The 49,448-nt window shown below is 64.2% G+C and carries 47 protein-coding genes, 1 tRNA gene and 1 riboswitch; of the genes, 16 read left to right on the top strand and 32 right to left on the bottom strand.

The window, feature by feature from the left end; genetic code table 11:
• The first annotated feature begins 144 nt into the window (after positions 1-144).
• The gene (locus AC3WJM_RS17655) at positions 145-525 is read left to right on the top strand and encodes a protein NO VEIN domain-containing protein (protein WP_492272514.1); all 381 of its coding nucleotides are present in this window, start codon (positions 145-147) and stop codon (positions 523-525) included.
• 649 nt (positions 526-1,174) lie between these two features.
• On the opposite strand, the gene AC3WJM_RS17660 is transcribed toward AC3WJM_RS17655, so the two are convergent.
• Complete coding sequence (locus AC3WJM_RS17660) at positions 1,175-2,119, bottom strand: DUF5655 domain-containing protein (protein WP_492272515.1); 945 nt, start codon at positions 2,117-2,119, stop codon at positions 1,175-1,177.
• Between the two features lie 1,027 nt (positions 2,120-3,146).
• Between AC3WJM_RS17660 and AC3WJM_RS17665 the strand changes: the two genes are divergently transcribed.
• Positions 3,147-6,698: a tetratricopeptide repeat protein gene (locus AC3WJM_RS17665; protein WP_492272516.1), complete on the top strand. Its 3,552-nt coding sequence runs from the start codon at positions 3,147-3,149 to the stop codon at positions 6,696-6,698.
• Positions 6,699-6,861: 163 nt separating this feature from the next.
• Here AC3WJM_RS17665 and AC3WJM_RS17670 read toward each other — a convergent pair whose 3' ends face one another.
• Both AC3WJM_RS17670 and AC3WJM_RS17675 read right to left on the bottom strand, forming a co-directional pair.
• Positions 6,862-7,077, bottom strand: a complete 216-nt coding sequence (locus tag AC3WJM_RS17670; protein ID WP_492272537.1) for a hypothetical protein — start codon at positions 7,075-7,077, stop codon at positions 6,862-6,864.
• A gap of 12 nt (positions 7,078-7,089) precedes the next feature.
• The gene (locus AC3WJM_RS17675; RefSeq protein WP_492272538.1) at positions 7,090-7,392 is read right to left on the bottom strand and encodes a hypothetical protein; all 303 of its coding nucleotides are present in this window, start codon (positions 7,390-7,392) and stop codon (positions 7,090-7,092) included.
• On the opposite strand from AC3WJM_RS17675, the gene AC3WJM_RS17680 reads away from it, so the two are divergent.
• Positions 7,339-7,794 carry an abortive infection family protein gene (locus AC3WJM_RS17680; RefSeq protein WP_492272536.1) on the top strand — a complete coding sequence of 152 codons (456 nt, stop codon included), beginning with the start codon at positions 7,339-7,341 and terminating at the stop codon, positions 7,792-7,794. The genes AC3WJM_RS17675 and AC3WJM_RS17680 overlap by 54 nt on opposite strands.
• A 114-nt stretch (positions 7,795-7,908) precedes the next feature.
• On the opposite strand, the gene AC3WJM_RS17685 is transcribed toward AC3WJM_RS17680, so the two are convergent.
• Together AC3WJM_RS17685 and AC3WJM_RS17690 are read right to left on the bottom strand one after the other, a co-directional pair.
• Entirely contained in the window at positions 7,909-8,454 is a 546-nt protein-coding gene (locus AC3WJM_RS17685; RefSeq protein WP_492272517.1) for a hypothetical protein, read from the bottom strand.
• A gap of 339 nt (positions 8,455-8,793) precedes the next feature.
• A complete protein-coding gene (locus AC3WJM_RS17690; RefSeq protein WP_028265857.1) occupies positions 8,794-8,997 on the bottom strand; it encodes a helix-turn-helix transcriptional regulator in 204 nt (67 codons plus the stop codon).
• 154 nt (positions 8,998-9,151) lie between these two features.
• Here AC3WJM_RS17690 and AC3WJM_RS17695 point away from each other — a divergent pair, with 154 nt between their 5' ends.
• Positions 9,152-9,604 carry a helix-turn-helix domain-containing protein gene (locus AC3WJM_RS17695; RefSeq protein ID WP_492272518.1) on the top strand — a complete coding sequence of 151 codons (453 nt, stop codon included), beginning with the start codon at positions 9,152-9,154 and terminating at the stop codon, positions 9,602-9,604.
• A complete protein-coding gene (locus AC3WJM_RS17700) occupies positions 9,591-10,724 on the top strand; it encodes a site-specific integrase (RefSeq protein WP_492272519.1) in 1,134 nt (377 codons plus the stop codon). Before AC3WJM_RS17695 ends, AC3WJM_RS17700 begins: the two co-directional genes overlap by 14 nt.
• Positions 10,725-10,785: 61 nt before the next feature.
• On the opposite strand, the gene AC3WJM_RS17705 is transcribed toward AC3WJM_RS17700, so the two are convergent.
• Positions 10,786-10,875, bottom strand: a tRNA-Ser gene (locus AC3WJM_RS17705).
• Positions 10,876-10,991: 116 nt separating this feature from the next.
• Between AC3WJM_RS17705 and AC3WJM_RS17710 the strand changes: the two genes are divergently transcribed.
• The 3 genes from AC3WJM_RS17710 to AC3WJM_RS17720 are packed head-to-tail and all read left to right on the top strand — an operon-like array spanning position 10,992 to position 13,703.
• Entirely contained in the window at positions 10,992-12,044 is a 1,053-nt protein-coding gene (locus tag AC3WJM_RS17710) for a zinc-dependent alcohol dehydrogenase (RefSeq protein WP_492272520.1), read from the top strand.
• A gap of 2 nt (positions 12,045-12,046) precedes the next feature.
• Positions 12,047-12,442, top strand: a complete 396-nt coding sequence (locus AC3WJM_RS17715; protein ID WP_441437587.1) for a 6-pyruvoyl trahydropterin synthase family protein — start codon at positions 12,047-12,049, stop codon at positions 12,440-12,442.
• Between the two features lie 49 nt (positions 12,443-12,491).
• On the top strand, positions 12,492-13,703 hold the full coding sequence (locus AC3WJM_RS17720; RefSeq protein WP_284988731.1) for a DNA glycosylase AlkZ-like family protein: 1,212 nt from the start codon (positions 12,492-12,494) through the stop codon (positions 13,701-13,703).
• Positions 13,704-13,732: 29 nt separating this feature from the next.
• On the opposite strand, the gene AC3WJM_RS17725 is transcribed toward AC3WJM_RS17720, so the two are convergent.
• The 3 genes from AC3WJM_RS17725 to tadA all read right to left on the bottom strand — a co-directional run bounded on the left by AC3WJM_RS17725 (position 13,733) and on the right by tadA (position 14,984).
• Complete coding sequence (locus tag AC3WJM_RS17725; RefSeq protein WP_059388602.1) at positions 13,733-14,011, bottom strand: acylphosphatase; 279 nt, start codon at positions 14,009-14,011, stop codon at positions 13,733-13,735.
• Positions 14,008-14,394, bottom strand: a complete 387-nt coding sequence (locus AC3WJM_RS17730; RefSeq protein ID WP_306962597.1) for a VOC family protein — start codon at positions 14,392-14,394, stop codon at positions 14,008-14,010. The genes AC3WJM_RS17725 and AC3WJM_RS17730 overlap by 4 nt, the downstream gene beginning before the upstream one ends.
• Positions 14,395-14,474: 80 nt before the next feature.
• Positions 14,475-14,984, bottom strand: coding sequence for a tRNA adenosine(34) deaminase TadA (gene tadA / locus AC3WJM_RS17735; protein ID WP_236815026.1), 510 nt, complete (start codon positions 14,982-14,984; stop codon positions 14,475-14,477).
• A gap of 23 nt (positions 14,985-15,007) precedes the next feature.
• Here tadA and upp point away from each other — a divergent pair, with 23 nt between their 5' ends.
• Positions 15,008-15,643 carry a uracil phosphoribosyltransferase gene (gene upp / locus AC3WJM_RS17740; RefSeq protein WP_059388604.1) on the top strand — a complete coding sequence of 212 codons (636 nt, stop codon included), beginning with the start codon at positions 15,008-15,010 and terminating at the stop codon, positions 15,641-15,643.
• 16 nt (positions 15,644-15,659) lie between these two features.
• Here the strand turns inward: upp and AC3WJM_RS17745 are convergent, their stop codons facing one another.
• On the bottom strand, positions 15,660-16,367 hold the full coding sequence (locus tag AC3WJM_RS17745; protein ID WP_492272521.1) for a TetR/AcrR family transcriptional regulator: 708 nt from the start codon (positions 16,365-16,367) through the stop codon (positions 15,660-15,662).
• A 100-nt stretch (positions 16,368-16,467) separates the two neighbouring features.
• Here AC3WJM_RS17745 and AC3WJM_RS17750 point away from each other — a divergent pair, with 100 nt between their 5' ends.
• The 3 genes from AC3WJM_RS17750 (at position 16,468) to AC3WJM_RS17760 (ending at position 19,132) form a co-directional block, all read left to right on the top strand.
• The gene (locus AC3WJM_RS17750; protein ID WP_492272522.1) at positions 16,468-17,898 is read left to right on the top strand and encodes an MFS transporter; all 1,431 of its coding nucleotides are present in this window, start codon (positions 16,468-16,470) and stop codon (positions 17,896-17,898) included.
• A gap of 124 nt (positions 17,899-18,022) precedes the next feature.
• Positions 18,023-18,400 (top strand): VOC family protein, encoded by a 378-nt coding sequence (locus AC3WJM_RS17755; RefSeq protein WP_059388606.1) that lies wholly within the window; start codon positions 18,023-18,025, stop codon positions 18,398-18,400.
• A 54-nt stretch (positions 18,401-18,454) separates the two neighbouring features.
• Positions 18,455-19,132, top strand: coding sequence for an HAD-IA family hydrolase (locus tag AC3WJM_RS17760; RefSeq protein WP_306962603.1), 678 nt, complete (start codon positions 18,455-18,457; stop codon positions 19,130-19,132).
• Here AC3WJM_RS17760 and AC3WJM_RS17765 read toward each other — a convergent pair.
• The 13 genes from AC3WJM_RS17765 to AC3WJM_RS17825 all read right to left on the bottom strand — a co-directional run bounded on the left by AC3WJM_RS17765 (position 19,067) and on the right by AC3WJM_RS17825 (position 36,084).
• Complete coding sequence (locus AC3WJM_RS17765) at positions 19,067-20,134, bottom strand: LacI family DNA-binding transcriptional regulator (protein WP_284988738.1); 1,068 nt, start codon at positions 20,132-20,134, stop codon at positions 19,067-19,069. The two genes, AC3WJM_RS17760 and AC3WJM_RS17765, sit on opposite strands and share 66 nt — an antisense overlap.
• The gene (locus AC3WJM_RS17770) at positions 20,131-21,408 is read right to left on the bottom strand and encodes a neutral/alkaline non-lysosomal ceramidase N-terminal domain-containing protein (RefSeq protein ID WP_492272523.1); all 1,278 of its coding nucleotides are present in this window, start codon (positions 21,406-21,408) and stop codon (positions 20,131-20,133) included. Before AC3WJM_RS17770 ends, AC3WJM_RS17765 begins: the two co-directional genes overlap by 4 nt.
• Positions 21,405-22,568: an N-acetylglucosamine-6-phosphate deacetylase gene (locus tag AC3WJM_RS17775; protein WP_059388610.1), complete on the bottom strand. Its 1,164-nt coding sequence runs from the start codon at positions 22,566-22,568 to the stop codon at positions 21,405-21,407. Before AC3WJM_RS17775 ends, AC3WJM_RS17770 begins: the two co-directional genes overlap by 4 nt.
• Complete coding sequence (locus AC3WJM_RS17780; protein ID WP_059388611.1) at positions 22,565-23,329, bottom strand: sugar isomerase domain-containing protein; 765 nt, start codon at positions 23,327-23,329, stop codon at positions 22,565-22,567. Before AC3WJM_RS17780 ends, AC3WJM_RS17775 begins: the two co-directional genes overlap by 4 nt.
• Entirely contained in the window at positions 23,326-24,075 is a 750-nt protein-coding gene (locus AC3WJM_RS17785; protein WP_216363182.1) for a 6-phosphogluconolactonase, read from the bottom strand. The genes AC3WJM_RS17780 and AC3WJM_RS17785 overlap by 4 nt, the downstream gene beginning before the upstream one ends.
• On the bottom strand, positions 24,072-25,337 hold the full coding sequence (locus tag AC3WJM_RS17790) for an AGE family epimerase/isomerase (RefSeq protein ID WP_492272524.1): 1,266 nt from the start codon (positions 25,335-25,337) through the stop codon (positions 24,072-24,074). The genes AC3WJM_RS17785 and AC3WJM_RS17790 overlap by 4 nt, the downstream gene beginning before the upstream one ends.
• Entirely contained in the window at positions 25,334-26,866 is a 1,533-nt protein-coding gene (locus AC3WJM_RS17795; RefSeq protein ID WP_492272525.1) for a sodium:solute symporter family protein, read from the bottom strand. The genes AC3WJM_RS17790 and AC3WJM_RS17795 overlap by 4 nt, the downstream gene beginning before the upstream one ends.
• A 199-nt stretch (positions 26,867-27,065) precedes the next feature.
• Complete coding sequence (locus AC3WJM_RS17800) at positions 27,066-29,159, bottom strand: ArnT family glycosyltransferase (RefSeq protein ID WP_492272526.1); 2,094 nt, start codon at positions 29,157-29,159, stop codon at positions 27,066-27,068.
• 6 nt (positions 29,160-29,165) lie between these two features.
• Positions 29,166-31,247, bottom strand: a complete 2,082-nt coding sequence (locus AC3WJM_RS17805; protein WP_492272527.1) for an ArnT family glycosyltransferase — start codon at positions 31,245-31,247, stop codon at positions 29,166-29,168.
• Complete coding sequence (locus AC3WJM_RS17810; protein WP_492272528.1) at positions 31,244-32,614, bottom strand: bifunctional glycosyltransferase family 2/GtrA family protein; 1,371 nt, start codon at positions 32,612-32,614, stop codon at positions 31,244-31,246. The genes AC3WJM_RS17805 and AC3WJM_RS17810 overlap by 4 nt, the downstream gene beginning before the upstream one ends.
• Before the next feature lie 160 nt (positions 32,615-32,774).
• Complete coding sequence (locus AC3WJM_RS17815; RefSeq protein WP_306962626.1) at positions 32,775-33,512, bottom strand: aggregation-promoting factor C-terminal-like domain-containing protein; 738 nt, start codon at positions 33,510-33,512, stop codon at positions 32,775-32,777.
• Positions 33,513-33,514: 2 nt separating this feature from the next.
• A riboswitch (cyclic di-AMP (ydaO/yuaA leader) is annotated at positions 33,515-33,688 on the bottom strand.
• Positions 33,689-33,852: 164 nt separating this feature from the next.
• A complete protein-coding gene (locus tag AC3WJM_RS17820) occupies positions 33,853-35,331 on the bottom strand; it encodes a sensor histidine kinase (protein WP_284988748.1) in 1,479 nt (492 codons plus the stop codon).
• 12 nt (positions 35,332-35,343) lie between these two features.
• The gene (locus tag AC3WJM_RS17825) at positions 35,344-36,084 is read right to left on the bottom strand and encodes a response regulator transcription factor (protein ID WP_078106594.1); all 741 of its coding nucleotides are present in this window, start codon (positions 36,082-36,084) and stop codon (positions 35,344-35,346) included.
• 215 nt (positions 36,085-36,299) lie between these two features.
• Between AC3WJM_RS17825 and AC3WJM_RS17830 the strand changes: the two genes are divergently transcribed.
• The 3 genes from AC3WJM_RS17830 (at position 36,300) to AC3WJM_RS17840 (ending at position 39,504) form a co-directional block, all read left to right on the top strand.
• Positions 36,300-37,172 carry a hypothetical protein gene (locus AC3WJM_RS17830; RefSeq protein WP_492272529.1) on the top strand — a complete coding sequence of 291 codons (873 nt, stop codon included), beginning with the start codon at positions 36,300-36,302 and terminating at the stop codon, positions 37,170-37,172.
• Between the two features lie 720 nt (positions 37,173-37,892).
• On the top strand, positions 37,893-38,762 hold the full coding sequence (locus AC3WJM_RS17835) for a winged helix-turn-helix domain-containing protein (RefSeq protein WP_284984188.1): 870 nt from the start codon (positions 37,893-37,895) through the stop codon (positions 38,760-38,762).
• 211 nt (positions 38,763-38,973) lie between these two features.
• Positions 38,974-39,504 carry a SixA phosphatase family protein gene (locus AC3WJM_RS17840; RefSeq protein WP_492272530.1) on the top strand — a complete coding sequence of 177 codons (531 nt, stop codon included), beginning with the start codon at positions 38,974-38,976 and terminating at the stop codon, positions 39,502-39,504.
• An 82-nt stretch (positions 39,505-39,586) separates the two neighbouring features.
• Here the strand turns inward: AC3WJM_RS17840 and AC3WJM_RS17845 are convergent, their stop codons facing one another.
• Positions 39,587-40,546, bottom strand: a complete 960-nt coding sequence (locus tag AC3WJM_RS17845; RefSeq protein WP_284988750.1) for a LysR family transcriptional regulator — start codon at positions 40,544-40,546, stop codon at positions 39,587-39,589.
• Between the two features lie 72 nt (positions 40,547-40,618).
• Here AC3WJM_RS17845 and AC3WJM_RS17850 point away from each other — a divergent pair, with 72 nt between their 5' ends.
• The gene (locus AC3WJM_RS17850) at positions 40,619-41,560 is read left to right on the top strand and encodes an EamA family transporter (RefSeq protein ID WP_284988751.1); all 942 of its coding nucleotides are present in this window, start codon (positions 40,619-40,621) and stop codon (positions 41,558-41,560) included.
• Here AC3WJM_RS17850 and AC3WJM_RS17855 read toward each other — a convergent pair.
• The 8 genes from AC3WJM_RS17855 to AC3WJM_RS17890 form a co-directional block, all read right to left on the bottom strand.
• Entirely contained in the window at positions 41,533-42,123 is a 591-nt protein-coding gene (locus tag AC3WJM_RS17855) for a hypothetical protein (RefSeq protein WP_332602385.1), read from the bottom strand. The two genes, AC3WJM_RS17850 and AC3WJM_RS17855, sit on opposite strands and share 28 nt — an antisense overlap.
• 62 nt (positions 42,124-42,185) lie before the next feature.
• Positions 42,186-42,818 carry a TetR/AcrR family transcriptional regulator gene (locus AC3WJM_RS17860; RefSeq protein ID WP_284988753.1) on the bottom strand — a complete coding sequence of 211 codons (633 nt, stop codon included), beginning with the start codon at positions 42,816-42,818 and terminating at the stop codon, positions 42,186-42,188.
• Positions 42,815-44,851, bottom strand: a complete 2,037-nt coding sequence (locus AC3WJM_RS17865; protein ID WP_492272531.1) for a YhgE/Pip family protein — start codon at positions 44,849-44,851, stop codon at positions 42,815-42,817. Before AC3WJM_RS17865 ends, AC3WJM_RS17860 begins: the two co-directional genes overlap by 4 nt.
• Positions 44,848-45,555, bottom strand: coding sequence for an ABC transporter ATP-binding protein (locus AC3WJM_RS17870; protein WP_307053120.1), 708 nt, complete (start codon positions 45,553-45,555; stop codon positions 44,848-44,850). The genes AC3WJM_RS17865 and AC3WJM_RS17870 overlap by 4 nt, the downstream gene beginning before the upstream one ends.
• Positions 45,556-45,644: 89 nt before the next feature.
• Positions 45,645-46,241, bottom strand: coding sequence for an alpha/beta fold hydrolase (locus AC3WJM_RS17875; protein ID WP_492272532.1), 597 nt, complete (start codon positions 46,239-46,241; stop codon positions 45,645-45,647).
• Between the two features lie 56 nt (positions 46,242-46,297).
• Positions 46,298-47,758: a dihydrolipoyl dehydrogenase family protein gene (locus AC3WJM_RS17880; protein ID WP_492272533.1), complete on the bottom strand. Its 1,461-nt coding sequence runs from the start codon at positions 47,756-47,758 to the stop codon at positions 46,298-46,300.
• 61 nt (positions 47,759-47,819) lie between these two features.
• Positions 47,820-48,506 (bottom strand): N-acetylmannosamine-6-phosphate 2-epimerase, encoded by a 687-nt coding sequence (locus tag AC3WJM_RS17885; RefSeq protein ID WP_492272534.1) that lies wholly within the window; start codon positions 48,504-48,506, stop codon positions 47,820-47,822.
• A gap of 36 nt (positions 48,507-48,542) precedes the next feature.
• Positions 48,543-49,448 (bottom strand): ROK family protein (locus tag AC3WJM_RS17890; RefSeq protein ID WP_492272535.1); only part of this gene is annotated, 906 nt, incomplete at its 5' end.

Consider the following 49,448-nt stretch of genomic DNA (forward strand, 5'->3'; position numbering starts at 1 on the left):
GGTCAGGCGCCCCGCCAACCCGGCACGCCCGGGGCGCCTGACCCTGTCCAAAAATACTTGCCGCGCCCGGTCAATCGCTTGCCGCCAACGGGCAACTCAACATGCCGCGCCCGGTCATTTCTAAGTTGCCGTTGACACAGGCAGATGGACTCTGTGGTCCGTAAGGCCATCGAGGACGCAGCACAGGAGCGGTTGATGGATTTGTACCGAACCGACGGCTGGACGGTCACCGATACCCGGCAGAATCGCCCCTATGATGCGGTTGCAGTCCGAGGTACCGAGTCGCTGTATCTCGAGGCGAAAGGGACTCAGAGCAGAGGCCAGTCCGTGATCGTGACCCGAAATGAGGTGGACCATGCCCGCTCACATCCCGGCTCCTGCATCATGGGTGTCTGGTCTGGAATGCGGCTCATCGACGGCGTCGTCGATCCTGCCGCCGGGACATTCCGCAGCTTCCCCTTTGATCCTGATCAGGGGACGCTGTGGCCACTGGATTATGAGTGGATTCTGCCGGCCCAGGATTAGGTGTGGTTACCGTCGACCGTCTAGGTGACGGCAAGACCCACGCGACTGCGACCATCAGAACGGTTATGACCTGCATGAGGTCGTCATCGCGGAACCCCTGACAGGTGGAAGTGCGCTGTCTGCGGATCTGGTCGTCATATCGAACCGGGTAGCCGAGCACTTCCGCGGCTCCAAGGACACTCTCCGGCCTGCGTGTCGTACGGGCCCTGTAGGCTCCCGGGAGGAAAGTTCGTTCTCGTGAGGGGAGGCGGTGCGCCGAAGAAGTTGACGGGTGAGGTTTGGCGGACGTTGCGGGCGAAGCCCGGGCCGTTGCCGTTGAAGGTCGCCGATTATCTGTGGCCTGGAGTGACCAAGCGCGTCCTGGATGGGTGGACGAACCTTCAGGTGAAGTTCTGGCGCGCGCTTGCCCGTCGCGGCCGCGGCTGAGGGTCCGGTCCGTCTAAGACCATCATCGGCCTATTTGACGGCGCCGAGCGTCATGCTGCGGGCTAGGTGTCGTTTCAGTAGTCGTAGTTGTAGTTCATGATGGTGTGGGGGGGTAGGCCACGGCATTCCCAGGGCGCGTGCAATTAGGCATCGATGGTCCGCATGGAGCGGCCCGGATCTGAGAAACGTTCCGCGCCGTCTAACGAGGGACCCGTGCGTGCGATCAATTCGCCGCGTATGCCTGCCGTGTCAAGTCCTCGACAAGTGCCCAGTGAGCGGTGGAGTTGATCCTTAGCTCTAGATCGCCTGTGCCGAAGTGTCCGATGTTGCTAACGTCCCGGCTGAAACCCTCGGTCAGCTCAACGGAGTCGGGGGAGAGTTTCAAATACACGAGCAAGTTCCTTGAGGTCGGGTGCACCTCCACACAGGCGAAGTTCTTCAGTCGACGGAAGGCGAAGTAAAGAGCGCGTTCGTTCTTCACGACGTCATCACCCAGGGACAGCGCGAACGTCTCAAACTTCTCGTACAGGTCAGTTAGCTCCTGGTCTGCCTGGCCGAGCAGTTCTGTGACCGTCTTTGACCTGGACGATTTCTTCTCCGGGACGACCGGGGGAGCGACCATTCCCGCGGGTGAGGGTTTTCGCCTGGTTGCCGTTGTCTCCGTCGAAACGGAAGTCACCAGTTCAATGGCCAGAAGATCGGGCCCGAAGTCCCGGTAACGGACGAGTTCAACGTTTCGGTCGATCTGTCTGACTGCATGTTCGTCATATCGGGTGAAGTCGTTCGCGACGCAGATCAACCGCGGGGCAGACCAGTCGATGCTCTGCGCGTTGTCTGCACCCAATTTGGCCGCCACCAGGATCTGGAATTCTCCTTTGTGGTCCATGAGCCAATCCAGATAGAAAAGCCCTTGGTTGATGACGTTCTCATTGGACGTTCTCTTGTATTCGAAGATGACGGGGGAGCCGTTCTCATCCAGGCCCAGGGAGTCGATCCGCCCACGGTGAACTTTCCCCGTGCTGTACTCGGTGGCGAGGTACCTGACCCCGAAGGTGGCCTCCATGTTTTCCTCGATGAGGGTCTGGAGGTTCCTTTCAAGGGCGAAGCTTCGCGAGGGCAACTCTGAAGCTCGTCCATCATGAATGCGGAACAACTTTAGATCAGTCACCACCCAACCTTTCCATCCCGAAGGCCATAACCATAAACCGGGACCTAGTTGGCTCAGGCAATGGGCGAAGCACCGGGCGTGGTGCCCCAACACTCAAGAGCCGGCCTAATGCCCTGATTCCCGTCTGATCCGGGACGTTAAGTGTATTAAGGGCATCGATGAAACGTTGCTGGTCTGCGCTGCTGATCGACGCCTGGTCGACCCGCTGTCGCGGCTTTGCGGAGGCGGCACCGGTCACCCTGATTCCGGTGCGGGCGGAAAGGAGCTCTGCGAACGTTGCGGGCATGGGCATTGCCATGCGGCCGTGATCCCTAGTGACCGTTGCCACTGACGGGCTGTTCGACGTGACTAAAGCGGCTCTGGACGGCGATGTTTCCCCGTCGCCTCTTGAGACGTCCACTCTCGTTTTGGGACTTTCGGAAGCAACCGCGACGCTTGGATTGTCCTGGGGTTCATTCATGGCCAAATCCTCCTCGTAGGCGCTCACGTCTGACTAGACCGAGCCGATCCACCCGGTGGAGTGAAGTGCCATAACGATGCTCCCGGGAGCAATGAAAAATCAAGGATCTCCGTGGACAACCAATCCACCACGGCCGGGGACAAACTCGACATCGCTCGAGGGCCTGCTTCGAGGTTGGCACCCCGGCCAACCTGCACTCGAGCCCCATACCGAAACTAGGCCCTGTGACGGTCGCCCACGGCAGAACATTTGGGGTGACATCCGGGACGGCCAAGTTACGTGGCATCCAGCGGATTCGACGAAACGGGAATGTGTCCCAGCCTGAGCGGGCCGGCTTCAAGGAAGTGGAACGGCAATGAGGACCGAGAAGACGTCGATTTCCTCCTGGAAATGCAGAGGCCGCCCGGGACCATCCAGAGGTCGGTATCTTTAGTCCTGCCGGAAGCTGTGTGGCCATACTGCGTGGAGACCCACAGCGCGAGGTGCGGACGATAGCCTTGTCGGTAGGCATGATTTGGCTAAAGCAAACCGACCTCGTCCTGTTTGCGAGATTCTGGAGGGCGTGCCATGGAGTGGGTCATCGTATTCAAGGCACTTGGACCGCTTGCCAGTCGTGCTGCAGTTGCTGCCGCGCCAAGTCTTTTCAGGACTTGGCGGGTCGCCTTCGAAACGAAAAGAAGAGCGAAAAAGGATGGAATCCGGGTCAGGTATTTCGCCCTTCGCCGTCTTATTGATGATCAGCAGGTTTTCGAGCTCTTCCACAAACCGTCGTCAGGGGGCATGGATGCCTTGGCCCCGGCGCTTCGAAACTGCATCGGACAGGACGGCCAAGATGATTCGGAAACTGTGGCCACATTGCTCGCCATCATCGCGACTGCCTACGTGCACAGCCTGCCTCCGTCACAAGCGTCACGCTTTGAGGGTGACTCCACACGGAAGCATGTCACAGGCGAGATGTCGAAGCTCCACGAGCGCAACGCCGAGACTCAGAACTTCGAAGCCAACTGTGACCTGCTGAATCCGTTTCGCGCAGAAGAGGCGCGGCGGATCCTTCCACAATGGTCCACACTTCCGCGAGCGGTCGCGGCGATCGTCACCGCTGACGACCGCACGCAACTCTTTGAGGACTGGCTGGCCAACAGGCCGGGCTGGCTGGTCGACGCCCCGGCCTCCGCCCTGTGCTGGCTATCCTCCGCCGCCCAGGACTATGGCGCATCGCACGCTGCGAAGGAGCTTCTCGGCGAAGCAATCGCCGCTGGTGCCTCACCCCGTTCGTACTGGAAGGCCAAGAGTGCCCTCGCATCACCTCTTTCCCAAGAAGAGGCCGAGGAGCATCTGGGGCAGGCTCGGGATCATCCTCTCGGGGCTGCCCTATGGGCTGACCTTCACGGAGACCACGGCGCAGCCGTGGAACAAATCCGAACGTGGGAACCGACATCGCGAGAAGACCAGGCGACGAAGAAACTGATCCTCGCGCAACTACTCACTGGAAGCAACGAGGTGGACCGCGCCATCGATGCGGCCGTTGAAGGATACGACGAATATGGTAGTCCGGGCTGCGCTCTCTACGCTGCAAAGTTGCTTGTCGGAAGAGGGTCTCTGCGACAGCATCCGAACTTCATGGCGGATCTTGCCAAAGGTCTCGAACTTGCAGACGCCGTCCGGACGTCCCGGCGCGCCTGGGGAGGCGACAGCTCCGAAGCCGTTCTGACGATGATCAGCGTCTACAGGCTCCTGGGGTCTCCAGAGCAGGCCTGGCGAACCGGAACGGCAGCGCCCGAAGGCACCGCAACAACGAGCGAATCGACCGACGTCCGTGTGCTGACGGAGACGGCACGGACGGCAGCGGAGCTGGGAATGACTCAGCGGGCCCGCGAACTGATTCCGCGCATCCCGGCAGGATCCGGCAAGGACCAAGTGGAAGCGCTTCTGGCTGAGGCTGAGTCCGGTTTTGAATCGGCTATCTCCCGGTGGACCAAAGTTCTGACTTCGATTTCGGATCCCGTGGACGCCCTTAACATCGGATTACGCCTTGCGCATCACGGGCAAGCCGTCGATTGGCCGGTGTGGATCACGAATCACTATGCTTCCGACGCCGCGGACATTGATCTTATTTCCGCGCTCTTCCGTGAGGTTCCTGGTGCCCTGCCCAAGGCGCGGGCAAGGGCAGCCACCTCGCGTCAGGTCTTTCAGGGACTAATGTCCTTCCACGTTTCCCGCGAGGACTACTCCGCGGCCGCCGAAGTGGCTGAGACCGGTGGGGGAAGATGGAACGACCCGGAGGCGTGGCTGAGGGCTGCGGAGATTTACTTGAAGGCTGAAGATCGGGACCGTGCAATCGAGGCCGCTGAGCAAGCCATTCGGGTGGGGGGAACGGCCTGGTTGCGGGAAAGAAACGCTCGGATGATTCTCATCGAGAGCCGAAGTGCAAAAGGCCAGTGGGATAAGGCACTCGTCGATGCCACGCGGCTCCTTGAAATTGAGCCTGATGAAGACTCAGCAAAATGGGCGTTTCTGACTTGTCAGTTCATGACCTCGGACTATCAAGGAGCCTGGAACAGCTTTGTGCGACTCGGAGCACCCAGCCCACGGACACCTGACGATGCCAAGATCTGGATGCAGTTGCATTCCCGATACGCTGCTGGCCCGGAGTACCTTGACCAGGCTGTCCTTCTTGCCGAACGGTGGCCGGAGAACGAGCAGTTGCGGGCCGGGATTGTCATCTCCATGATGCATTCCGAGGCGAAACCAAAAACAGACGACCAAGTACGGCAGTATCAGGAACTCATTGCCAAGTTCATCGCTGACTTTCCTGACAGCTCTCATATCCGGGCCGTGAATGTGGACGTGGACAACCCCATCGAATCTATCAAGGCGATACTGCCCGAACCGACAGACCGGGACGAAGCCCTGCAACCCATACTTAAGGGTGAATTGCCGGTAGGGCTGGCAACGCACTTGTCGGGCAAGAGCTATGCGGAAGTTTGTCTGGTCCGAGGTGCTGGTAAGGTCTTCGCAGGTAACCCGACTGATCTCGACCACGAGGTTGACGTTGTCATCAAAAGTCTGGACAAGCGGGTGGTCATTGACACGACCGTGCTAAGCACATTCGCGCTTCTAGGCGTAGACGTGGCGAGAGAGTGGCTTGGACTGTTTTCGGCGGGGGTCATACCTACCGAAGCAATCCACGATGCGCAGAGAGCCGTCCTTAGTCTTTCCGCCATGAGCACCGCTACGATCGGGATAGATAAGGCCTCGGGCGGGCCCAGGATTCATGAGATCTCCGAGAAGGAGGCGGCATCCCGCTTGGAGCGAGCCATCACCCTGCTGAATATTGGCAGGGAGCTGGTCTCCGTCCCGCACCCCGAAATCGTAGAACTTCCCCAGTTGAAGTCCACACCGCACGAATTTCAGTGGATGTCGTCGCTGGATCTGGCCAAGGTGCTCGATCTGCCCTTTTGGTGTGACGACCGGGTGCTACGGAGCGTCGCTGAGTCTGCTGGGGTACGGTCGTTCGGAACTCCGGCGCTACTGGAAGCATTCCGCAGGAGCGGTCTCGTACGCGTGGGCATCGTCGAGGCACACGAAGCGACTCTTGTTCATCACTATTACACGGGCATCCGGTTTGATGCCTCCGTAATGGAACTTGCCGCCGAAATGGACTCATGGAGTCCGTTGGGGGCAGCAGTAGCCATTTCGGAATCGGGACCCACGACGTCCCCGGAACAGCAGATCAGCTTCGTTCTCAAGGCATTGCGGCACTGCGCAGACGATCCCGAAGCCGTGCAGATCTGGGTTGCGTCTGTTGCATCATGGTTGGATTCGGTCTCGCCGGATGCGGCTACGGCAGCCGGCAACGTCCGCTTCTGGTTTTCAACCCTTCTACAACAAGATTGGATCAACTCAAGCTCACTGCCTCATGTACTCGCAGGTCTGCGTTCGGTCGGATCCGAGAAAACCGATCTGACTGTCCTCGTGCCTGAAGTACTTGGCCAGTTGTACACAGACGTGGCGGAGCAAACGAATCACGCAGTAGCCGCTGAGTACGTCCGCGAGCTGATCCGTTTGGCCCCAGCCGAAGACAGATCAGGAGTTCTTCAGCGCATCATTGCTCTCTAAGTCAGGTTAGAACGCTATATTGCAGGGCGATTGCAACTGGTCAGCGCAACACCTGGATCAGCCATGCGCCATAGCTGACTGCCGAAAGCCCCAAAACGATGTTAACAGTTAACGGTGAGTGGGCGTTCCCCAAGAGTGTCCCGGTGCCAAGGAACTGAGACGCTCAAGGCGGCTCGGTGACTGGGCGGAGCGGGAAGCACATATTCTCTTGAATATGGCGAATTTTAGGCGTGAGCTGGTCAGTCAACGTGCACGCGATGCTGTTCGGGATTTCATGAGCGGCACGACGTTGCGGGAGATCGACGAGCTCTGGCAGGACGAACTTTTTGCGCCAGTATTCGAAGATCCGGAGCCAGTCGGAGGTCAGCGAGTTACCCATTTCCAAGGCTACTTAGATCAGGTTGATTGGACGGATCCTTCGCAAGTTGCGCGTGCGCTCAAAGTGTTTGAATCGGCGCTTGCCTGGGTGTTCGATGAAACGAACGAGTACCGCCCAGGGCAAGAGCGCGTCGACCGGCTGAGGCGTCTCTTCACGCGTGACGGCTATGAGTGGACCGACGGCGGAAAGATCGTTGGCGGGCCGCAAGTTGCTGTTGTAGAGGATCCACTTCTTGCTGGGATCACGGAACCGGCAGTTATTTTGGAACACCTCGACCGGATAAGTCGCGCAGTCCGGCACGGAGACCCTGCTCAAGCTATCGGTTCTGCGAAGGAACTTATCGAGAGCACGGCGAAGCTGGTCCTACGTGAACGCGGGGAAACGGTGTCTGGGCGTGAAGAAGTCCCCGACCTTGTCCGTCGCGCGCAAGAGGCCCTAAACGTGCATCCGACACAGGCTGGGGGTCCAGATGGGGCCCCATCAGTCCGTCGCATCCTTGGAGCCGCGAGCACAGTTGCGACGGGAGTCGCGGAACTTAGAAATGCCGGCTACGGTACGGGGCACGGACACGACGTGGTGCGGAGTGGACTCGGTGCACGACATGCACGCTTGGCGGTCAATGCGGCGAAGCTGTGGTGCGAATTCATCCTCGACACCCTGTCTGACGAAAGGGCGCCCTGGCGCCTTAATGAAAGTCGGTCTGCGGTCGAAGAATAATCCTGTCTGAGCAGCTGACGGTACGTGCCATTTCCAAGCGGCCTAGGGGCGCTGCCGCGCCGTGAGGTGTGAAAGCCGTGAGGTGTGAAAATGGGGGGACACCGTCAAGCGCGGTTATCCGAGCCCGGGGTGGTTCTGGATGAAGGGCTTCACCTGGAAGTTCAGCATCGCCCAAATCTTCTTGTTCTGCGCGTCGGTGATTTCTTCTTTCTTGCGCTTGTTGAACATCTTGAGGAAGAAGGCGTAGTCCCCTTCACCGTTGTAGCCGTTGCGCTCGTTGTTGAACGCCCCTTCATCGGATAGCCAGGCCAGCAGGGCTTTGGAGAAATAGTCCGACGTAAGGGTGATTCTCTTACGGTCTTCGATGGCCTTCTTGAGGGCCAGAAGCTGGCTGAACACTGAGACCTGCATATCCAGGTCCTGACGCTTGAAGTGGTGCACGCACTGGCTTCCGATATAGCGGAGCGATTCTTGGTTCTCACGGTTGTGGATCGTGTACATGTAGAGCAAGTTCTGTTGCCCGCAGACGCATTGACCTTCGCTGTCCGGGTGTTCCTCAACTGCCACGACGGCCCATTCATGCACGGCGTCATGGAAATGCGCAGCCACGGAATTGTCCTCGATGACCTTCTTCAACGTCTCAAAACTATGCGCTGCCACTGCTGGCCTCCCGTTCTTCTGTCATTGATTGCAGGACACGACACCTGCCGCGTCCTCCCGCTCCGCTTGGATCCAGTTCGTACACCCCTTTAGACCATTTCAGTCTTGCCCGCATCCGGATAGAGGCCGGTTATGTCCGTCCTCGGCGCGCCGTCAAGGGTGGGCCGTAGGCCCATCACGCAGTGACGCGAACGCGCCCTTGACTGAGCGGCGGGGACGGCGAGCATGGGAGGCCGGGATGCGATGCCGACCCACAGAGGCCTGTTCATCCAGCTAAACGTCGATGACGTGCGTACGCGGTGACGCCGTGCGTGAACACCTGATCAAGAATCCCGGCTTCTAGACGCTAGGGATTACCTGGCCCGTCTGAGAGCGTGTCTGTGCGTCAAGCCATGCCTCTACATCGCTGGCGCGATAGCGGACGCCGCTGCCTAATTTCACGAACTTAGGGCCCATCCCTCTATAGCGCCATTGCGCCAATGCGGGCGCCGTCTTGTGAAGCTTGGCTGCCAGCTCTGCCGGGGTCAGCAGTTCCGATTCCATGAAGCCTCATTCCCTTCCATGAACGCCTCGTCATATTAGATACATTGATTCTTGTATAGCGTGTATCGTTTCTTATATGGTACATAGCGGAGAACGGCTGCGAGGACATGACATTGGCCCAACCGGCAAGACTGTCGCTCGGAACCTGAAGCGTTTGCGGGGGAATGTCACCCTGCGGGAGCTTCAGCAAAGGCTTAGGAGCGTCGGGCACGAAATTTCCGCGAGCGGAATACAGAAGATCGAGGCCGCCGTTAGGCGGGTTGATGTTGATGATCTCGTGGCCCTGGCGGTAGTCCTGGGCGTGAACCCAAATGCACTGTTGTTTCCCAAGTCGCTCGACGAGCCGGTGGCCGTCACCGGAGCTGTACCGGCTGACCTAGTGCGGGTTTGGGAATGGGCGGATGGCGTAACACCGATCGACGGCGACGTGGGCAGTGACGACTACGTACGGGGGCTGCGCCCCGACTTCATCCCGGCAGGGAATACGAAAATTGATCCCGTGACATTCGAAGACCTCAATTTACGAGTGGACGAGCTCAGCGCGATTATCAAGACTCTGGTTGATCAGAACGCAGCGAAAGAACAATCCGGCGATGGCAACGATTGAACCCTATGAGACACAGGCTGGCCGCCGGTATCAGGTTCGCTATCGGAAACCTGACCGGGTACAGACCAAGAAACGTGGATTCAGGACAAAGAGAGATGCTGAGCTTTTCCTCGCCAGCGTTGAGGTATCCAAGGCCCGCGGGGAGTTCATAGATGCGGCAGCCGCAAAGGCCCTAATCGGTCCGCTTGGGGAAGCGTGGTTGTCACGTCAGACCCATTTGAAGCCATCTTCATTGCGCCCCGTGGAGTCGGCTTGGCGTAATCATGTCCTGCCGGTGTGGGGCGGTACGGCAGTCTCAGATATCCGAAAGACAGATGTGCAGCAATGGGTCTCAAGTATGACGAAGGGGGATCAGAGCGCTGTCCCGCCCCGGAAACCGAAGGGGGCAACGCTTGTAATCCGCGCTTACGGAGTCTTGGCGGCCATCCTGGATGACGCCGTGAGCGACCGTCGAACATTGAGTAATCCAGCACGGGGCGTAACCTTGCCGCGCAAGATCAAGAAGCCGCACGTCTACCTGAGTCACGAGCAAGTGCATGCACTCGCCGCAGCCAGTAAATATCCGACACTGGTTCTCGTGCTTGCCTACTGCGGGTTGCGGTGGGGAGAGGCGACCGGACTGCGAGTCAAGCATCTGGACATGTTGCGGCGGCGATTCGTGATTGAAGAAAACGCGGTTCAGGTCGGTTCGGTGATCGAAGTAGGTACGCCAAAGAACCACAAGAAACGAACCGTGCCGTTCCCGCGATTCCTCGCTGAGCCCCTGGCGCAGCAGTGTGAGAACAAGGACAGAAATGATCTCGTGTTTCCCGGCGAGAATGGCCATCACCTCCGCCTCGCACGCGTGCACGATGACAACATGAGCTGGTTCGCAGGGGCCGTGAAGAGAGCAGGGGTGCCTCGAATCACGCCTCACGACCTCCGGCATTCAGCCGCGAGCTTTGCTGTATCAGCCGGCGCGAACGTCAAAGCGGTGCAAAGAATGCTTGGTCACAGCTCGGCGGCCATGACCCTGGACATCTATGCGGACCTGTTTGACGGGGACTTGGACAGCGTTTCGGACGCCCTGGACCATGCAGTGTCTCAGGCAAATGTGCCCAAAATGTGCCCAAAACCCTGATTCCGTCAAAGCAAAAGGCCCCCGCTCCCTTGTAAACAAAGGGAACCAGGGGCCTTTCAGTTGGCGGTGACGGTGGGATTTGAACCCACGTTGGCTTTTACACCAAACAACATTTCGAGTGTTGCACCTTCGGCCGCTCGGACACGTCACCAACTGAAATAGGGTACCGGAGTGGAGGCCCGTTCCCCAAAACGGCCGGGCGGCGCCCACTTAGTAAGTAGCCTTCCCTTTCGTAATCGCAGCCGCAGGACTAGATTCGCAAGCACGATGACTCTTCCACGAAACGCACCGCAGAACACGGACACCCAGAACACGCACCCCCAAACGGCCCTGGCCTACTGGACGGTCGGCCCGTGCCAAGGCGAGCTCCGGAGCGAGGACCTTCCGGTGCCAGCGCAGGGCGAGGCGGTGGTCCGTGCTTTGTACTCGGGAATCAGCAGGGGCACAGAACTCGTGGTCCATGAAGCGCACGTGCCCACACGAACCGCTAAAGCGATGCGGGCCCCCCATCAAACCGGGGACTTTCCCGCGCCGGTCAAGTTCGGTTATCTATCGGTCGGAATAGTTGAACAAGGCCCCGAGGACTGGATCGGCCGGAATGTCTTCTGCCTGCACCCGCACCAAGACCGCTACGTCGTGCCCCTCAGCTCACTCACGCGAATCCCCGACGGCGTGCCGGAACGCCGCGCCGTGCTCACTGGCATCGCCGAAATCGCCCTCAACGCCCTTTGGGAGGCGGGGCCCCGCCTGGGTGACAGGATCGCCGTCGTCGGCGCCGGACTGGTGGGCGGCATGACCGCGGCGCTCCTCCGCGGTTTCCCGCTGGAGCGCTTGCAACTGGTGGAGACGGACCCGGCGAAGCGCGGGTTCGTGGAATCCCTGGGCGTGGAGTTCGTGCTCCCGGACGACGCGCATCAGGATTGCGACATCGTGTTCCACTGCTCGGCCACGGATGAAGGACTGGCCCGTAGCCTGCAATTAGCCGGGGACGAGGGCGAGATCATTGAGATGTCCTGGTACGGGGACCGGAAGGTCTCCTTGCCGCTGGGGGAGGACTTCCACGCCCGGCGCCTCACCATCCGAGCCAGCCAGGTGGGAGTGGTGGCACGTTCGCGCCGGCATAGCCGTACCTCAAGAGAGCGGCTGGAACTGGCGGTCTCTCTGCTGCGGGACCCCATTTTCGACGCGTTCCTCACGGGGGAGTCGCAATTCGAGGAACTGCCGGAGGTCTTCAATGGCCTGGAAAACGGCGAACTGGACGATCTTTGCCGAGTCATCAACTACCCCGGGACCCCGCAGCGGGAAGGAAACGAGGCATAACGATGTTCAGCCTCACCGTCCGCCGGCACTTCATGATCGCCCACAGCCTTCCGCGGGAATCGTTCGGCCCGGCCCAAGGACTCCACGGAGCCACTTTCGTGGCCGAGGTGACATTCCGTCGGGCCAAACTGAACGACGACGCGATCGTCCTGGACATCGGCGCCGCTGGAACCATCGTGGACGAGGTGCTGGCCGGCCTCAACTACAAGAACCTCGACGAACACCCGGACTTCGCCGGACAGCTCACGACGACGGAAGTGCTGGCCCGCTTCATCGCTGAGGCGGTTGCAGCGAAAGTCCGCGAGAGCGACGACGGCGGTGCGCTCGCCGGCGTCGACGTCCTCCTCCGGGAACATCCCGACGCCTGGGCAGGCTTCTCGCTGGATTTCGAGTGGTAGCTCGCGCGGGACCGCCCCGGATGGCGGATAAACGGTGCAGAATGGGGCCATGACGTCCGCCGTGCTTTCCACCCAAACGCTCACCCCGGAACTCCTCCGCGCCTGGGCGTGGCACAGACAGGGCCTGGACGGTTCCCTCTCCGGCAAGACGTCCGAGGAAGTCCTGGATCGCGCCGGCTGGGCCCGCTCGGTGGGCGGTGCCAACCCCTACCTGACGCTCTTCGCCCGGGCGGGGATCCGGCGCGAACAGGTCGATCGCGACGTCGCCGAGTTGAGGATCCACGAGCTCCCCACGGCCCGCGGTTGCACCTACGTCCTGGGCCGGAACGACTTCGCGTGGGGCCTCCAAGTCGGCCGGGACGCCGCGGTGGCGCCGTTCAAGGTCCTGGCCCGCCTCGGCGTCGAACGCGGTGAGATCACCCTCCTCGAAGAGCAAGTACTCCACACCCTCCTGGAATCCAGCGACCCCATGGATCCCAAGCAGCTCAGGGACGAGCTCGGCGAATCCGTCCGCAGCCTCGGCGAAGAAGGCAAGAAGAAAGGTGCGTCAACCACCCTGCCCACGGCGCTGGGGCTCCTCCAAGCCGATGGCCGCATCCGTCGCGTCCCCGTCAACGGCCGCCTCGACCAGCAGCGCTACGCCTACACGTCGTGGGTGCTGCCGCCCAGTGGCCTCGACGACGACGCCGCCCGGGCGCTTTTGATCGAACGGTACCTGCGCTGGACTGGCGGAGCGACGTTCAAGCAGAGCCAATGGCTTACGGGCTTCACCGTCGCGCAGAGCAAGGCGGCGCTGGCCGCCGTCGGCGCCGTCGAAGTGACGACGGCGGCAGGCGAGCCGCTCTGGATGCTGCCCGACGACGTCGAGCACCTTTCCGCGTTCACGGCGCCGCAGGAGGAACAGATCCAGCTTCTGGCCGGGACGGATTCTTTGGTACTGCTGCGCAGGAATTCGGCGGACATGCTGGCCGAAGGAGATCGGGGCCGGAAGATCCTGGACACCACGCTCGCGCTGCAGGCGGACCTGTCCGACCACCCGATCCTGGACCGGGGACGGATCATCGGGCTGTGGCAATACGATCCGGGCAAGGAACGGATCGCAGCATGGACGTTCGACAAGCCCACTGCGGCCGTCACCCAGCGGATCAATGAGGTGGAGAGCTGGATCCGCGAAGACCTCGGGGACTTCCGCTCGTTCAGCCTGGACTCGCCGGCATCGCGGCAAAAACGCATCGACGCCCTGGACAGTGCCAATTCATAAAGCGAACGCTGGTCTCAGGTTGGAGTGCTTCAGTCCACCCAGAATCCGGAGAACTCGCCGGTGGCTTGCGTGAAGGTGGCATCCACGTGTTTTACGCGGCCGGGGGCGTCCCGGGACTGCAGCCATTCCAGCAAGGAGTCGACGGCTTCGCGGTCTCCCTCTGCGATCACTTGCACCGAGCCGTCCAACTGGTTGGCAGCTTCCCCGGTCAATCCCAATAGCCGGGCTTGGTGCATTGTGGAGTACCGGAAACCCACGCCCTGGACGCGGCCGGTCACCATGGCCGTGACGCGCACCGGGGAACTCATGCGGCACCCGATCCATACGGCCTCGTGATCGCCTCGAGGAAATGACCGTCCGGATCGGCGAAGTAGACGCCGCGTCCGCCGTCGTTGTGGTTGATCTGCTGGGGGCGTGAGCGTGCAGGATCGGCCCAGTAGGGGATGCCCTCGGCCTGGATCCGGGCGAAGATCCCGTCGAAGTCGTCCTCGCTGACCAGGAAGGCATAGTGCTGGGGAGAGATGGGCCGGTCCGCCGTGGCGAAATCGAGGGCCACTCCATGGTCAAAGGCCACGGTCATGAAGGACCACATGGCTTGCGGCTTCGGAAGCCCAAACACCTTGGCGAGGAACTCCGCGGAACGGCGTTTGTCCGTTGCGTAGACGATGGCGTGGTTGAACGAGACGGTCATGAGGTCCTCCTCAGCTGTGCTGCATGAGACCATCTGACGTCCAACACCTCACAATTTCAAGGGCGATCCGGAGGCAGCTGCTATTTCCGGTGGGCCGCGAAGAAATCGCGCAACAGAGCCGAGCATTCCTCTTCGCGCACGCCTGCGTACACCTCCACCCAGTGGTTGAGCCGGCGTTCCCTCAGGATGTCGAACACCGATCCGGCAGCCCCGGCCTTCTCATCCCAGGCGCCGAAGACCACCCGCGGAATCCGGGCCAGCACAATGGCTCCGGCGCACATCGCGCACGGCTCCAGCGTCACCACAAGGGTGCAGTCCTCGAGGCGCCAGCCGTCTCCGCCTTCTCCGAGCTCAAGGGCGTGGCGTTGCAGGGCCGCGGCCGCCTCGCGGATGGCAACGATCTCGGCGTGCGCCGTTGGGTCGCCGTGCGCTTCCCGTTCGTTCCGCCCGGCACCCAGCACGCCGCCGTCGGGCCCCAGGACGACGGCGCCGATCGGCACATCCTCCGTATCCAGCGCCCGCCGGGCCTCGTCCAGGGCCAGACCCATCCAGGCCGCGTGCTCTGCGTGATAAGGCTCGTTGGTGCTCATGCCTCAATGATAGTTTTGGAGTCATGCGCACACTCGTCGTGGACCACCCGCTGGTCGCTCACAAGCTCACCGTTCTGCGGGATAAGAACACTCCTTCACCGGTCTTCCGGCAACTCACCGAAGAACTTGTCACTTTGCTGGCCTACGAGGCCACCCGCGAAGTCAGGACTGAAGCGGTAGAGATCGAAACCCCTGTCACCAAGGCGATCGGCACCGCCTTCACGAAGCCGACGCCGCTGGTGGTCCCCATCCTGCGCGCAGGCCTTGGCATGCTCGAGGGCATGACCAAGCTGGTACCCACCGCTGAAGTCGGTTTCCTGGGCATGGCCCGCGACGAAGAGACCCTCGACATCATCACCTACGCCGAGCGCCTCCCCGAAGACCTCACCGGACGCCAGATCTTCGTGCTGGACCCCATGCTCGCCACCGGCGGCACCCTGCGCGAAGCCATCAAGTTCCTCTTCAAGCGCGGCGCTTCGGACGTCACGTGCATCTGCCTGCTCGCGGCCCCCGAGGGCCTGGCCAAGTTGGAAGAAGAGCTTTCCGAAGCCAACGTCAAGATCGTCCTCGCGTCGATCGACGAGAGGCTCAACGAAAAGGCCTACATCGTTCCGGGCCTGGGCGACGCCGGAGACCGTCTGTACGGCGTGGCTGGCTAGAGAGTCCGGCTAGCTACTAACCCGCGCGGCGCTGGGCCTTGCTTGCCTTGAGCACCATGGGCAGCTTGGACCGAAGGGTGCACTCAAGCAACTCCTCGGCAGTCTCGTCCTGCTCGTAGACTTCCGGCAGGCGGATGCCGATCAGGGTGTTCATGAGCATGCCCTGCGCAAGGAAGTCGCGGGAGGTTTCGGGGGACAGGCCGGCTTCGTCGCGCACCAGGCGGTAAATATCCAGGAATCCTTCCCTGGCGCGTGCCCCGATGGCGGGTTCATGGCCGGCGACGAAGGCCTGCATCAGCATCATGAGAATGCCGCGATCCTCGATCAGGTCGGCGTAGGCGATGGCCATGAGCTGCTTGAGCTGTTCCGGGCGGCCGCTCCCGGCGGCAGGATCGAGGTGCCGCAATTCTCCGGCGAGTTCTCCGGCGTCGTACGCTGCGATGACGTCGCGGAACGCGCGCAGCAGCTTGCCTTGGGCGCGATCCAAGGCCTCCAGGAACAGTGTCTCCTTGGTGCCGAACATCCGCACGACATACGGCTGGCTGATGCCCGCAGCCTTTGCCACTTGGTCCGTGGTGGAACCAGCGTAGCCACGCTCGGCGAACACGCCGGTGGCAGCTTCCAGGATCAGTTCGCGCCGCTGCGCCGCAGGTATGCGTTCGGCAGTTGCCTTGCTGCTTGAGCCCGATTCCCGGGCGCCTGTGCCCCCTGTTTTCTTCGCCACACTTGACATGTTATCAGTCGATAACTAACTTTGGCCCTTAAGTAATCATTCGATTACAACAACCCGATTTAGCGCCACCTCAGCGACCCGTGGAGTCATCATGAAACGCACCATTCCCGTTTGGCTGGCCATTGTGGCGGCCTCTCTCCCCGTCTTCATGGCCACACTGGACAACCTCGTGGTCACCAACGCACTGCCCGTCATGCACAAGGCCCTCGGTGCGAGCGTCGAGGAACTGCAGTGGATCGTCAACGCCTACTCCCTGAGCTTCGCGGCGTTCATGCTCCTCGCTGTCGGCCTGGGGGACCGCTTCGGCCGCCGTCACGTGTTCATTGCGGGCCTTGCCATCTTCACCCTCGCGTCCGCAGCGGCAGCCGTCAGCACGGATCCGGTGCAGCTCATCGCCGCCCGCGCGGTCCAGGGCGTTGGCTCCGCGGCGCTCATGCCGCTATCGCTCACCCTGCTGGTGGGCTCGGTCAGCGACAAGCTGCGCCCGCTCGCCATCGGCATCTGGGGCGGAGTCTCCGGCCTGGGTGTCGCACTGGGGCCGCTGATCGGCGGCGCAGTCGTGGAAGGCTGGAGCTGGGAAGCGATCTTCTGGCTCAACGTGCCCATCGGCATCCTGTCGATTCCTCTGGCGCTCTTCGCGCTGCCGAACAGCTTCGGCGCCCGTGTCCGCGCCGACGTCGTAGGCCTTCTTCTTTCCGGACTTGGCCTCCTGGGGCTCGTCTTCGGCATTGTCCGGGGGAACGACGCCGGCTGGTCCAGTGCCGAAGTCCTCGTAGGCTTGATCGGTGGCGGCGTCCTGCTGCTTGCCTTCGTTCTGTGGGAATCCCGGGTCGCTGCGCCACTGCTTCCGCTCCGGCTGTTCCGCGACCGCAGCTTCACCGTGGCAAACCTGATCGGCTTGACCTTCAGCTTCGGGATCTTCGGGTCTGTCTTCATCCTCATCCAGTTCCTGCAGGTAGTGCAGGGCCACGGACCCCTCGCAGCAGGCGTCATGACGATGCCCTGGACCTTGGCGCCCATGTTCGTGGCACCGCTTGCCGGCCTGTTGGCCCCGCGGCTTGGCACCAAGACCCTGATGATTGCGGGCCTCGTGCTGCTGACAGCGGGCATGTTCTGGCTGGCCGGAGTCCTTTCCGCGACCGTCCCTTATGAAACCCTGGTGCCGGGCTTTGTTGCGGCGGGAATCGGCATGGGGTTGGTTTTCGCCCCGATGTCGACGGCGGTGCTCGCCAACATGCGCGCCGAGGACCACGCGAAGGCGAGTGGGACCAACTCCACCCTTCGGGAGATCGGTGTGGCCCTGGGCGTGGCCGTCCTGACGGCAGTCTTCACGGGAGCCGGCGGCAAACTCACTCCCACGGGCTATGTGGACGCGGCCATTCCCGCCGTCTACGTGGGTGCGTCTGTGCTGGTCCTCGCCACGCTGGCGGCGTGGCTCCTCCCGTCCCGCGCCCACGCACGCAGCCTGGCGGCTGGAGCGGAAGCGGGCGCCGCCGTCGAACCCTCCCTGCAAAACGCCTAACCAGCCGAACTCGTCAACGCGGGGTCACTTACGGCCCAATTCGAGCAGCAACATGGGCCGTAAGTGACCCAGCGTTGTGCTCCGCCCCTACCGGTTTTCGGGCTCCGCCGATAGCCTTTGGCGCATGGACTGGAAACTTGAACTTGTGTTTGTCCCCGTGTCCGATGTGGACCGCGCCAAGGATTTCTACGTCAACAAAGTGGGCTTCAACGCCGACTACGACGAGCGGCCCATGGACGGTATTCGCTTCGTCCAACTGACTCCGCCCGGCTCGGCCTGCTCCATCTGCATCGGCGAGGGCCTCAACGACGCCCCTCCAGGCACCGCTCCCAGCCTGCAGATGGTGGTGGGGGATATCCAGGAGGCCCACAGCCAGCTCAAGGCCAACGGCGTGGAAGTCAGCGACATCGACATCCAGGATTGGGGCCACTTTGTGTACTTCGCCGATCCGGACGGCAACAAATGGGCCGTTCAGTACATCCCCCACCGGCCCAACGGCTAGGACTCACACCGTAAGAGTTGGGCCGCAGACCGGCTTCAGCGGCAGGATGGATGCATGAACCTGCCTGCTGAAGCCGTGAAAACCCTGACCGTCCGGGCTGTCCTCTTCGATATGGACGGAACCTTGGTGGACTCCACCGCGATCGTGGAGGAAGTCTGGAGCGAATTCGCGGGCCGGTACGGACTGGATATCGAGGAGATCCTGCGGACTTCACACGGTGTCCAAGCCAAGGACACGGTGCGCCGTTTCGCACCCGCCGGAGCTGACATCGACGCGCTCGCGGAGGAACTCGGCGAGATGGAACGGACCCGGACGGACGGGATCGTTGCGTTGCCCGGAGCCGCGGAACTGTTGCGGTCCTTGCCTGCCGACGCCGTCGCCATGGTCACCTCGGCCGATCGGATCCTTGCCGGGGTGCGCATGCAGGCAGCCGGACTCGAGATGCCCGCGACCACTGTTACCTCCGAGGCCGTGACCCGTGGCAAACCGCACCCGGAAGGCTACCTCAGGGCCGCAGCGCTGCTGGGTGCCGAGCCGGCCGACGTCGTCGTCTTCGAAGATGCCCCCGCGGGCATCGCTTCCGCCCGTGCGGCCGGAATGCGGACCGTGGTGGTGGGCGACGCCGGCGGCGAGGCGGCGGATGGGCTGTGGCAGATCGCGGACTATTCAGCTGTCACTGCCACGGCGAGCCTGGACGCTTCCGGTCGATGGGTGATCGAGCTCCGGTTCTAGCGTCAGCGGGCTGGATGCGGGACGGACCGGTCCTGTTGTTCCCCTGAGGACGAGGGTTCCCTCGAAGATGATCCTTGCGCCCGTCAGGCTGGTTGAGCCTGGGTTCTCGGAGAGGGCGGCGACGGCGCGCCGGGCTGCAGCACCGACGTTGACCGCGATCGTCGAAAGGGCAGGAAACGTTTCGGTCGCGAGGGTGTCGTCGCATCCGATGACGCTCAAGTCCTTCGGGACGTCAACGCCCGCGGCAGCGAACCCGCCCATCAAGCCGTGCGCGATCACGTCGTCGAAAGCGATGACTGCGGTGACTCCGGACGCTGCCACCGAATCGCTCAGAGCCTTCGCGGCGTCATAGGTGCCCGGGTCCGCACTGAAGTGCATGACCTCGAGGGCGTGGGCCTTCGAGAAGTTGTCCACGGCCGAGCGGCGCTGCTTGTTTGCCCATGATTGTGGTGGCCCGCCGACGTAGGCGATGCGGCGGTGGCCGAGCCCGGACAGGTGCGTCAGACCGGAGCGGATGGCGGCCGCGGTGTCCAGGAGGATCCGGTACGTCTCCGGAACATCGCGGTTGATGAAGGCTACCCGCTGGGAATCGGCGATTTGCCGGATGCGGGACGAAGCGAGCCGGGAGGATACGACGATCAACCCTTCGACCTGGGGCGCCATCCGTGAGATGAGGCGGTCTTCCCGGGTGGGGTCTTCATCCGTGTCCGCCAAGAAGACGGACAGTCCGAGGTCGCTCGCGTAGTTTTGGGCCGCGCGGACCAGTGGAGGGAAGAACGGGTTGGCGATGTCCGGCACGATGAGTCCGATCGCGCCGGCGCGTCCTGTCGAGAGGGCGCGAGCGTGATGGTTCGGTACGTAGCCGGCGGCTTCGGCAGCCTTTTGAACCATTGCCACCGTCTCGGGCTTGAGCAGGTTTGGCCGGGTAAAGGCCCTGGACACGGTTGAGGGGGCTATGCCGAGTTCGGCCGCCAATTGCGTGATGGTTGGACGGCCCGTCATTGGGGCTCACCCGCGAGCTCCAATGCGGCACGGACCAGGGCTTCCGCGCTGCCAGGCGCGAAGGGGGCAGGCATACCGTAATAGCGGTGCGCGTCCTCCACTTCGTATCCTCCGAAGTCATATTCGTCCGCGCTCGGGAAGTATCCGGGGCACCCGTTGGTGTAGCCCGTGACGAATACGGGCCCTTCGAGCTCGGAGGCGATGGCTTCCGTTGCGGCCAAGAATGGTTCTCCGGGTAGTCCTACGAGGGTCAGGCCCTGCCAGTTGAAGACGCTCACTGGCGCGCGCCAGGACATTTTGTCGTCGGGACCGCGGTCCATCGCCCACTGCATCCACGTGTTGAGAAGGGATCGCCGGCCCGGTTCGGCAGAAACCGCTTCGGCCTCCCACTGCCGGCCCAACGCCGAGGGGGAAACCGCGTCGCGCGCATTCATTGCGACGCCGACGGTCCTCCGGGCCGCCGAGGTCTCCCGGGAACCGAAGACCGGCAATAGCGGGGTCCCCAACGCGGATGCCGCCACATGTTCTCCGATCTTTCGCGCCTGCTCCATCGTCCTGCCGGTTGAGCCGGAAAGCGAGTACGACGCGTCGGCACGATGGCCCGAGTTGATGTCACCGGCGGTCCCGGGCAGGAAAAGGGCCACTGAGCCTGGGGAACGTTCCTCCAGGACGCTCCTGGTGAACGCCGGATAGTCGCCGCTGATGAGCCGGTTTTCCGGACCCAGGACCACCGGGTGGCACGGATAGAGCAGGATCCAGGCAAGCACTTGTCCGGCTTCGTCGCTGAATGTGGCGACTTGGACGGGCGGGTCCACGGCACGTTCGGGATGGCGTCGGTTCCTGGCAATGTCCACTCCGCGCGATTCGCCGTAATGCAAGGTGGCAGGCTGCTGGGAGGCCAACGCGGTCTCGGCGGCCTCGTGGCAAGCCACGACGATCTCCTCCAGGAGACCCGGGTGATGGCCTCCGAGTCGGCCCGGCATAACGCACGGACCTGCGTGGGTATGCGTCGCGGTGATCGCGACACGTTCCGGCATGAAGGGCAGGCCGCGTGCGATGCGGGTGCATGTGTCTTCGTGCAGGCCGCACACATCCACGGTGATCCAGCACGTGTCATCGACAGCCAACGCCCGGACGGTCAGGGGATCGTGGACACCGGTGCTCGGTTCAGTCCTCGCCGCGAATCCGGCCATTGGGGTACCTGCGGGCGGCGAGATCCCGACGACGGCGGCGCCCACCCTCAGGACGCCCTGCTCGGCTTGGGGGGTACTCATTCCGGTCCGCCGGATACTTTCCGGCCGGACTGGATGACCTCGGTAATGGTCCCGGCTCCGGGTCCCTCCCCGGTGATCAGGACGAAATCTGCCGGGGAACCGACTCGAAGGTGGCCGAGCCCCGGCCGGGTGCCCGGAATCACCCGGGCGGGAGTGGACGTCACCATTTTGAGGGCCTCCGGTAGCTCCAGGCCGACGTTGCGGATCACGTTGCGGAATCCGTCCGGGAGGGTAGCGGCGGCCCCCGCGAGCAGGTCCGTACCCACGTGGGAGAGCCTCCCGCCAGGAGCGAGATCCACGAGGCCGCCCACGGAAGTGCGGTGGCGGCCAGGCGCGCTACCGGCCAGTGCGGTGCTGTCAGACACCAGATAAGCGCGCTCGGGGGTCTTTGCCCTGATCATGACTTTGAGCGTATCGCTGGGCAAGTGGTGGCCGTCCGCTATGAGTCCCGCCGTGAGCCGGTCGTCAGCGAGTTGAGTCCACAGGGCATTCGGATGCCTTGGCAGGGTGGTGGCGATGCCGTTGCCCAGATGGGTGGCCAGACCGGCTCCCGCGGTGATGGCAGCCGTGATTTGTTCAGGACTCGCGTGCGTATGTCCAATGGCCACTTCGACGCCGAGTTCGCGGATCCGGGCGATCTGGGCCGGCGCATCGGGCGTATGTGGGGAGACGGTGACGATACCGACCATTCCGCTTGCGCGAAGCCAGCGCCGAATCTCATCTGCGTCCAAGGGACGGACGAAGGCGGCGTCGTGGACACCGCGGGGACCGTCCTGGTCCGAGATGAAAGGACCCTCGATGTGCACGCAGGGGATGGCTGCCCTGGTGGTCGGATCAATGTCGCAGGCACGCTTGATCTGTTCGAGCGCGACGGTGATCGCCTCCTCCGACGCTGTCACAATGGTCGGGACCCACGTGGTGACGCCCAGTTTCGCAAGCTCCGCGCTCAGGTTGATGATGGTTTGCGGCGAGACGTCGGCGGAGTTGACGTCCAGGCCGCCGTAACCGTTGACCTGGCCGTCGATAAATCCCGGCGCGATCACGGGCACCCCTTGGAAAGGGCCGATCTCCCGCACCGACAGGATGGTCGTGTCGTAGGCGATTTCTATGTTGATCCCCCGGTGGGGGTCTTTGCCCACGATCGTTTTGGGGTGTGTCACAGCTTGTGTACCCGTCCTTTGAAACGTGAAATGAACTGCTGGTTGGCTTCGTCCCCGCCTGGAGCATTTCCCGATCGCCACAATGGCGGCTCAATGCCGATTTCGTTCAGCTTGCCGATGGTGGACATCATGAGCCAGTTGAGGGCGAAGGCGTTGGCGAAGGTGGACACTGCGGCCGTTTTTTCCTTTGCCCCGGGGACCTCCATGACGGCGTCCCCGACCGGAACCTTCGTGTCGATGTGGTGGTCGACGACGTCGTGCAGGTTCAGTTTTTGCGGATGCCGTGCGGGGTGGTCACCGGCTGTTTCCTCCGCGTGCTCGCGCGAGGAAAAGCCGATGGTCGTGACCGATAGTTCGCGTGCCGTCAGCGCCGCGTCAATGAGCGCGCTATTGATGCCGTAGGCGTTGACCAGGATGAGGACATCCCCGGGTCCGAGGCCCGCGTCTTCGATGACGATCCGGCCGTAACCTGGAGTCCGTTCCATGGCCATAGAGCGGAGGGCACCGCCGGAGAGCAGGGTGCCTTCGTCCAAAATAGCCGAGACGTGCATCAACCCGCCTGCCCGGAAGAACACTTCCTGGCTTGCCAGGTTCGAATGACCGCCCGGGCCGTAGATGTGTACCAGTTCGTCCTTGGCTACCTGGGCCGCGAGAATGTCCGCGGCGACTCTGATGTTTTCGGCTTCCTCCAGGCGGATCCGCCCGAGGAGCTCGGTGATTTTTCCAAGGTAGTCGCCCGAGAGCTGCTCATTTGAGTTCATCGCGGATCGGATTCGGCGTCGAGGTAGATGGTGACGTTGGGGTGCGTGCGCAGCGCAGTACCCGGATGGTCTCCGCTGATCGGCTGGTTCAGGGTGTTGTGGACGGCAGTCCTTTTGGCACGGCCTGGCACGGAGGCGATGATTTCGGAGGCATGCAGCAAACGCGGGATGGAGACGGTGATGGCGCGCTGCGGAACGTCGTCGAAACCGGCGAAATGCCCTTCGTCCACCTGTTGCTGGCGGCTTACTTGGTCCAGGTTGATGACGCGGGCGGGCAGCGGGTCGGCGAGGTCGGCCGGGGGATCGTTGAAGGCAAGATGGCCGTTGACCCCCAATCCGAGCAAGACGAGGTCAAAGGGATCTTGGCCCATCAACGTGCCATAGCGCTCCGCTTCGTCTTGGGCAGGGTTCCCCGGGTTGATGCGGTGAAAGGTGGTGGGCGGAAGGAAGCTGAAGAACGTACGTTGCAGCCAGTTTCCGAATCCTTGGGGTGCGTCCGGCTCGAGCGCGAGGTAGTCGTCCATGTGGAAACACGTTATGCGGCTCCAATCGATGCCGGGCTCCTGGACGAGCGCCTGAAGCGTTGCCTCCTGGCTGGGAGCTGCTGCGAGCATCAGCCGGACCTCCCGCTGGTTCCGGAGCGCCTTGCGCAGCGTTTCCGCTGCATGCGCGCCGGCGTGTTCCCCCAGTGCGGCCCGGTCCGGGTGTGTGGAAACGACAGGGCTGTAAGTGGTCAGTGCTGTCACGTGTGTGTCCTTCGGGTTTCTAGTTCAGTAGTCAGGAGGAGGGATCGGGCTATATGGAAGGGGTCCTTGACGGGCAGCGCCACCACCTTGTCGAGGGGCTTCCCCTCGCGGTCGCGGATTTGCAGCCACTCCTGGCCGGAGGGATCCGGAAAGGTGCCGAGGGTGTAGGACCAGATCCGCTCATGCCACTCCAGGAGGTCGGGCCGCCCGAAACGCTCGGCGAGCAGCCTGGTTGCGTAGAGGGCCTCAACCTGGACCCACCACAGCTTGGTGTCCCACGTTTGGGTCACCAACGTTTCGTAGGGGTCGTTGCCGAAAAGCCTGCCCCGCGGTTCATCCCCGGTGCTGTCGACGTATCGGAAGATGCCGCCATGCTGGTCATCCCAACCCGCTTCCAGGGCACGGATGGCAAGGTCCGGTAGCCAATCCGGAATACGTGGTGCAAGTCCGGGCACTATTTCGGCGGCTTCCATGACCATCCAGAGCATCTCCAACAAGTGGCCGGGGGTGCGGTGGCGGGCCAGGAGCGTGTCCAGGTCATCGCTACTGTCAGGCCGGTATTCCCACCAGGTGTCGGCCTTCCACATGCCTTCGGCGGATCCGTCGCCGAGCAGCTGGGAAAGCGCGGCACCGGCTGTTTCGGCGCTTTCAACAGAGCCGCAGGCCAAATGGAGTTGGGCGCCCACATTCAGAAGCAGCATCAGCCCGGCCGCGTCCTTGAATCCGGCGCGGACGGGGTAGGGCTCGGACGGAGCCTTCCGGGCCTCGATTCTTTCTTCGGCGTGGGCGAGAAGCGCATGGGCTGATTGGAGCCACTCGCCACGTTCGCGGCCAGCCGCTTCGGGAAGCCGGGCTGCACCCGCCAGGCCCAAGGCCGCAAAGAGGTCGGCCAGTACGCTGACGGCGATCTCGCCTTGCGGCCCGGACGGTAGCGCCTGTCCCTCAGCCGATGTGCGGTATGCCGTCACGCTGCCGTCCAAGATGGCGTGTTCTTGGATGAACCTGGCCGTTTCAATCGACAAGGCAGCCCACAACTGGGGATTTTCCGCGATGATCCCGTCCCCGCTGTCAAGCGCAATCCTTGAACAGAGCCAAGCCCAGCGGCCTTGGGACCACGTATATTTCTCGTTCGAAAGCAACCGCCCTGCGTTGGAAAAGCAGGTGAAAACCCCTCCGCTTTCCCTGTCCACCCCGTTCTCGAGCCACCAGGGGAGGACTCCCTTGAGCAGCTGATCCCGTATTTCGGATCCAGTTGCGCTCATGCCACGGTGCTTTCGACTGGAATCGATGTGGCCGGCTCAAGGTCCCGGTCAAGGGACTCGACAAGGGCGTCGGATGCTTCGTTGTGCCACGGGCGCAGCCAGCCGAAGACGCAATAGATGATCGCCGAGGCAAGCACCGGAGCGGCCACGTTGATTGTCTGCGCACTGGCCGTGCCCAGGCTCGCGATGGGAGCGGCCAAAGCGTACTTTGCGAGTGCGAAAACGAGCAAACCGGTGGCCCAGGAGAACAGGGCTGCAGATGGGCCGCAGCGCCGGAACGGGCGCAACATCCCCAACAGCATGGGAACCGCGATCGGCCCCACCAAGGCACCGAACCAGAGGATGATCAGGCCCAGGACCCCGCCGAATGAATCCGCGCTCAGGGCGATGACCATCGACAATCCGATGAACAGGAACGTGGAAATCCGGCCACCCAGTAGTTCCGCCCGCGACGTCAGGGGCTGCCGGGAACCGCGCAGCGCAGGGATGATGTCCCGGATGACGACGGCGGAAATCGCGTTGGCGTCCGAAGACGTCATGGCCATGGTGTGTGAGAACATTCCGGCGACGACCAACCCCACCAGGCCGGCCGGCAGCAGTTGCTGGGTCAGGAGCGCATAAGCCTGATCCGGGTGCGTCAGATTGGGCAGGATCAGCGGCGCGGCCCACATCGGGAAGAAAAGCACCAGAGGCCACACGAGATACAGTGCGCCCGAAAGCAGGACTGATTTGCGGGCCGCTGAGCCGGACGGAGCGGCGATGAAGCGTTGAGCCAGGTTCCAGGTTCCGCCGTTGTAGGAAATAGTGCTGATCAGGCAATAGGCGAGGAAGAATCCGATGGTGTAGTCCCCCGCGAATGGCTGTGAGTGCGAGGCCGGCAGACGGGACCAGATTCCCGCGATCGAGGAAACGCCCCCGAGCTTGGCCACGGCGAAGATAAGCATCGCAATGCCCGCTACGGACTGGATGATGAACTGGCCCATATCCGTCAATGCGTCCGCCCACAAACCGCCAATGGTCGAATAGATGAGCGTGACCCCGCCAACGATCAGGATGCCAACGGCGATCGGAACCCCGGCGAACACGTTCAGCAGGATCGCGCTGGCCGCCCATTTGGCCGCAACATCGAAGACTTTCAATGCGGCACCGGACCAAGCCAGTACTTGCTGCGCGGGCAGGTTGTAGCGCGTAGCCAGGTATTCGAGCGGGGAGATGATTCCCAAACGCTGCCTCAGGCGCGGCCAGCGCGGGGCGAAGAAGACAGCGCCAACAAGGCAGGCGATGGTGATGGTGAGCGCCCACCAGACATACAGTGCGAATCCGGTGGTGTAGGCGATGGCGGCGTAGGCCACGAAGACAGCTGCCGAATAGCCGGACATGTGGTGGGAGATTCCCGCCAGCCACCACGGCATCTTCCCGCCGGCTGTGAAGAAGTCCGCGGCGTTTTTCACTCGGCTCTTGGCCCACCAGCCGATCCCTATCATGACGACGAAGTAGGCCCCTAAAACGAGCCAGTCGGCGAAATACATACATCCTCCTTGATGCAACGAAAGCTTGGAAATGGGATCTGCAGTGGCGTCCACTTTTCTCTGCAAACGTTTGCAAAACAAGGGTCTTTTTGAAAGTTTTCTTGCGGGGCCTGGAGGGCGACAGAAAGGCTGTGGCAGTGACCTCGGATTACTCCGCGGTCACCGCCACAACCTGTTTGGGCGCTTCAGCCAGCCGGTTCTAGCCCGCCAGTGCGTACACCGTGGTCCCGCCGATGGTCTGTGACTGGAAGTTCGCAGCCACCCATTGCGCGATCTGGGCGGGGGCTTCCGATCCGCTGTTCGCCTGCATGGTCCCGCCGGCGATGAAGTAGTGGATCTTGCCCTGTGCAACGAGCTGCTGGAACTGCTCAAGGGTGGGAGACGGGTCCGTGCCGTTGAAACCGCCCACCGCCATGACCGGCAGTTCGGTGGCCAGCTGGTAGCCGGCGGCGTTGTTCGAGCCCACGACGGCGGCCGCCCACGTGTAGTTCGAGGCGCCGGATTTCAGTGCGGCAACCATTTCCGACGACGGCGTGGTGGCGCCGAGCAGGCCGCCCAGGCCGCCGCCTTGCCGGTTCCCTCCGAAGCCGCCAGCCTGGGCGCCCGGCTGTTGGAGGGTCTGCGGGGGAGTGTTCTGGGACGCGTTGTTTTGCCCGAAGCCGCCCCGGGCTCCAAAGCCGCCGAAGCCACCGAACGTAGTCGCGGGACCGGCGCTGGGGATTGCGCCACTATGCGTCACGGAGGCGGTAGAGATCGAGTACGCCAGCGGACCGGCAAGGGAGGCCGCGAGGGCGAGCGCCGCCGTCGTGCGGTGGAGGATGCGGACCGGGAAACGTCCCGAGAGCAGCAAGCCGGCCGCAGCCGCCAATGCGCCCAGCAGCGCGGCCCAGCGCAGCAACGGACCATAAGCGGTGGTGCCGCCCAGGAGGCCGAAGGCCGTGAATCCAGCTGCGGCCACTGCCACAGCGAGCACGACCGCGGCGACGAGCTGTGCGCGGTGCTGCCACAAAAGCGCCCCGCCCAGGCCCGCGAGCCCGGCGATGCCCGGGGCCAGCGCCACCGCGTAGTAGGGGTGGATGATGCCTGCCATGAAGCTGAACACGAGCCCGGTGACCAGCACCCACGAGCCCCACACGATCACCGAGGCGCGGACGCTATCCGTGCGCGGGGCACGCCGGCCCAGCCACAGCAGCCCGGCCCCGAGGACCAGCACCGAAGGGAGCAGCCACGCGATCTGGCCGCCGAATTCGTTGTTGAACATCCGGAACAGCCCGGGAACTCCCCAGCCGTTGCCGCCCCCGACGCTGCCGGTCTCCTGGCCGCTGAGCCGGCCCAAGCCGTTGTAACCGAGCGTCAGTTCCAGGATGGAGTTGTTCTGTGAGCCGCCGATGTATGGCCGCATGTTCGCCGGAACGAGTTCGACGACGGCGAGCCACCAGCCGGCCGCGACCACCATGGCCGCCCCCGCGCCGAGCAGATGAAGCAGGCGACGCCCCACTCCACCCGGCGCGGCAACCAAGTACGCCACCGCAAATCCAGGAACCACCAGCAGGACCTGGAGTTGCTTGGTGAGGAAGCCGAAGCCAAGGAACACTCCGGCCAGCAGGAGCCAGCGCAGTTTGTTGTCCTGCATGGACCGCAGGGTGGCGTAGCCGGCGGCCGTCATGAGTAGCACCAGCAGGGCGTCCGGGTTGTTGAACCGGAACATGAGGGTGGCTACCGGGGTGATGGCCATGACGACGGCGGCGAGCAGCCCGGCCCGGTGGGCGAGCTGTGGATCGCCGGAAGCGGGGGCCGCGGCTCGCCTGACTGCCAGATACAGCAGCCAGGCCGTGGCCACGCCCATGAGCGCCTGGGGAACCAGGATGCTCCAGGAGCTCAGCCCGAAGATCCGTACCGAGAGGTCCATGATCCAGAGCGACGCCGGCGGTTTGTCCACCGTGATGGAGTTGGCGGCGTCAGACGATCCGAAGAACCATGCGGCCCAATTCTGCGAACCGGCCTGGGCCGCCGCGGAATAGAACGCGTTGGCCCAGCCGGAAGCGCCGAGATTCCAGAGATACAGGACCGCCGTTGCCAGGAGCACGAAACCGAGCTCCACGCGGTGCCGAAGGGCATGCGGGCCGCGGGTGCGGCGGGGCCGGCGGGACCGGCGGGGCGAACCGGCCCGGGCGCGGCCGCCCCCTCCGTGGGGAACGGCCGCTTCCTGCGGCGCAGTCGGCCCCACCAACAGCGGCGGCGGAGCCGGCTGCCTTGCCTCGGAGTCCGTGCCTGTGGAATAGGAAGTGGTCATCGGAATCTACTTTGTCAGCTTGTAGACCGTGGAGTTGCCCACCGTCTGGGCTTGGAAGTTCGCCTGTACCCAGGAGGCTACCTCGGAATTGCCGCCTTGGCCTCCGAACCCGCCGCCACCCATGCCGCCTCCTGCGATGTAGTAGCCGATCTGTCCCTTGGCCACCATGTCCTGGAACTCTGCCAGCGTGGGGTAGGGATCGCCGCCGTTCCAGCCACCGAGCGCGATCACGTTGGTGTTCGTGGCGAGCTCAAGGCTTGCGGCTTGGGTGGCACCGGAGACGATCGCCGACCACTTCGTGGTGGTGGATTTCAGCAGGGCGGTCAGTCCGGCGTCGGACGTTCCCTCGGAACCGGGCCCTCCCGCCGGACCCGCGCCACCAGCCGCGCCGAACCCACCGGCGCGGTTTCCGAAGCCGCCCATGGCGGAACCGCTGGGTCCCGACGTCGGGATGGAACCGGAGTGTGCTGTAGCCGCCGTCGCGAGCGTCCACGCCGCTGTTCCGAGGCCGCCGGCCAGAAGGGAAACGACGACGACGGCCGCGGCCGCTGCGTTCCGGAACCGCCCCGCCGTGTTTTGGCCGGCAAAGCGCAACGAGTCGAGGCGGAGCAGGATTGCCGCTGCCGCCACCACGCCCAGGACGACGATCACGATGCGCAACCACGGAAGCCACGAGGCGTCGCGGCCCAGGAGAACCGCGGACCAAGCCGAACTACCGAGGATGACCACGGCCAGGACGATCCTGGCCGGCCAATATCCACGGCCACGCCACAGCTCAACGCTGCCAATGCCTGCCAAGGCTGCGATTGCCGGTGCGAGCGCTACCGCGTAGTAGGGGTGGACAATGCCGCTCATGAAGCTGAAGACGCCCGCCGTCACCAGAAGCCAGCCACCCCACAGGATGAGCGCGGCACGGGTGCGGGAAGCCCGCGCTTCCCGGCGGGTGAACCATAGGCCGGCTGCCAGCAGAATCAGTGCAGCAGGGAGAAGCCAGGAGACCTCAGCGCCGAAGCTCGTGCCAAACATGCGGGTGATCCCGGCAGCGCCACCGAATCCGGCGTTGCCGCCACCGCCACCGCCGCCGCCGAAGGCGCCGAGGCCACCGAGATTGCCTCCAGCAGGGGCGCCCGCTCCGCCTCCGCCGGGCGTGCCTTCGCCCGAACCCGTGATGCGGGACAGCCCGTTGTAGCCAAAGGTCAGCTCGAGGAAGCTGTTGGTTTGCGAACCCGCCATGTAAGGCCGTGCCGATGCCGGGGTCAGCTGGAAGAGGGCGACATAACTGCCGGCTACTACTGCGATTCCGGCCAGCGCGCCGAGCAGGTGCAGCAGCCTCCGCCGCAACGGGGTCGGGGCGGCCCAGAGGTACGCGAGTCCCAGGCCTGGAACAATCAGGAAACCCTGCAGCATCTTGCTCAGGAACGCGAGGCCCACTACAGCGCCGGCAGCGGCGAGCCACTTCCAGCCCGCCCGTTCGATGGCGCGGGTAGTGAAGTACGCCGCCAGGACCAGGCAGAGAGTCAGCATGGCGTCGGGATTGTTGAAGCGGAACATGAGCGCCGCCACCGGGGTCAGTGCCAATGCCCCACCGGCAAACAAGCCAGCGCCTGGTCCGGAAACCCGCTTGACCGTCAAGTAAAGGAATCCAACGGCGGCCACGCCCATCAGCGCCTCGGGAACCAGCATGCTCAGGGGAGAGAAGCCGAAGATCCGGCCCGCCAAAGCAGGGATCCACAAGGAGGCCGGAGGCTTGTCCACGGTGATGGCGTTGCCGGCGTCGAGCGAACCGAACAGAAGCGCCGTCCAGTCCTTGGTGCCGGCTTGAATGGCCGCTGCGTAGAAGGAGTTTCCGTAACCGGTGGCCGCGAGGTTCCAGAGATACAGGAACGCGGTGGCTACGAGGAGCCCGGCGGCGGACGGCCGCACCCAGCGGGGCTGCCGGCCAAAGGCGTATCGGGTCCAGCGGGGCGTGGCGTCCGGGGTTGATGGGCCTGCCGAGTGGCGCGGTGCGTCGGCAATCCCGACGGCGGGGCCGGCGTCAGCATTTCCGGCGGCGAGTCCTGTGCTTGCGGGAGTGATCGTGGAGGTCATGATGCTGCCGTTTCTGTGCGCGTTTTGGCTTGTGTCCTGGGTTCAGCCGACGGCGCCGCAGGCTGCCGGAAGACCCAAAGGCGGAACAACAGGAAGCGGACTGCCGTGGCGGCGAGGTTCGCTGCGACCACGGTGAGAAGCTCGCCCCAGCGGTCCGGCGTCGTCGTACTATGCACCAAGGCGAGTGCCCCGGAGGTGAGTGCGAGGCCGATCCCGAAGACGATCAACCCCTCGAAGTGGTGCCGAACGGGATTGCCGCCCTGGATGCCGAAGGTGAAGCGACGGTTGGCGCCGGTGTTGGCGATGGCCGTGACGAGCAGCGCCAGGAAGTTCGCCAGCTGCGGGTCCATGAAGCCGCGGCAGAACAGGAAGATGAGCACATAGGCGAGGGTGGACGCAGCGCCGATCGCGGCGAACCGGACCAATTGCCCGAATAGGCTGCTGCGCGGGCTTTGCTCGGCGATGCGGGACGACGCCGGGAGCGGCCCGCGTGCAAGTGCCGCCCGCAGTTCCGGAATGGGGATGCGGCCCGAGACGAGATCCCGGGTGAGCCGGACCATGCCGCGGATGTCGGCCAGGGCGGTCCGCACCACGTCGACGCTGGAATTGGGATCGTCGATCCAGTCGACGGGAACTTCGTGGACCCGGAGCCCGCAGCGTTCGGCGAGGACCAGGAGTTCGGTGTCGAAGAACCACGAATTATCCATGGTGTGCGGGAGGATCTGCTGGGCGACGTCTGCCCGGATCGCTTTGAAGCCGCACTGGGCATCGCTGAAGCGGGCACCCATGAACGAGTGCAGCATCAGGTTGTATCCGCGCGAAATGAACTCGCGTTTGGGGCCGCGGACGACCCGCGAGTTACGGGTCAGTCGGGTGCCGATGGCGAGGTCCGAATGGCCGGAGATCAGCGGCGCCAAAAGGGGCGCCAGTGCGGCGAGGTCAGTGGAAAGGTCAACGTCCATGTAAGCCAGAACGGGCGACGGCGATGCAAGCCACACCTTGCGAAGGGCGTTGCCGCGTCCCTTCTCGTCAAGGTGGACAACCGCGAGCTCAGGCAGTTCCCGGGCTACGCGCTCCGCGATTTTCAACGTGCCGTCCGTGCTCGCGTTGTCCGCCACGGTGATGCGGAAGCCATGCGGGAAGGATTCGCGCAAGTGGCCGTGAAGCCTGCGCAGGCACTCTTCGAGATCGCGTTCCTCGTTGAAGACGGGGATGGTGACGTCGAGGACGGGGATGGCGGTGTGGGTGTCCACGGGGGCGCGCAGCCCCGTGCTGCGCTGGATGGGAGTGCTGGGTTGGACGGGAAGGCCCGGCGGCACCACCGCGGGGTCCTTCAGGGTTCCGGAGGTGGATTCGATGAGCGTCATGTATCCAGAGTGCCGTTGCCGAATATGAAGGCTTTAGGCGGAACCTGTGACGTGGCTGTGGATGTGTGACCAGCGTGGCGCATCACTTGCCTGGCCAAGAAACGGAGAGGCCCGTCCCGGAAGGGACGGACCTCGACGTACTTTGTGGTTGGCTCTTGGCTTAGTACCAGTTGTGGGCCAAGTGGAAGGACCATGCCGCGGACGGCGATCCGTAGCGTTCCTTGATGTAGTTCAGGCCCCAGCGGATTTGCGTCTGGTAGTTGGTCTGCCAGTCGGCGCCTTCGGACGCCATCTTTTCGGCCGGCAGCGACTGCCCAATGCCGTAAGCGCCACTGGAGGCGTTGGTGGCAGTGGTGCGCCAATCCGATTCCTTGTTCCACAAGGTGATCAGGGCCGACATTTCGCCCTGGCCCCAACCGTAGGAGGGAAGGATGCTTGCGGCGTAGGCCTGGGCGCCGGAGGGATCATCGACGGCGACGGGTGCAACCGGTGCCGCTGGAGCAGGGGGTGCAGCGGGTGCGGCCGGTGCGGCAGCCTGGGGCGCGACGGCGGCTGGAGCGGGCGCGGCCGCCTGGCTTGGCGTCGACGCAGTGCTCGGCTTGGGGCTCGCGCTTGCGCTCGCCGACGGCGTGGCGGTGGCCGAAGGCGTGGCTGAGTGATCCACCGTGCGGGATTCGGACGTGCGGCTCATGTCCTGGGCGTTGATGGCTTGTCCGGCGGCCTGGGTGGCAGCGCCTGCGCCGAGGAACACGGCAACGACGCCGGCAACAACTGCCATGCGCTGGCCGGTGCCGAGGTTCGAGGCGGCTCGCCTCAGCGTGGAACGTGACTTGTTTCTCCGGGCAGGTTCGCCGCGGTGGCGCGCAACAGGGCGCGACTGATCCTTGGAATCAGACATGGTGATTGCCTCTCGACGCCTGCGGAGTTAGCTGTCGGATTCGGATGAGGTCATCCGGCCGTGGCCACAGCGGAACGTGGCGGCACGGCTTCACCCCTAGGGCTGGCTCAACATGAGCGCTTGCCCGGAGACCTGGGTCCCCCGTCTCTGCCTGGACTGTTGGGCACCGGGGAGTGGCAGAGCTCGGCGCCTACCCGGCGGTGGCCGGAATGATCCAGCGCACCTATTCGACGGTACAGGAGGATCCAGCTTAAGTCACATTTAGGTAACGGAGATCACGACGCCGGTGCGTCGACTTGCGCGCGCCGCGCACCGGCGTCGTACTCTTCTGGTTCGCCCGTCAGGCCGGGGCAGTCCTGAGCGCCGGGAGCCGCACCGCGAACTCCGTCCGGCCAGGCCGCGACGCCACTTCGACCGTGCCGCCGTGCGCCTGAACGATGGATTCCACAATGGACAAGCCGAGGCCGGAGGTGCCCTCGGAGCCGGACCGGGCGGCGTCGGCACGGGCAAAGCGGGAGAAGATCCTGCCCTGGAATTCAGGCGGGATGCCCGGGCCGTTGTCGGTCACGGTCACCACGGCGCTGCCATCGGCGGAGCGCATCACGCCCGTGACCACGGTGGTTCCCGCCTCGGTGTGCTTGCGGGCGTTGGAGAGCAGATTCGCCAAAACCTGGTGGAGTTGGGTGGTGTCGCCGCGGACCGTGAGGGGCTCATCCGGGAGCTTGAGCTGCCAGATGTGCTCGGGGGCCATGACTTTCTCGTCGCTGACGGTCTCGATCACCAACTGCGTGAGGTCCACATCGGTGAATTCCGGGGCCTTCCCTTCGTCCAACCGGGCCAAGAGAAGGAGGTCCTCCACGAGGGTGGTCATGCGTTCGGACTGGCTCTGCACCCGGCCCAGCGACTTGCGCCCGTCTTCGGTGAACGTCTCGGTCATGCGCAAGAGTTCGGTGTAGCCGCGGATGGCGGTCAGCGGAGTGCGTAGTTCGTGCGACGCATCCGCGACGAACTGGCGCACCTTGGTTTCGCTTTGCTGGCGGGCCTCGAGGGCGCTCGAGACGTTGTCCAGCATCAGGTTCAAAGCATGGCCGACGCTTCCCACTTCGGTGCTCGGATGGGCCGCCGACGCCGGAACACGCACCGCGAGGGCCACTTCACCGGCGTCAAGCGGAAGTTTCGACACCTTGGTGGCGACGTCGGAGAGTTGCTCCAAAGGCCGCATGGTACGGCGGATCAGCACGGTTCCGGCCAGCCCGATCAGGACCAGTCCGCCCAAGGAGACCAGCACCATGGTCCAGACGAGGGAGGCCTCGGTGTCCTCTTTCGAGGCGAGAGGGAGACCTGTGATGACAACATCGCCGTATGGAGTTTCGGTGGCCACCAGCCGGTAGCCGCCAGTGGACAGCGTGCGATCAACCGGGCGGCCATCGGACGGGAGCGCCGACAGGATTCGGGCGTCGCTGGGCGACAACGGCGCACGTGTGGCATCGGAGGACAAGAAGCCGGCATCGCTGCTCACCTGGCCTGCAAGGATGCGTGCATTGAGCGTGCCGATGCTCTGGCCGCGCGGGTCCAGCGGGTCCGGACGGCCGCCAGGGTTGCCTTGCGGCGGGCGGCCGTGGGAGGCCTGCATCAATTGCTGATCGAGCTGCTTCGTGAGGAACACATCCATGGAGGCATAGCTGACCACCCCGACTGCACCGCAGATGGCCACAAGGAGTGCCATGGAGAGAAGGATCAAGCGCGTGCGCAAGTGCCAGGTTGAAGGATTGAACCAGCTATGGTCGGTCTGGCGGGGGATACCCGAGAGTGCGGACATTCGGCGCCCCGGCTATTCGGCAGGCTTGATGACGTAGCCTGCTCCGCGCACCGTGTGGATCATGGGCGGGTGGTTGGCCTCGATCTTCTTGCGCAGGTATGAGATGTAAAGCTCCACGATGTTGGCTTGGCCGCCGAAATCGTAGTCCCACACGCGGTCCAGGATCTGGGCCTTGCTGACCACGCGCTTGGGGTTCTCCATGAGGTAGCGCAGGAGCTCGAACTGGGTCGCCGTGAGCGGGATGTCCTCGCCGCCGCGGGTAACTTCACGCGTGTCGACGTTCAGGGTCAAGTCGCCCACCACCAGCTCGGCGGTGTCCATCGCGGCCACCCCCGAGCGTTGGACCAGACGGTGCAGGCGCAACAGGACTTCCTCCATGCTGAAGGGCTTGGTGACATAATCGTCGCCGCCGGCGGCCAACCCGACGATGCGGTCCTGTACGTCGTCCTTGGCGGTGAGGAAGAGCGCAGGCACCTCCGGCGCAAAGGCGCGGATCCTGCCGAGCAGCTCGACGCCGTCGAACCCTGGAAGCATCACATCCAGCACCAGGACGTCCGGTCGGAAGTCCTTGGCGAGCTTTACCGCAGCGGGACCGTCGCCCGCCACCGCCACCGACCAGCCCGCCATGCGGAGGCCCATGCTCATGAGCTCGGCGAGGCTGGGTTCGTCGTCAACCACAAGGGCACGGATGGGGGAACCGTCCGGGTGGCTGAGTTGCGGAAGGTTGTTGGTCATGGAGTGCGAGGATGCCATGGGACAACTCTCCAATCTGCCGGTTTGCCAGTGCTTTGCCGTTGCTGTGAGCACCCTGTGAGTCCCAGCCTAGCCACCTGTCCGGAGGTTGTGGCGGTTCTGCAGGTCACAGGGAAGCCTTCAGTTCGACACAGCCAACGCACAGCAAAGCGGCTGACGCTGTTTGGGACAAGAACAATCACGACCAAACAGTCTCGATTTCGATGGAGAACACCATGGATCAGCAAAACAACCCCTCCGTACCTGGTTCCGAGCCGGAGAACGGACACCCGCAGCCGGTGATCCGCCCCCTTGATGATTTTGCGCAGGCTGGTGCCGGGCAGCCGGCCGCCGGGTGGGGTGCTCCGCAGCCGCCGGCGAACCAGCAGCCGGCCGCCGGGTGGGGTCCTCGGCAGCCGCCGGCGAACCAGCAGCCGGCCGCTGGGTGGGGTGCTCCGCAGGCGCCGGCGAACCAGCAGCCGGCCGCCGGGTGGGGTGCTCCGCAGCAATACAACGCCGGACAGCCCCGACCTTCCTTTTTCAAGAATTGGAGCCTGAAGAAGGGGCTCATTGTTGGCGGCGTCGCGGTGGTGGTCGCTGCTGCGGCAGGAGCCGGTGCATATGCCGCCGGCAACGGGACCGCGGCCGCGGATACCACCAACGCGCAGGGACCTGGGGCCGGGCAGAACGGCCAGGGCGGATTCGGTGGCCCGGGCGGCACGAACGCAGGCCCTGGCGGGCTCGGCGTCGGCATGGGCGGCCTGAACGCCGCGGTCCACTCGGAATACGTGGTCCTCCAGAACGGCAGCTATGTCACCATGGCGGGTCAGTTGGGTACGGTCACCGACATCTCAGCGAGTTCCATGACCGTCAAGAGCGAGGACGGGTTCACGAAAACCTATGCGCTGGGAACGGACGTCGTGGTAGCTGAAGGCCTGCGGCAACGTGGAAGCGGAAGCGGCGGCACCACCCTGACCCTCGCCGATGTGAAATCCGGATCCAGCGTGAGGGTCACTGCGCTCAAGGAATCGGACAAGTACACGGCCCAGTCCATCCAGATCGTTACTGCCACCACATCAAGTACCCAAGGAACCGGCACCACCAACTAGTCCCCACCGCCACCCTCGCCTCGCAAGTCCCCACCGGGTCCCGGCCTTCGCAAGCTCAGGCAGGGACCCTCGCCGGCGTGGCCCCACGGCCAGGGAACCCTAGCGGCGTGGGCCCACGGAGCTGATGTCGTTACGGGCCTTCAAAACGACATCCAGTGCGAGCGCGGCGTGAGGCTAGGGCCATTGCGGGGGTCCTAGCAGACGATTTGCCAAAGAATTTTCACGAGATGCCGATCCAGGATTGGACAAGGGTTGTTTCATATCTCGAGATTCAAAGGCAAGCGCGTGACGTGGCTTGAGATTCAGAAAACGGCAAATCCATCAAATTTTATTCGAATATTGCGCCAAGAATAGCCAGTGTGACGAACGAGAATGGGTCACATTTGGACATGTGTGAATTGTGATGTGCGGCACAATAGTCCGATTCGTCTCAAAATGTGGACGGTCCGGCCCTTTGTTACTTGCAAGTTCCCTTTGTTACGTTGCACACTTCAAATGTGAACAAGAACTCAACAGCATCTGCAGCCGCAGCGATCGAGCCCAGCGCACCCGCTGGTACTTCGATGAGCTGTTGTCGAATGCATGCCTAACTTAAGACCCCAACAAGTTTCAGGCATTCGCCCCCTGCCCAGCGTCGGGCGCCCCTCCCCATCTCATTGCGGGGACCAGACCAGCATTCGAAGCCGCGATGACGGCTATTCACTTTGAGGTAAGCACTCCATGTCAGTTGCATCCGGATACGTCCACATCTCCGTCCGTAACGCCAATAAGGCCGCGTCGAACGCCGGCCTGCGTCCCGGCTTCGGCAACCGCCCGGCCTACGCCCAGCCCGCACCGCAGGGTGGCAGCCAGGCACCCGGCTACGTCCCCCAGGGCTATAACCCCAACTCCTACGGCCAGCTCCGCGCTGTTCCCGCCAACGAGGCCTCGCCGATGACTGCGCCCACGCCGGTCTTGGCTCCAGCGGACCGCTCTATCCGTCCCGTTGCTAATGACAATGTGGCCCGCGGTTTCGTGCTCTACATGGGCATTGACGAGGACACGGCCGCGGCCGCCGGAACGTCCATTGCCAAGTTGGCCCAGGAAATCCGGGCCTACGCGCAGTCCCTCGTTTCCGGCGCCGAGAGCTATGCCGCCGTCGCAGTAGCCCCGGCCAGCGCGCCCGGTTCCGCGCTCGACGTCGTCCGTTCGACTTTCGGTGACCCCACCGTTGGCAACCGCCAGCGCTCCGAGGCGCTCCGCCCGCAGCCTGCACAGGAAGCCCGCCCGTCCGGCGTCTTGATCGACCTCGCACGTCGTGAGGTGCACCTCGACGGCGAATCCCTGAACCTCACGTTCAAGGAATTCGAGCTCCTCAACTACCTCGTCGAGAACGGCACCCGCACCGTGGGCCGCGACGAACTCCTCGAGGGCCTGTGGCGCAACGCCGAAGAGGTCCCCAACGAGCGCACCATCGACGTCCACATCCGGCGCCTACGCTCCAAGCTCGGCCGCCTGGCAAACACGGTCCGCACCGTGCGCGGCCAGGGCTACCGTTTCTACGAGCACCCCGAGGTTATCGTCTGGGCCGCTCCGGAATACTCGATCTAGTCCCCACCCGTCCAAGGCGCCCGCCCCCTGTCTAGGGGGCGGGCGCTTTCGCTTCCGCGGGACGATCCCTCGGCGCCTGCGCTCGTCCCTCACGCAACAACGGCGCTTTCGGGATGTCCCGCTCACGCGACAGCGCCCGCGCGAACCAGGCGGCCGCATTCCTGCGCTCAGGACCAGTGAGCATGTGCCTCCGCGGCGATAGGGTGGGGGGATGAGCGAGCATCACATCAAGCGGCTGGTGATCATGCGGCATGCGAAGTCGGACTGGCCCCTCGGTGTGCCGGACCATGAGCGACCCCTTGCCGAACGCGGCCACAAGGAAGCCCCCCTTGCCGGGAAATGGCTCCTTAAGCACCACGTGATTCCGGACTTCATCCTGTGTTCGTCCGCGCTCCGGACCCGGCAGACCTGCACGTGGGTGTGCAGCGAGCTGGGGGAGAAGGCCCCGACGCCGAAACTCGAGGACGGCCTGTACGCCGCCTCCGCGCAACGCATGTTGACCGTCATCAACCATGTGCCGGAAACCGTCACCACTCTCATGATCTTTTCGCACATGCCCGGCGTGCAGGACCTCGCGATGCACTTGGCTTCCCGCGACTCGGACCATGACGCCTACATGGACGCCGCAACGCGTTACCCCACGAGCGCCATGACAGTCATGGAACTTGAAAAGCCGTGGGCTGAACTCGATGGGCAGGATGCCCGGCTGACCCACTTCGCAGTTCCTCGCCCAAAGAAGTAGCTCCCTCGCGCGAACTGGCAGCTAATACCCTTTTTTGCGCGGCCAGAGGGCATCTGCCGCCAGCTCGCGCGGATGGTCCCAGCTAGCCCACCTCGAGGCCGGCCGCCACATCCTGCAGCAAGCGGACCACGTGGCGGATGCTGGGGCTTGCCATCATGGTCTTCCGGTACACGATTCCCACTTGGCGTTGCTGCATCGGATTGACCACGGGCACCGCCACCACTCCAGCGGGGAGCTCGGGCCTACCGAGCCGTGGCACGAGCGCCACCGCCACGCCCTGCTGGACCATAGCGATATGGGTGGAAAAGTCGGGGTCGTAGATGCGGATGTCCGGCACGCGCCCCAGGCCTGCCAGGATCGCCAGCAACGCCTCATTGCAGATGGCCCCAGCTGGCGTGCTGATCCAGCTTTCGTCCACCAGGTCGGAAGGCTCGACGGCGGTCCGGCCAGCCAGCGGGTGGGCTGAGTTCAGCAGGACGTCGGCGGTGTCCAGGCAGAGGTCCTCGTGGACCATGTTCTCCGGAATGACCAAGGGTACGGAGTGCCAATTGTGGACGACGCCGAGATCGGCTTCGCCGGTGGCGACCCTCTGGACGGCCTCGCGCGGGTCTTCGGCCACCACACGGACCTCAAGCCCGGATGCGCCAAGCCCGGAGCCCGCCGCGGCCGAAGATCCGGCGGCAACGGCTTGGGCCGTGCCGAGTTTCGCCAGCATCGGCCCCACAAGACCCCGGCAAGCGGTGGAGAATGCCACGAGCCGCAGCACGCCGCTCGGCTTCGTTGGGTCGGCGAGCAGCGTGGCCTGCAGCTCCTCCAACTCGCCCAGGATCCGGCGTCCGTACTCCGCCAACGCCATGCCGCGGTCGGTCAGCAGTACGCCGCGGCCGTGGCGTTCGAGGACCGTCACTCCACTTTGCTTCTCGAGCTTCTTGATCTGCTGGGAAACCGCCGAGGGGCTGAAGCCCATAGCCTCCGAGGCAGCCACCACCGAGCCTTGCTGTTCCACTGCTACGAGGGCCCGTAGCGCCGCAATCTCAATCATGAAGCAAACGTACATGATCCGATGCAGAATTCAACGCTGGTGCTTCATTGGCTGGGCTGTCAGAGTTGAATCGTGAATATCCGCCACTCAGCACTCGCCGTCCTTGTCGCCGTCCTTTGGGGCCTGAATTTCGTCGCGATCGACTTTGGATTGCACCCCGGTAACGGGAGCGGTGGCGCGGCCGACGTGCCGCCTCTACTGTTCGTGGCCATCCGCTTTGTGCTGGTGGTGTTCCCCTGCATCTTCTTCGTCCGCAAACCGGACGTCAGCTGGAAGGCGATCATCGGCGTCGGGCTCTTCATGAGCGCCGGGCAGTTTGGCCTCCTCTACCTGGGCATGGCGCTCGGCATGCCTGCAGGACTTGCCTCGCTGGTCCTGCAGGCTCAAGTGCTCCTGACGGTGCTGTTGGCGGCCCGCTTCCTGGGGGAGCGGCCGAGCAAGCGGCAACTGACAGGGGTTGTGCTGGGTGTCGCCGGGCTAGCGCTGGTGGCGGTGGGTCGAAGCTTGGTGGCCCCCGTGGTGCCGCTCATGATCGTGCTCGCCGCCGCCTTGTCCTGGGCCGCGGGCAACATCATCGCCCGCAAAGCCAAGGCGGCCTCGGGACTGGGGCTGGTGGTCTGGTCCGGGGCCGTGGTCCCCTTGCCCCTCGCGGCCCTGTCGCTCATCGTCGACGGCCCGGCAGCCGTCGTCGGGACCCTCACCAACCTTCAGCCGGCCACCATCCTGAGCGCCTTGTATACCGCCATTTTCGCGTCGCTGGTGGGCTACGGCATCTGGAACCGGCTGCTCAGCCTGTACCCGAGCTCGGCCGTGGTGCCTTTCACGTTGTTGGTCCCGGTGGTGGGAATGACCGCCGCGTGGCTGCTCATCTCAGAGGTCCCGACGACGGCGGAACTGGCCGGCGGGCTCCTCCTGCTGGGCGGCGTCGCGACTGCCGTGCTGCAACGGCGCGAGAAGCCTGGGGACCTGGCGGCGGCCGAAGTACGTCAGCGCTTGGGGGCCGGCTTGCGCTGAGGGGCGGATCCCGACGTCGGGCGCTTGGCGGGGGTGCGTGGTGCAGGGCGCTTCACAGTTCCCGACGCCGGACGGGCCGCCGGTCGCTGGGCGGTCCTGCCGGGTGCCGGGGAAGGCCGCGAAGCAGGCCGGGGCGCGGGCCGCCGGGCAGCCGGACGGGCCACTGCCTTCGCACGGCGCGATGGCCATACCGCCCCCACGAACAAGATCAGCAGGGAGCTGCAGCCGGCAAGCGCGGCGAGGTAGAAATAGATGTCCGAGTCCTTGGTGCTCACCGCGCTGCCCAGGGCGTTCTCGTCCTGGTTGAAGGCGAGGCCCCACATGCGCAGGAACGCGATTCCGAACGCGATGAACAGGATCGTCGAGATGGCCCCGAGAACCAGCATGAAGTACCTGCGACGGGTGAAAACCTCGGCGACGCACGCCAGGTAGCCGATCGCCAGGGCCCCCAGGAAGATGTACATCACGGTTTCGTCAAGGGTGATGGCCAGGAGCACCAGCAAACCAGCAGACACCACAGCAGAGATAATCGCAAGCTTTCCGCTGTTCCCCATGTGACGCATGGGATTAATCATCCCTGACCCGCGGCAGCGCCGCGCCCCAAGACGCGGCAGTTGCCATACCGTTACCGCAGTACGTAGCCCCGCATGATGGTCATGAGGGCCGCTATGCTCTGCTCGCGGGTGCGCTCGGGGTTGTACGTCTGCCGGTCAAGGCCCACCACGAAGATCGCTCCGAACATCGCCGCCTCGAGGCTACCCCGGGCAATCCCCGTATCCACCGTGTACGTGGTGGCGACCTTTTCGATCGCCGCGCCGATCACGGCCAACAGCTCGCTGCGGAGCTCGACGAAGAGCTTGCCCCATTCGCTGGGCGTCCGCCAGTTCTCGCTGATCCAGAGCCGAGCGAAGGACGGGTAGTCGTCCATGAAGTCCATGGCTTGCCCGAGCATGGCCTCCATCGCCTCGAGCGGATCGGCGTGCAGGCCTTCAATCGTCTGGAGCCGGCCGAGCATGATGTCGACGCCGTGGCGCAGCAACTGGGCGATCAGATCGGACTTGCTGCCGAAATTGTAATAGACCGTTCCCTTGGACACCCCGGCTGCGGCCGCGATCTCGTCCACCGTCACGCCCGCTGCGCCACGCTCGCCGATCAGCTCCATCGAAGCGTCGAAAAGGCGCTGCTTGGTCGCGTTGGTGCGGGCCGGGCGGAGCTTCTTCTCCGGGAGCCCCGAGACATCCGGCTCTTGCATGCTCATACCGCGATCTCCGGCTTCAGGGTCTTGAGGGTCCAGAACTTGTGCTTACGGACGGCCAGCGTGGATAGCGCGGCCCCCAGCACAGTGTAGCCAAGCAGTCCCAGGACAATCGGCCAGATCATGGACAAGTCGCCGCCGTAGATCAGGTGCCGCATGCCGGTCACTACGTAGCCCATTGGCATGATCTCGTGCACCACGTGCAGAGGCATGGGGGTGGTTTGCCAAGGGAACGTTCCGCCGGAAGACACCAGCTGCAGGACCAGCAGGATCAGCACCACGAACTTTCCAGGAGTCCCGAGCAAAGCCACGATGCCCTGGATGAGGGCCGTGAACGCCATGACCGCTGCCAGCATGAACAACCACATCGCCACCGGGTGAGCCGCGTTGAGTCCCAGCCCCAGGTTCACCACGAGGGTGAGGATACTGGCCTGCAGCACGGACACCACGAAGAACGGGAGCCAGCCGCCGACGGCGATTTTCCATGACGGCGCGTTCGACGCCAAGGCCCGCTGGGTGATGGGACGCATAGCCTGGACCAGCATGAACACGCCGATCCAGAGGGACAGTGTCAGGAAGAACGGGGCCAGGCCCGCGCCGTAGGACCCTGCCTTGGCCTGCGATACGTTGTTGACGGCCACAGGATCCGCGATCACTTTGGACACCTCGCTCTTTTGGGCGTCGTTCGGGTTCGGGACCTTGCCTGCGCCCTTCGCCAACTCGCTCGCCAAGGTGCGGGATCCGTCAGCGGCGCTTGCAGCACCAGTGGCAAGCTGCGCCGCGCCGTCGTCGAGCTTTGCGGCGCCGTCCGCGAGGGCCGCCGTGCCGTTGACGGCGGACTGTTCGCCAGCGGCGAGCGTGGAGGCTCCAGAACTGAGCTGGTCCGCGCCTGCCGAGGCCTGGCCGATGGCGCCCGTCAGCGCCGGGGTAGCGCCCGCAAGCTTGGCGGCGCCGGCACTGACCGCGGCCGATCCGTTGGAAAGCTGCTGGATCTGCGCGGCATCCGCCGAGATCTTGGCTTTGGCGTCGGTGACCGGAGCGGACGCGGCGGCCGTGTCGAAGTCGGCCAGGATCTTGTTCGCCTGGTCCTGGGTGATGACCCCTGCGGACACGAGCCTCGCGTTGGAGGCCACCACGCGGTCCCGCGCCCCGGCGTCGAACGCCGAAAGCTGCCCGACGACGTCCTGGACTTTCGCGTTCAGCTGTGCGTTTCCGGCGGCTACTTGGGCGGCGCCGTCGGCAAGCTTCTGGGAGTCTGCCGGGAGGGACGCGGTCTTGTTCTTCAGCTCCGTGAGGCCCGCGCTGAGCTGCCCGGCACCGCCGTTCAGTTGATTGGCGCCGTCGCGCAGCTTGTTTTGGCCCGCCAGGAGCTCGGACGCACCGCTGCTGAGCTTGCTGGTGCCGTCGTGAAGGGCGGCCGCGCCGTCGCTGAGCTTCCCGACGCCGTCGGCAAGTTGGGAGGCGCCGTCGGACGCCTTGACGATCGAAGCGTGGATCGTGCCGAAGCCTGTGAGGAGTTGGTTGGCGGTTTCCTCGCCTACTTCCTTGGCCACAGTGGAGTGCACCGCGGTGGTGAGTTTGTCCACGATGGTGCTGAGGAGGTAGTTGTTCGCGTCATTGGTGGTGACGTTGAGCATCGCCTGGTTGGCCGCATTGAAACTGCCCGGTGAGACCAGGTTGGCCGAGAAGTCCTTCGGGATCTTCAGGGCGAAGGCGTACTTGCCGGATTCAACGCCGGCATCGGCTTCGGCCGTGGTGGTCACCCGCTGCCAGTTGAACACGTGGCTCTCCACGAGGCTGTCGGCAACCTTCTGGCCAGCCTGCAGCTCCGGGCCGCTTGCCGGCTGGGCTCCCGCGTCCTCGACGACCAAAGCGGCGTCGATCTGGTTGAGGTTGCCGTAAGGATCCCAGTTCGCGTAAAGGTACACGGCCCCGTAGAGGAGGGGCACCATGGTCAGGGCGAGGATGGTCAGCTTGGGCAGGAGCCCGCCGGTCATGCGCTTGAGTTCGGAGCGGGCCAGCCGCAGAACAGTCACTTTGCGGTCCTTTGCAGGGTTTCGGGTACTTCTTCGGGATCTTCTTGCGCGGCTTCCGCGGGTTCGGCGGGTGCCGTGTGCGTGACCGAGTTGCCGATCACGGCGGCCGGGCCGTCCCAGCCGTCCGGAAGGGCAGAGACGACGGCGACGACGGCGAGCGGCCGCCCGGCGTCGTACGCCAATTGCTCAAGCCGGGGGAGCCAGTCCGCAGTGTTGGCGCTGTGCCGGTCCGGGGAATCGAGCACCAAGAGGTCGAGGGCAGGGTCCGCGAGGGCCAGGGCGGTCAGCAGTTCAAGGCGGCGGTCCGCAGGGAGTTGCTCGATCCACAGCCCGGCGATGTCTTCGAAGCGGTTGATCTTGAGCCACGGCTTGCTGAGGAGCGCGCCGCGGTAACGGCGGGGGATGAGGGAGAGGTCTTCGGTGACGAGGTCGCGGACGCTCAGATGCTGCTCCGGCTCGTTGACACCCGGAGCGTCAATCAGGGCGCTCGCAGCCCGGAGCTTCTTGGTTTTCGCCGAGTTGTCCCAGCTCAGGAGGCCTTTGCTGGTCTTCATCCGGCCGCTCAGAGCAAGTGCCAAGGCCGTGCGCTGGTCCTGACCGTCGCCGCTGACAAGGAGGAGCTCGCCGCGCCTGGCTTCGAGGGAAGTGGGAGGCAGGAGATCGTCCCGGCGGCCGTCGATCTGGAGTTGCTGTGCAGACAGCACAATTGGACCTTTCGCAGAACTTGTTATCTGCTCCAATCGTAACTGAACTGACCAGTCAGTTCAAATAGATCCCTTCGCCTCCTGGGAACCTAGCTGTCTGTTTGCCTTGCACGGCGAATTGGCATGAACGTGCGCGGCGGCTCCGCCGCGGCCAGAAAGTTGCTTATTAGGCCGGCGACTGTTTCAGGCTGTTCCAGTGGAAGCCCATGCGATGCGCCCGGAACGACCGCAAGTTGGCCTTCGGGCAAGGCTTCGTAGAGCGAGAGAGTGTGGGGCAAGGTGACCACGTCGTCGTCGCCGACGATGACGAGCACCGGCTGGTTAATTTGCGCGATGTCGGTGGTGGTGAGTGTCGGCTCCGTGGTGAACATCGCGACACTCTTGCCAAAGACGACATCCAAGTGTTCGGGCCCATCCGGAGACCGCTCGATGTAGGCCCTGCCCAGTTCCTGCGCCATGGGCGATTGGGGGTCCAAGTCGAAGAGCACCGTGCCGTTGTAGTGGTAATTGGTACCAATGACTACAAGCTTTTGCACCAGTTCGGGTCGCCGGAGAGCGACGAGGAGGGCAACGATCCCGCCGTCACTCCACCCCACCAGATGGGCAGGGCGGTTCGCCGGGACCGCCCAGGTCTTCCACCCAGGTTGGGTGTCCGTCAATGTCGAGGTGCTTGGCCATGCGGCCATTCTCCTCCCGCGTTCCCGACGCCACAACGGTTCGTCGACCGGCGGCGGCCAGGGGGTCAGAGTCCGTACTTCTCCAACAGGCGCAGCCACACCTCGCTGATGGTGGGGAACGACGGCACGGCATGCCACAGCCGGTCCAACGGCACTTCGCCCACAATCGCGATGGTGGCGCCGTGCAAAAGCTCGGCCACTCCGGGCCCGGCAAACGTCGCGCCCAGCACCACCTTCCGGTCCTCGTCCACCACCAGTTGTGCCCAGCCTTGGTAATTTTCCGAATGCAGCTGGGAGCCGGACACATTGATGGGGAGCTCAACCGAGCTTGCGTTAATGCCCTTTTGCAGCGCCTGCTTGAGGCTCGGTCCCACGGATGCCACTTCCGGATCCGTGAAGACCACGCTGGGGATCGCATATTCGTCGGCCGTCTTCGCGAGGGCGCTCCATGCCTTCGGGGTGCCGTGGAGGGTTCCTTTGGCACGGGCCACGATGGCGTCGCCGGTTGCCCTGGCCTCGTACTTGCCCTGATGGGTGAGGAATACCGATCCTGCGGCATCGCCGGCCGCGTAAAGCCATAGCCCGCTCGTGCCGTCGCTGGCGGCGCCCTCAACCAAGCCGCTCGAGTCCGTGGTGAGGCGCAATGGCTTGCCTTCTTCGGCGTCGAGCCCTACGTTTTCGAGTCCCAAATTATCAAGGGAAGGCCGACGACCTGTGGCCACCAGCAACTGGTCAGAGTTCAAGACCGTCCCGTCGCCGAGAGTGACGCTGAAGGCATGGTCCGGCTCGTGTTCGACCCGCGTGGTGTCGGTCCCGAGGTGCAGATCGACGCCGTCGGCCCGCAGTCCCGCAGCGACCAAATCGGCGGCTTCCTCGGGGAACGCGCTCAAGAGTCGGCCTCGGGCAACGATCGAAACCGACGAGCCTAGGCGGGCGAAAGCCTGGGCAAGTTCGACGCTGGCGACCCCTCCGCCCAGCACGATGAACCGTTTAGGGATTTGCCGCACGGAGGTGGCCCCGCGGGTTGTCCAGTAGGGGACGTTGCGCAAGCCGTCGATTTTCGGGATGAGCGGTGTGGATCCGGAGGCCACCACCACGGCGTGATGGGCTTTGAGCGAGTAGCTGGTGCCGTCCTTGCCATCCACTTGGACTTCACGCGGGCCGGTGATGCGTGCCCGGCCCCGGATGAGTTCGATGCCGGTGTCCACGAGCCACTGGACCGCGCCGTCGTCCTGCCATTTGTTGGTGAAGTAGTCACGGTATTTCAGGACCGGTGCGGGATCCAGGACCTTCGTGACGGCGTCCGACGCTCCGGGCACTGATTGTGCCGTGTGCAGGGCGGTTCCCGGCCGAAGGAGCGCTTTGGACGGTATGCAGGCCCAGTAGGAGCACTCCCCGCCGACGAGCTCAGCCTCCACAATTGCGCAGGTGAGGCCGCCCCGGACCACCCGGTCTGCAACGTTTTCCCCCACAGTCCCGGCGCCGATCACGATGACATCGAATTCCCGGATATTCTCCTCAGCCATGGGAGAAGCCTACGCCCGGACACAGGCCGGGATGAGGGATCCGGCGACGGATTCTGCCGGGTCAGGTGTCCATCGCGCCTTTGAACCAGCCGGTGATGCTCGCCGGATGCGTGATGGCAGTGCCGACGACGACGGCGAACGCCCCGGCGTCGAGGGCCTGGCGGGCCTGTGCCGGGGTATGGATGCGGCCCTCGGCGATGAGCGGCTTGCCCAGCCCAGCGCCGGCGATCTCCGCGAGAAGCTCAAGATCGGGGCCGTCAGTCTTGGGACGGTCCCCGCTGTACCCGGCCAAGGTGGTGCCGATCAGGTCAGCACCGGCGTCGACGGCGGCCGCCGCATCGGCGTAGGAACCGCAGTCAGCCATGACCAAGGCGTGCGATTCGGCGTGGATTCCGTCAATGGTTCGCTTGAGAGACAAGCCATCGGGACGCGCGCGTCGCGTTCCGTCGATGGCCACGACGTGGGCGCCGGCATTCGCGACGGCGAGGGCGTGCCGGAGCGTCGGGGTGATGAAAACGCCGTCGTGCCCGTCCTTCCAGAGCCCGATCACCGGGACCTCCACAGCTGCGCGGGTGAATTGGACGTCCGCAAGGCCCTGTACGCGGACTGCGGCGGCTCCACCGATAACGGCCGACGCCGCCACCTGGCCGGTGGTCCGGGGATCGCGCATGGGTTCGGCCGGGTAGGCCTGGCAGGACACGATCAACTGCGAGCGGAGGGCTTCGAGGCCATCGGGGGTCAGGATCATGGGGTTCTCCTTGCGAGGGGTTCGGGTGTTCGGGTGTCAGTTCAGGACGAGTTTGGCCGCGCCCACAATGGCCGCGGTATTGCCTAGCGCCGCGCGAAGCACGGGAATGTCGGCAAGCGGGGCCATGAGCTCCTTGCGCAGGGCGCGTTCCATGGGTTTCCACCAGAAATCTCCCGCATCCGCCAAACCCCCGGAAACCACCACCGTCTCCGGGTCGAGGATGTTGACGAGCCCGCCGATCGCCTGCCCCGCAGCACCCGCGCCCGCCCCGATGGCTTTGATGGCGGCAGTACCGTCGGCCGAATCGGCACGATCGCCGTCGTGCACCAAGGCAAACACCGCACGAGTGTCCGGGACCTCGGGGGAGCCGCCGAAACGGACGAAGGATTCGTGGATGGCCGGGCCGGAAGCGATCGCCTCGACGTGGCCCGAGCCGCCGCACACACACGGGAGGGCCTTGCCCTCGTGATAGGCGTACGGCGACGCAAAATGCCCCACGTGCCCACCCACATAGTGGTGCCCCAAAACAGGAGCGCCGTCCAGCACAAAGCTGCCGCCCACACCCGTACCGAAAGCTACCATGAGCGAACTCGAAGACCCGGCAGCCGCCCCACGCCACGCCTCACCCAGAGCATGCGCATGCACATCGTTGACGGCACTCACCGACCCCCGAGGCAAACCCAGGAGCTGCGCCAACCCCGCCGTCAATCCGGTCCCGGCCCACCCCAGGATCGCATCAGTCGCCGAAACCACCTCGCCATTCACGGCATCGATGACCCCGGCCGAACCCACGCCAACACGCACGACGTCGATTCCCGCACCCGCCGCCCGCCGCATGAGCCGCCCCACGAGCGCCGCAGTTGCCCGCAAAATAGCGTCGCCCCCGTCCCGATTCAGCGTAGGAATCTGCTCCGAAAACAACACCTCCCCATCGGCCCCCAC

Source organism: Arthrobacter sp. FW306-1B-G06A, assembly GCF_058781765.1.

Coding starts and splice junctions, on each gene's coding strand:
- AC3WJM_RS17655 (WP_492272514.1), top strand. CDS start 145: ATGGACTCTGTGGTCCGTAAGGCCATCGAGGACGCAGCACAGGAGCGG.
- AC3WJM_RS17665 (WP_492272516.1), top strand. CDS start 3,147: ATGGAGTGGGTCATCGTATTCAAGGCACTTGGACCGCTTGCCAGTCGT.
- AC3WJM_RS17670 (WP_492272537.1), bottom strand. CDS start 7,077: ATGGGTAACTCGCTGACCTCCGACTGGCTCCGGATCTTCGAATACTGG.
- AC3WJM_RS17690 (WP_028265857.1), bottom strand. CDS start 8,997: ATGGAATCGGAACTGCTGACCCCGGCAGAGCTGGCAGCCAAGCTTCAC.
- AC3WJM_RS17700 (WP_492272519.1), top strand. CDS start 9,591: ATGGCAACGATTGAACCCTATGAGACACAGGCTGGCCGCCGGTATCAG.
- AC3WJM_RS17710 (WP_492272520.1), top strand. CDS start 10,992: ATGACTCTTCCACGAAACGCACCGCAGAACACGGACACCCAGAACACG.
- AC3WJM_RS17715 (WP_441437587.1), top strand. CDS start 12,047: ATGTTCAGCCTCACCGTCCGCCGGCACTTCATGATCGCCCACAGCCTT.
- AC3WJM_RS17720 (WP_284988731.1), top strand. CDS start 12,492: ATGACGTCCGCCGTGCTTTCCACCCAAACGCTCACCCCGGAACTCCTC.
- AC3WJM_RS17725 (WP_059388602.1), bottom strand. CDS start 14,011: ATGAGTTCCCCGGTGCGCGTCACGGCCATGGTGACCGGCCGCGTCCAG.
- AC3WJM_RS17730 (WP_306962597.1), bottom strand. CDS start 14,394: ATGACCGTCTCGTTCAACCACGCCATCGTCTACGCAACGGACAAACGC.
- tadA (WP_236815026.1), bottom strand. CDS start 14,984: ATGAGCACCAACGAGCCTTATCACGCAGAGCACGCGGCCTGGATGGGT.
- upp (WP_059388604.1), top strand. CDS start 15,008: ATGCGCACACTCGTCGTGGACCACCCGCTGGTCGCTCACAAGCTCACC.
- AC3WJM_RS17750 (WP_492272522.1), top strand. CDS start 16,468: ATGAAACGCACCATTCCCGTTTGGCTGGCCATTGTGGCGGCCTCTCTC.
- AC3WJM_RS17755 (WP_059388606.1), top strand. CDS start 18,023: ATGGACTGGAAACTTGAACTTGTGTTTGTCCCCGTGTCCGATGTGGAC.
- AC3WJM_RS17760 (WP_306962603.1), top strand. CDS start 18,455: ATGAACCTGCCTGCTGAAGCCGTGAAAACCCTGACCGTCCGGGCTGTC.
- AC3WJM_RS17765 (WP_284988738.1), bottom strand. CDS start 20,134: ATGACGGGCCGTCCAACCATCACGCAATTGGCGGCCGAACTCGGCATA.
- AC3WJM_RS17770 (WP_492272523.1), bottom strand. CDS start 21,408: ATGAGTACCCCCCAAGCCGAGCAGGGCGTCCTGAGGGTGGGCGCCGCC.
- AC3WJM_RS17780 (WP_059388611.1), bottom strand. CDS start 23,329: ATGAACTCAAATGAGCAGCTCTCGGGCGACTACCTTGGAAAAATCACC.
- AC3WJM_RS17790 (WP_492272524.1), bottom strand. CDS start 25,337: ATGAGCGCAACTGGATCCGAAATACGGGATCAGCTGCTCAAGGGAGTC.
- AC3WJM_RS17795 (WP_492272525.1), bottom strand. CDS start 26,866: ATGTATTTCGCCGACTGGCTCGTTTTAGGGGCCTACTTCGTCGTCATG.
- AC3WJM_RS17800 (WP_492272526.1), bottom strand. CDS start 29,159: ATGACCACTTCCTATTCCACAGGCACGGACTCCGAGGCAAGGCAGCCG.
- AC3WJM_RS17805 (WP_492272527.1), bottom strand. CDS start 31,247: ATGACCTCCACGATCACTCCCGCAAGCACAGGACTCGCCGCCGGAAAT.
- AC3WJM_RS17810 (WP_492272528.1), bottom strand. CDS start 32,614: ATGACGCTCATCGAATCCACCTCCGGAACCCTGAAGGACCCCGCGGTG.
- AC3WJM_RS17815 (WP_306962626.1), bottom strand. CDS start 33,512: ATGTCTGATTCCAAGGATCAGTCGCGCCCTGTTGCGCGCCACCGCGGC.
- AC3WJM_RS17820 (WP_284988748.1), bottom strand. CDS start 35,331: ATGTCCGCACTCTCGGGTATCCCCCGCCAGACCGACCATAGCTGGTTC.
- AC3WJM_RS17825 (WP_078106594.1), bottom strand. CDS start 36,084: ATGGCATCCTCGCACTCCATGACCAACAACCTTCCGCAACTCAGCCAC.
- AC3WJM_RS17830 (WP_492272529.1), top strand. CDS start 36,300: ATGGATCAGCAAAACAACCCCTCCGTACCTGGTTCCGAGCCGGAGAAC.
- AC3WJM_RS17835 (WP_284984188.1), top strand. CDS start 37,893: ATGTCAGTTGCATCCGGATACGTCCACATCTCCGTCCGTAACGCCAAT.
- AC3WJM_RS17840 (WP_492272530.1), top strand. CDS start 38,974: ATGAGCGAGCATCACATCAAGCGGCTGGTGATCATGCGGCATGCGAAG.
- AC3WJM_RS17845 (WP_284988750.1), bottom strand. CDS start 40,546: ATGATTGAGATTGCGGCGCTACGGGCCCTCGTAGCAGTGGAACAGCAA.
- AC3WJM_RS17855 (WP_332602385.1), bottom strand. CDS start 42,123: ATGCGTCACATGGGGAACAGCGGAAAGCTTGCGATTATCTCTGCTGTG.
- AC3WJM_RS17860 (WP_284988753.1), bottom strand. CDS start 42,818: ATGAGCATGCAAGAGCCGGATGTCTCGGGGCTCCCGGAGAAGAAGCTC.
- AC3WJM_RS17875 (WP_492272532.1), bottom strand. CDS start 46,241: ATGGCCGCATGGCCAAGCACCTCGACATTGACGGACACCCAACCTGGG.
- AC3WJM_RS17880 (WP_492272533.1), bottom strand. CDS start 47,758: ATGGCTGAGGAGAATATCCGGGAATTCGATGTCATCGTGATCGGCGCC.
- AC3WJM_RS17885 (WP_492272534.1), bottom strand. CDS start 48,506: ATGATCCTGACCCCCGATGGCCTCGAAGCCCTCCGCTCGCAGTTGATC.